47 protein-coding genes and 2 pseudogenes (1 of these 49 running past the window's edge) are annotated in these 48,621 nt (G+C 40.8%); 30 read left to right on the forward strand and 19 right to left on the reverse strand.

Going from position 1 to position 48,621, the window contains the following annotated elements; genetic code table 11:
- From Q0788_RS08295 to Q0788_RS08310, 4 genes are all read right to left on the reverse strand, one after another.
- Positions 1–1,038: the 5' portion of a HAMP domain-containing sensor histidine kinase gene (locus Q0788_RS08295; RefSeq protein WP_298809495.1), read on the reverse strand. Its footprint begins 303 nt before the window's first position; the window shows 1,038 of its 1,341 coding nt (coding positions 1–1,038); its start codon is at positions 1,036–1,038; its stop codon lies off the left edge, out of view.
- 127 nt (positions 1,039–1,165) lie between these two features.
- On the reverse strand, positions 1,166–1,861 hold the full coding sequence (locus Q0788_RS08300; RefSeq protein WP_298809497.1) for a response regulator transcription factor: 696 nt from the start codon (positions 1,859–1,861) through the stop codon (positions 1,166–1,168).
- 107 nt (positions 1,862–1,968) lie between these two features.
- Positions 1,969–3,687, reverse strand: a complete 1,719-nt coding sequence (locus Q0788_RS08305) for a phosphoethanolamine transferase (protein WP_298809499.1) — start codon at positions 3,685–3,687, stop codon at positions 1,969–1,971.
- A 141-nt stretch (positions 3,688–3,828) separates the two neighbouring features.
- Positions 3,829–4,518 carry a Crp/Fnr family transcriptional regulator gene (locus Q0788_RS08310; RefSeq protein ID WP_298809501.1) on the reverse strand — a complete coding sequence of 230 codons (690 nt, stop codon included), beginning with the start codon at positions 4,516–4,518 and terminating at the stop codon, positions 3,829–3,831.
- 85 nt (positions 4,519–4,603) lie between these two features.
- Between Q0788_RS08310 and Q0788_RS08315 the strand changes: the two genes are divergently transcribed.
- The 3 genes from Q0788_RS08315 to Q0788_RS08325 all read left to right on the forward strand — a co-directional run bounded on the left by Q0788_RS08315 (position 4,604) and on the right by Q0788_RS08325 (position 7,829).
- Positions 4,604–5,395 (forward strand): class II aldolase/adducin family protein, encoded by a 792-nt coding sequence (locus Q0788_RS08315; protein ID WP_298809503.1) that lies wholly within the window; start codon positions 4,604–4,606, stop codon positions 5,393–5,395.
- Positions 5,396–5,402: 7 nt separating this feature from the next.
- On the forward strand, positions 5,403–6,275 hold the full coding sequence (locus tag Q0788_RS08320) for an alpha/beta hydrolase (protein WP_298809507.1): 873 nt from the start codon (positions 5,403–5,405) through the stop codon (positions 6,273–6,275).
- Positions 6,276–6,920: 645 nt separating this feature from the next.
- Positions 6,921–7,829, forward strand: coding sequence for a tetratricopeptide repeat protein (locus Q0788_RS08325; RefSeq protein ID WP_298809510.1), 909 nt, complete (start codon positions 6,921–6,923; stop codon positions 7,827–7,829).
- 357 nt (positions 7,830–8,186) lie between these two features.
- Here Q0788_RS08325 and truC read toward each other — a convergent pair whose 3' ends face one another.
- Positions 8,187–8,945 carry a tRNA pseudouridine(65) synthase TruC gene (truC, locus tag Q0788_RS08330; protein WP_298809611.1) on the reverse strand — a complete coding sequence of 253 codons (759 nt, stop codon included), beginning with the start codon at positions 8,943–8,945 and terminating at the stop codon, positions 8,187–8,189.
- Between the two features lie 283 nt (positions 8,946–9,228).
- Between truC and Q0788_RS08335 the strand changes: the two genes are divergently transcribed.
- Positions 9,229–10,167 (forward strand): pirin family protein, encoded by a 939-nt coding sequence (locus Q0788_RS08335; RefSeq protein WP_298809512.1) that lies wholly within the window; start codon positions 9,229–9,231, stop codon positions 10,165–10,167.
- Positions 10,168–10,395: 228 nt separating this feature from the next.
- Here Q0788_RS08335 and Q0788_RS08340 read toward each other — a convergent pair whose 3' ends face one another.
- Both Q0788_RS08340 and Q0788_RS08345 read right to left on the reverse strand, forming a co-directional pair.
- The gene (locus Q0788_RS08340) at positions 10,396–10,674 is read right to left on the reverse strand and encodes a peptidylprolyl isomerase (RefSeq protein WP_102078430.1); all 279 of its coding nucleotides are present in this window, start codon (positions 10,672–10,674) and stop codon (positions 10,396–10,398) included.
- 273 nt (positions 10,675–10,947) lie between these two features.
- Entirely contained in the window at positions 10,948–11,583 is a 636-nt protein-coding gene (locus Q0788_RS08345) for a TetR family transcriptional regulator C-terminal domain-containing protein (protein WP_298809515.1), read from the reverse strand.
- A 486-nt stretch (positions 11,584–12,069) separates the two neighbouring features.
- On the opposite strand from Q0788_RS08345, the gene rutA reads away from it, so the two are divergent.
- From rutA to Q0788_RS08390, 9 genes and pseudogenes are all read left to right on the forward strand, one after another.
- Entirely contained in the window at positions 12,070–13,173 is a 1,104-nt protein-coding gene (gene rutA / locus Q0788_RS08350) for a pyrimidine utilization protein A (RefSeq protein ID WP_298809517.1), read from the forward strand.
- A 14-nt stretch (positions 13,174–13,187) separates the two neighbouring features.
- A complete protein-coding gene (gene rutB, locus Q0788_RS08355) occupies positions 13,188–13,907 on the forward strand; it encodes a pyrimidine utilization protein B (RefSeq protein WP_298809519.1) in 720 nt (239 codons plus the stop codon).
- 75 nt (positions 13,908–13,982) lie between these two features.
- Positions 13,983–14,366, forward strand: coding sequence for a pyrimidine utilization protein C (rutC, locus tag Q0788_RS08360; RefSeq protein WP_298809521.1), 384 nt, complete (start codon positions 13,983–13,985; stop codon positions 14,364–14,366).
- A gap of 132 nt (positions 14,367–14,498) precedes the next feature.
- The gene (locus Q0788_RS08365; RefSeq protein WP_298809523.1) at positions 14,499–15,080 is read left to right on the forward strand and encodes a flavin reductase; all 582 of its coding nucleotides are present in this window, start codon (positions 14,499–14,501) and stop codon (positions 15,078–15,080) included.
- 26 nt (positions 15,081–15,106) lie between these two features.
- Positions 15,107–16,474 carry a solute carrier family 23 protein gene (locus tag Q0788_RS08370; protein WP_298809614.1) on the forward strand — a complete coding sequence of 456 codons (1,368 nt, stop codon included), beginning with the start codon at positions 15,107–15,109 and terminating at the stop codon, positions 16,472–16,474.
- 39 nt (positions 16,475–16,513) lie between these two features.
- Positions 16,514–18,013, forward strand: a complete 1,500-nt coding sequence (locus Q0788_RS08375) for a CoA-acylating methylmalonate-semialdehyde dehydrogenase (RefSeq protein WP_298809525.1) — start codon at positions 16,514–16,516, stop codon at positions 18,011–18,013.
- A 108-nt stretch (positions 18,014–18,121) separates the two neighbouring features.
- Positions 18,122–18,739 (forward strand): annotated as a pseudogene (gene ribB, locus Q0788_RS08380) (3,4-dihydroxy-2-butanone-4-phosphate synthase); the annotation flags it as partial.
- Positions 18,740–18,910: 171 nt separating this feature from the next.
- Positions 18,911–19,687 carry a pyrimidine utilization protein D gene (gene rutD, locus Q0788_RS08385; RefSeq protein WP_298809527.1) on the forward strand — a complete coding sequence of 259 codons (777 nt, stop codon included), beginning with the start codon at positions 18,911–18,913 and terminating at the stop codon, positions 19,685–19,687.
- Between the two features lie 18 nt (positions 19,688–19,705).
- The gene (locus Q0788_RS08390) at positions 19,706–20,302 is read left to right on the forward strand and encodes a malonic semialdehyde reductase (protein WP_298809530.1); all 597 of its coding nucleotides are present in this window, start codon (positions 19,706–19,708) and stop codon (positions 20,300–20,302) included.
- Positions 20,303–20,633: 331 nt separating this feature from the next.
- Here the strand turns inward: Q0788_RS08390 and Q0788_RS08395 are convergent, their stop codons facing one another.
- A complete protein-coding gene (locus tag Q0788_RS08395; protein ID WP_057761040.1) occupies positions 20,634–21,065 on the reverse strand; it encodes an Lrp/AsnC family transcriptional regulator in 432 nt (143 codons plus the stop codon).
- Positions 21,066–21,233: 168 nt separating this feature from the next.
- On the opposite strand from Q0788_RS08395, the gene Q0788_RS08400 reads away from it, so the two are divergent.
- The 8 genes from Q0788_RS08400 to Q0788_RS08435 all read left to right on the forward strand — a co-directional run bounded on the left by Q0788_RS08400 (position 21,234) and on the right by Q0788_RS08435 (position 31,222).
- A complete protein-coding gene (locus tag Q0788_RS08400) occupies positions 21,234–22,328 on the forward strand; it encodes an ornithine cyclodeaminase (RefSeq protein ID WP_298809534.1) in 1,095 nt (364 codons plus the stop codon).
- A 29-nt stretch (positions 22,329–22,357) separates the two neighbouring features.
- The gene (locus tag Q0788_RS08405; protein WP_298809536.1) at positions 22,358–23,374 is read left to right on the forward strand and encodes an arginase; all 1,017 of its coding nucleotides are present in this window, start codon (positions 22,358–22,360) and stop codon (positions 23,372–23,374) included.
- A gap of 96 nt (positions 23,375–23,470) precedes the next feature.
- Positions 23,471–24,874 (forward strand): YjiH family protein, encoded by a 1,404-nt coding sequence (locus Q0788_RS08410; protein ID WP_298809539.1) that lies wholly within the window; start codon positions 23,471–23,473, stop codon positions 24,872–24,874.
- 216 nt (positions 24,875–25,090) lie between these two features.
- Positions 25,091–25,297 carry a ParD-like family protein gene (locus Q0788_RS08415; protein WP_057761037.1) on the forward strand — a complete coding sequence of 69 codons (207 nt, stop codon included), beginning with the start codon at positions 25,091–25,093 and terminating at the stop codon, positions 25,295–25,297.
- A complete protein-coding gene (gene map / locus Q0788_RS08420; protein ID WP_298809542.1) occupies positions 25,290–26,063 on the forward strand; it encodes a type I methionyl aminopeptidase in 774 nt (257 codons plus the stop codon). The genes Q0788_RS08415 and map overlap by 8 nt, the downstream gene beginning before the upstream one ends.
- A gap of 897 nt (positions 26,064–26,960) precedes the next feature.
- The gene (locus Q0788_RS08425; protein WP_298809545.1) at positions 26,961–28,466 is read left to right on the forward strand and encodes a hypothetical protein; all 1,506 of its coding nucleotides are present in this window, start codon (positions 26,961–26,963) and stop codon (positions 28,464–28,466) included.
- A gap of 29 nt (positions 28,467–28,495) precedes the next feature.
- Positions 28,496–30,517, forward strand: a complete 2,022-nt coding sequence (locus Q0788_RS08430; RefSeq protein ID WP_298809547.1) for a hypothetical protein — start codon at positions 28,496–28,498, stop codon at positions 30,515–30,517.
- A 12-nt stretch (positions 30,518–30,529) separates the two neighbouring features.
- Positions 30,530–31,222 carry a hypothetical protein gene (locus tag Q0788_RS08435; protein ID WP_298809550.1) on the forward strand — a complete coding sequence of 231 codons (693 nt, stop codon included), beginning with the start codon at positions 30,530–30,532 and terminating at the stop codon, positions 31,220–31,222.
- Positions 31,223–31,540: 318 nt separating this feature from the next.
- Here Q0788_RS08435 and Q0788_RS08440 read toward each other — a convergent pair whose 3' ends face one another.
- Positions 31,541–33,199 (reverse strand): isovaleryl-CoA dehydrogenase, encoded by a 1,659-nt coding sequence (locus Q0788_RS08440; protein ID WP_298809553.1) that lies wholly within the window; start codon positions 33,197–33,199, stop codon positions 31,541–31,543.
- A gap of 107 nt (positions 33,200–33,306) precedes the next feature.
- On the opposite strand from Q0788_RS08440, the gene Q0788_RS08445 reads away from it, so the two are divergent.
- Complete coding sequence (locus Q0788_RS08445) at positions 33,307–34,110, forward strand: PaaX family transcriptional regulator (protein WP_298809556.1); 804 nt, start codon at positions 33,307–33,309, stop codon at positions 34,108–34,110.
- Positions 34,111–34,234: 124 nt separating this feature from the next.
- Here the strand turns inward: Q0788_RS08445 and cadR are convergent, their stop codons facing one another.
- Positions 34,235–34,666, reverse strand: coding sequence for a Cd(II)/Pb(II)-responsive transcriptional regulator (gene cadR, locus Q0788_RS08450; RefSeq protein ID WP_298809558.1), 432 nt, complete (start codon positions 34,664–34,666; stop codon positions 34,235–34,237).
- Positions 34,667–34,854: 188 nt separating this feature from the next.
- Here cadR and Q0788_RS08455 point away from each other — a divergent pair, with 188 nt between their 5' ends.
- Positions 34,855–37,047, forward strand: coding sequence for a heavy metal translocating P-type ATPase (locus Q0788_RS08455; protein ID WP_298809560.1), 2,193 nt, complete (start codon positions 34,855–34,857; stop codon positions 37,045–37,047).
- 62 nt (positions 37,048–37,109) lie between these two features.
- Here Q0788_RS08455 and Q0788_RS08460 read toward each other — a convergent pair whose 3' ends face one another.
- Entirely contained in the window at positions 37,110–37,538 is a 429-nt protein-coding gene (locus Q0788_RS08460; RefSeq protein ID WP_298809563.1) for an MgtC/SapB family protein, read from the reverse strand.
- A gap of 100 nt (positions 37,539–37,638) precedes the next feature.
- Here Q0788_RS08460 and Q0788_RS13895 point away from each other — a divergent pair, with 100 nt between their 5' ends.
- The 4 genes and pseudogenes from Q0788_RS13895 (at position 37,639) to Q0788_RS08475 (ending at position 39,428) form a co-directional block, all read left to right on the forward strand.
- Positions 37,639–37,728 carry a helix-turn-helix domain-containing protein gene (locus Q0788_RS13895; RefSeq protein WP_367179718.1) on the forward strand — a complete coding sequence of 30 codons (90 nt, stop codon included), beginning with the start codon at positions 37,639–37,641 and terminating at the stop codon, positions 37,726–37,728.
- Positions 37,729–38,360: 632 nt separating this feature from the next.
- A pseudogene (locus Q0788_RS08465) lies at positions 38,361–38,864 on the forward strand (DUF4172 domain-containing protein); the annotation flags it as partial.
- Between the two features lie 30 nt (positions 38,865–38,894).
- On the forward strand, positions 38,895–39,062 hold the full coding sequence (locus Q0788_RS08470) for a Fic family protein (RefSeq protein ID WP_367179719.1): 168 nt from the start codon (positions 38,895–38,897) through the stop codon (positions 39,060–39,062).
- A 66-nt stretch (positions 39,063–39,128) separates the two neighbouring features.
- Positions 39,129–39,428 carry a hypothetical protein gene (locus Q0788_RS08475; protein ID WP_298809565.1) on the forward strand — a complete coding sequence of 100 codons (300 nt, stop codon included), beginning with the start codon at positions 39,129–39,131 and terminating at the stop codon, positions 39,426–39,428.
- 42 nt (positions 39,429–39,470) lie between these two features.
- On the opposite strand, the gene Q0788_RS08480 is transcribed toward Q0788_RS08475, so the two are convergent.
- Positions 39,471–39,878 carry an MgtC/SapB family protein gene (locus Q0788_RS08480; protein WP_298809567.1) on the reverse strand — a complete coding sequence of 136 codons (408 nt, stop codon included), beginning with the start codon at positions 39,876–39,878 and terminating at the stop codon, positions 39,471–39,473.
- 431 nt (positions 39,879–40,309) lie between these two features.
- On the opposite strand from Q0788_RS08480, the gene Q0788_RS08485 reads away from it, so the two are divergent.
- Positions 40,310–40,513, forward strand: a complete 204-nt coding sequence (locus tag Q0788_RS08485; protein ID WP_290177459.1) for a CsbD family protein — start codon at positions 40,310–40,312, stop codon at positions 40,511–40,513.
- A gap of 140 nt (positions 40,514–40,653) precedes the next feature.
- Positions 40,654–41,124 (forward strand): CinA family protein, encoded by a 471-nt coding sequence (locus Q0788_RS08490; RefSeq protein WP_298809569.1) that lies wholly within the window; start codon positions 40,654–40,656, stop codon positions 41,122–41,124.
- A 3-nt stretch (positions 41,125–41,127) separates the two neighbouring features.
- Here the strand turns inward: Q0788_RS08490 and Q0788_RS08495 are convergent, their stop codons facing one another.
- On the reverse strand, positions 41,128–41,811 hold the full coding sequence (locus Q0788_RS08495; RefSeq protein WP_298809572.1) for a DUF421 domain-containing protein: 684 nt from the start codon (positions 41,809–41,811) through the stop codon (positions 41,128–41,130).
- Positions 41,812–42,149: 338 nt separating this feature from the next.
- On the opposite strand from Q0788_RS08495, the gene Q0788_RS08500 reads away from it, so the two are divergent.
- Positions 42,150–42,584, forward strand: coding sequence for a hypothetical protein (locus tag Q0788_RS08500; protein ID WP_298809575.1), 435 nt, complete (start codon positions 42,150–42,152; stop codon positions 42,582–42,584).
- Between the two features lie 34 nt (positions 42,585–42,618).
- On the opposite strand, the gene Q0788_RS08505 is transcribed toward Q0788_RS08500, so the two are convergent.
- Genes Q0788_RS08505 through otsB form a run of 6 tightly spaced genes read right to left on the reverse strand, consistent with a single transcriptional unit; the run spans position 42,619 to position 48,480 of the window.
- Positions 42,619–43,296: a glycosyltransferase gene (locus Q0788_RS08505; protein ID WP_298809576.1), complete on the reverse strand. Its 678-nt coding sequence runs from the start codon at positions 43,294–43,296 to the stop codon at positions 42,619–42,621.
- Positions 43,297–43,340: 44 nt separating this feature from the next.
- Positions 43,341–44,066, reverse strand: coding sequence for a class I SAM-dependent methyltransferase (locus Q0788_RS08510; RefSeq protein WP_298809578.1), 726 nt, complete (start codon positions 44,064–44,066; stop codon positions 43,341–43,343).
- Positions 44,050–44,910 carry a PIG-L deacetylase family protein gene (locus tag Q0788_RS08515; protein WP_298809580.1) on the reverse strand — a complete coding sequence of 287 codons (861 nt, stop codon included), beginning with the start codon at positions 44,908–44,910 and terminating at the stop codon, positions 44,050–44,052. The genes Q0788_RS08510 and Q0788_RS08515 overlap by 17 nt, the downstream gene beginning before the upstream one ends.
- Complete coding sequence (locus Q0788_RS08520) at positions 44,898–45,983, reverse strand: acyl-CoA dehydrogenase (protein WP_298809582.1); 1,086 nt, start codon at positions 45,981–45,983, stop codon at positions 44,898–44,900. The genes Q0788_RS08515 and Q0788_RS08520 overlap by 13 nt, the downstream gene beginning before the upstream one ends.
- Before the next feature lie 13 nt (positions 45,984–45,996).
- Positions 45,997–47,565: a trehalose-6-phosphate synthase gene (locus Q0788_RS08525; RefSeq protein ID WP_298809584.1), complete on the reverse strand. Its 1,569-nt coding sequence runs from the start codon at positions 47,563–47,565 to the stop codon at positions 45,997–45,999.
- A gap of 21 nt (positions 47,566–47,586) precedes the next feature.
- Entirely contained in the window at positions 47,587–48,480 is an 894-nt protein-coding gene (otsB, locus tag Q0788_RS08530; protein WP_298809587.1) for a trehalose-phosphatase, read from the reverse strand.
- Positions 48,481–48,621: the final 141 nt, after the last annotated feature.

A 48,621-nucleotide genomic window follows, 5' to 3' on the forward strand; every position in this document is an offset into this window, starting at 1 on the left:
AAACGCATTTTTTATGAGGTTGCCCAATGCCATTTTTAGGAGTTCGGGCCGTACGTAAGCGCTGTATTCCTGCTCAGCAATTACCTGACAAGTGACAGACTTATACCGCAGTAAGTATTTTAGGCGCTGCATTTCTGCTAAAGCGATATTGTTGATAGAGGTTTGCGGTGCGTCTAACTTTTCAGGCGCGCGCGATAGTAGAAGCAGGGCGGTTATAATCTCGGAAGTTTCTTTGGCCGTGGTACTGATACGGTTGGTAAATTCATTTAAGTGGCTGTCAGCGTCTAATTGCGAGGCCAATACCTCGGAAGCCCCCATAATAATAGTCAACGGTGTGCGCAGCTCGTGGCTGACATCACCAGTAAATAGTTGCTCGCGCTTGAGGTACTGCTCTAACTTGTGGTTTTTCTCATCGATAGCCCTTGCCAAGACACCGACCTCAGATGGCAAGTGTGTCAAATCGCTTAAGTTATGATGATCGGTCTCAACGGCTCGCTTTAAATCCAATAGAGGCTTGATGATTTGTTTAGAGGACAATTGGGAAAAAATAGCAGCGATAAGTAAGCTTAAAATCACGGCTACTTTTAGCGTATCTGCAAATATGTCTTCTAGGTGCTCAAATATCGCCAAGACTGGATAATTTTCCATCACCATTTCGGTGTTTTCTAGGTAAGTCAAAATATAGGTTCGACCGTCTTGGGTGTAGGCGAAAAGATGCAGGTTGGAATGACCTGCTCCAGATTTTTTATTAACAGTGACAGAGGTCTCTTGCACCGTGTCATTGGCTATCGCTTGCAAACTAGCAGGTGCTTTGTCATAGCGATAAATCTTGATACCTGGTTCAGCGACATAAATAGGCTGATCACCATGCTTTTCTTGGCTAAGCTCTAGCTGCTGCAACAGGCGAGCCTTGACCAAATCTTGCTCTATTCGGCTCTCTGCGTACAAGAAAATACTGACAAAAGCTGCGCACAGTAATAACGCGAATATGAAGTAAGACAGTCTGAATTTATTGGCTATCGAGTCTATATTGGGCATGGCGTAGGACAACCTAATAGAAGAAGGCGATATATAACAGAGCTATATATAATAGAGCAATAAATACGATACGGTCAGTCAGTTAGTAAATTGGATAAGGTTTATTCAATCCATACTGCAATGATGACTACGCGCTTGCTGATTTGTTAGGGTCAACAACTTGGTAACCTACGCCAGGTACTGTGACTATCATAGGTGTGTCAAATGGCTTATCAACCTGTGCGCGCACACTATGCATATGGGTGCGCAGTGCATCACTACTCGGTACATCTAGTCCCCATACTTTTTCTTCAATCTCAGTTTTACTGACGACTCTAGGCGCTGCACTCATGAGGATATGCAATATTTTAAAGCCAGTGGGGGTAAGCTTCAGTGATTGTCCCTCACGCATAATAGTATGCTCACTATTGTTTAAGGACAACGCTCCGACCGCAATACTGTGGGCAAAATGATCGTCCTCATGGCGACGTATGAGCGCTTTGATACGGCACTCCAACTCGACCAACGAAAACGGCTTGACCAAATAATCATCAGCACCGCTATCAAAACCAGCGACTTTATCCAAGATTGTATCGCGAGCCGTGAGCATTAGCACAGGCGTTTTGTCATGCAACTCTTCTCTGAGTTTTTTGCACAGCTGCGTGCCATCCATACCTGGCAGCATCACATCGAGTAGTATCACATCATAACGATTGTTTGAGGCAAGTGTTAGCCCGCTATAGCCATTATGTGCGTTGTCCAATTCAAAACCTTTTGGCTCAAAAAAAGCATAAATATTGGCCACGATATCGGGGTTGTCTTCAATGACGAGTATCTTGTACATGATGCTGACCTAAAAAATAGTGGTTACCTAAAAGAACTGAGCGATATAAAAACAAATTTGATGAGCTACTTTTCAAACACTATTTAAAGTAAATTATTTTTAGCCACTCAACTAGAATGACCCAATTTAAAAAAAGTTGCTTCACCTTTGACTTCATCGGTGGTAATACCAAAAAAGCTAAGCAATGTCGGCGTAATAAAATCGTGTGACACTGGCTGATTGACCATACTAGAAAGACTTTCAGTATCGATACTATTACTATTGGGCGACCAAACTATCGTAGGCACGTGTTTTTGGGCATCTGGTGCGAACTTATAGGGCAAGCCGTGCAGGTAGATATTATTTTCACCCAAACTCTCCCCATGATCACTAATATATACCATTACCACATCATAATCTTGCTCATAAGGTTTTAACGTATCAATCACATTGTTCAAAAAGTAATCGGTATAACGAATCGCATTATCGTAGCCGTTGATCACAGACTGAGCATCACATTTAGACAGCTCATTGGTCATGCAGACAGGGTTATACGCTTCAAATTCTTTTGGATAGCGCTGGTAATAGGCGGGGCCATGATTGCCCATTTGATGCAGCAAAATAAGTGTATCTTTAGGCGTATCTTTCGGTGAGCTGCCTGACTTTACAAGTGCATCAAACCCATCAAGCATACCGATATCTCGGCATTCAGCATCACAGTTGGGGTTTGTGTCAGCTGTTTTGTAGTCTTCAAAAATAACGCGATCAGCCACTCCTTTTGAGCTAGAGTTATTGTCGCGCCAAATGACATTGACCCCTTGCTTGTTTAGTGTATCTAATACGTTTTCATTATACTTAGCGGTATCGATATCGTAGTCTGTTCGATTTGCATAGCTGAACATGCAAGGTACGGAGTAGGCCGTAGAGGTTCCGCAGGAGACGGCATCTTTAAAGCTATAGAGATCTGACTGCTTTGAGAGCAGGGGTGTGGTGTTGCGTGTATAGCCATTTAAACCGAAGTGATCAGCGCGAGCTGTTTCGCCAACCACAAACACCATCAATTTAGGTTTTCTGCTGCCACTCACACTATTAGCAGGTGACACACGCTTTGCATCTGTCGCATGTAGCGTGAAAGTATCAGGACGGCGTAGCTCATCGATATAGTTTTCGCCAAGTTTGATCGTAGAGTAAATAGGCGTGATCGGGTTGGCATAAGAGCGAACTTGTTTATGTTGACGAAAGAAGCTGGCGTATTGGTCACCAAATGGCAAAATGCAAACGGCGATTAGCGCGACAGACAGTATCAAGGTGGCTGTTTTTTGTAGTATGCCTCGCTGCCACGTAGAGCGTTTTAAACGAATTTTGCTAATGATAAATGCTGGCAACACGCTCAGTAGTAGCATCCGAATGACCATGCTGGGGGCAAACAACCCCATCGCCTCTGCTTGATCAGTTTCCAGACTATTGATCAGCATGTTTGTGTCAAATACTGTTCCATAAGCATCGGTAAAATAACCACAGACGGCGGCAGTGATTAGCAGCGCAATCAATACTGGTTTGGCAATTGGGCGATAGCAAAGCAGTTGCAATACCAGCCACATCAGTCCAAATAACAAGCCAATAATAGACAGGATAAATCCGACATTTTTGCTAAATGGATAGATAGCCAGCACCTTCTCAAAAAACCCAATATTTGCAGTCGCTACCAAATATAAAGCCACGATGATAATAAGATAACTGAGACTTATCTCACGATCATAGAGCTTACTAAGGTAGCTGGTTTTTGCGTTGGCGTTGGGTGCGTTGATTTTTAGCACATTGGTCTTGATGACTTGAGGTATGGACATACAGATACTTCTCAACAGATGGTAGGAAACGTCATTCCTTACCATAGCAAGTGGTCTGTTAAGAAGATGTTAAGGCAGTTGATGCTAACTATCATAAGTTAGATGTTGTGTGAATTGTTGAGATAGCTTTATATATTCAAGTCAGGCAGGATTCATTATTGCCATCAACTGAGATTTGTCCTTTATGGTGATAAAACCATAGTGCATATCGATAAGATGCTGCTTTTGCCACGATTGAATAATTTTATTGATGGTTTGTCTGGTGGTGCCAAGCATAAAGCCCAGCTCTTCTTGCGATAAGCGCAGATCTATTTTGATATCGTCTCCTATTTGCTTACCATAAGTGTCGATCAGTCCAATCAGCATGCTAGCCAATCGCGCTGAAGTGTTGAGTGAGGTAGCATCATCAATCCAGTCAAATGCTCGTCGGATTCGCTCGCAGGTTATAAGCGCGAGGTGCTTGTATAAAATCGGATGCAACTGCGCTGTTTGAATCACTAGATTTCTAGGGATAGAGATTAGCGTCACTTTGTTAATCGTCCACGCATCATGGGTGCGAGGATTGTTATCTATGATAGATATTTCACCAAACCACTCGCCACTAGATAGATGCGCCAGTGTCATGGCATGTCCACTAGCGCTCACATTACAGACTCTGATCGTACCCGACACGACAAAGTGTAAAGCGGCATCATCGTTGTCACCGATGGCATGAATCATTTGACCTTTTTGGTATACCTTTAGCACCGCATCGCCTGCCAGTAGCGGCTGCACAATGGCTGGTAGTTGACTAAACCATGGATCGTTATTTAAATAATGATTAATATTCATAAGTGTAATATTTTTGACAGATTTGGTTTTATGAAATGGTGTAAAGTAATCATTCGGGATATCTAAAACAGTAAAGGAATACACCATGCAAACAGCTATGCAAACCGCGACATCAATGGATTCAACATCGAGTGTACACCATAATATGAGCGAACAAGAGTGGCAGATGCGAGTAAATCTTGCAGCCTGTTATCGAATGATTGCCTCTTATGGCTGGGACGATTTGGTATTCACTCATATCTCTGCGCGCGTACCAGGTACCGAGGATGAGTTTTTAATCAATCCGTACGGGATGCTATTTGAAGAGATTACCGCATCCAGTCTGGTTAAGGTCAATAAAGCAGGCGAGAAAGTAGCACCATCAGAGTTTGACGTAAATCCAGCTGGATTTATCATTCATAGTGCTGTGCACGAGGCTCGTGATGATGCGCATTGCGTCATCCATCTACATACAAATGATGGCGTTGCCGTCTCAGCGCAAGAAAAAGGCCTGCTACCTATCTCGCAACAATCATTATTTCCGCTATCCAACTTGGCATACCACGACTACGAAGGTGTCGCATTAAACCCTGAAGAAAAGGTTCGTTTGGTTGCTGATTTAGGTGATGCTCACTTTATGATTTTGCGTAACCATGGTCTGCTCACTTGTGCCGATACGGTTGCCAATGCGTTCTTATACATGTATATCATGCAAAGAGCTTGCGAGATTCAGATCAAAGCGCAGAGCGGAGGAGGTGCCTTGACGCCGATACCAGCACAAATATTGGCAGGTATCCAAGCTGCATCAGAGCAAGTCACCCGTGGCGCGAATGGCGATATCGCCTGGCCTGCATTGTTAAGAAAGCTACGCCGCACTGACCCATCATTTGAGGAGTAAGTCTCTAATGATAACTCTTGATGAGTGGCAACGGCAGGGGCAATATGAATCCATTAACGGGCATCAAATCTTTACTCGGTATGCAGGGGATAAGAGTGCGCCTGTATTGCTATTGATTCATGGTTATCCTAGTGCTAGCTGGGACTGGGAGGGTATGTGGGATGCGCTAACCGAGCATTATTATGTTATTACCCTCGATATGCTGGGGTTTGGATTATCAGATAAACCCAAAAACGCGCGCTATCTAATCAGTGAGCAGGCCGATATTTATCAAGCTGTTTTGCAAAAACTGGGCGTCAGTGATTATCATATATTAGCGCATGACTATGGTGATACGGTGGCTCAGGAGTTGCTAGCAAGACAAGTAGAAGGGAGCGCTGAGCGACACATCGCTAGCGTATGCTTCTTAAACGGTGGTCTGTTTCCAGAGACGCACAAACCTATCTTGGTGCAGAAACTACTACTATCGCCACTGGGTCCTCTGGTATCAAAGCTGATTAATAAGCAGAAATTTGCGGGCAGTCTACAACGGATATTTGGCCCCGACACGCAGCCCACAGCAGAGGTGATAGATACGCTATGGCAGCTATTAAATCACAATGATGGGTTGGGTGTGATGCATAAGCTGATTAACTATATGCCCCAACGTCAGCAGTACCGCGAGCGATGGGTAGGTGCGATTATCGACAGTACTGTACCGGTTAAATTGATCGCAGGTGCTAAAGATCCTATCTCAGGTCAGCATATGATTGATCGTTATCGTCAGCTGATACCCAATGCTGATATAACCAATATGCCTATGTTAGGTCATTATCCGCAAGTAGAAGATGCCGCGGCAATCACAGCGGCCTATTTACAATTTAGACGCAGTATTCTATAAATATAGTTCAATCCAACAAACGCAGAGCATCACATGGTGCTCTGCGTTTGTTATTCTCTTATCATCCTTTAACTCTCAAAAAAATGCATCATTCTAAATGAGACTAATATCCGTGAGCGTAGTCACAAAGCTGTGCAAAAGGTTTTTGATAAAATGATCACCAAAAAACGGTGAGTTATCATTAAGTGACCTATATGCGCAGTGCTACAAGATATTGATGACTTGATAAAAAGATATTTTGAAAAACTTGAGGTTTTGGAGCGTAGTATAAGAGATTATCTTTTAAATGTATTATGAGAATATAAAGTAATCGAGTAAAGCCTAACAGATATAACTATTCTTAAAGTTTGTTATAAGTAACGCCATTGTATTAGTCTATTTTACGTGGTCTATGAATAGATTCTAGGGATTAATCCACTGGCTCTATTGGGATATACCTAACTTTATACTTAAAAATATAAAAATGGCTGGTTCAAAAATAATTAGCCCACATATAGATGACAACCTGTACTGTGTTAAAAAATATTTTATTCAAAAGTATAATACTAAGAATGATACAATGCCATAATTAAGTATATGGAAACAACCAAGTCGTTTAGTACTGCTTCTCTTTAACATAAATAATATATTTTCTAAGAATACATAATGGTTTTTAAGTTAGCAAGGAAGATTTTTGTCCGTAAAAGAAAAAGATCTTATTTAGGAGAGGATTTTTCTATAGTTGCTGAATCATATCGAAAAGCAGCTGAGCAAGGTCATGCCGCATCTCAATATCAACTGGGATCACTTTACCAAGAAGGTAGAGGCGTTCGTCAAGACTTTTTTGCAGCAGTGAGCTGGTATCAAAAGGCAGCTTGGCAAGGTCATGCTGCATCTCAATATCAACTGGGATCACTTTACCAAGAAGGTAGAGGCGTTCGTCAAGACTTTTTTGCAGCAGTGAGCTGGTATCAAAAGGCAGCTTGGCAAGGTCATGCTGCATCTCAATATCAACTGGGTACAATTTACCAAAAAGGTAGAGGTATTCGTCAAGACTTTTTTGCAGCAGTGAACTGGTATCAAAAGGCAGCTTGGCAAGGTCATGCTGCATCTCAATATCAACTGGGATCACTTTATCAAGAAGGTAGAGGCGTTCGTCAAGACTTTTTTGTAGCAGTGAGCTGGTATCAAAAGGCAGCTTGGCAAGGTCATGCCGCATCTCAATATCAACTAGGTTCACTTTATCAAGAAGGTAGAGGCGTTCGTCAAGACTTTTTTGCAGCAGTGAGCTGGTATCAAAAGGCAGCTTGGCAAGGTCATGCCGCATCTCAATATCAACTAGGTACAATTTACCAAGAAGGTAGAGGCGTTCGTCAAGACTTTTTTGCAGCAGTGAGTTGGTATCAAAAGGCAGCTTGGCAAGGTCATGCCGCATCTCAATATCAACTAGGTACAATTTACCAAAAAGGTAGAGGCGTTCGTCAAGATAAATTCCAAGCAAAAGAGTGGTTCGGTAAGGCTTGTGATAATGGTAATCAAAATGGATGTGATGCGTATCGAACATTAAATGAATAATAGTAACAACTTTTTCTGATCTTTTATTAATGATTTAAATGCTTCCTTATAATTAATACCTAATGTTTAAGACATTAGTCAAGTTATTATATGTCTTTATAGACAATTTGAATTATATAGCACAAAGATTTTTTTAAAGAGACTCTAATCTACAAAGCTAATAACTTATAAACGGAAGCTAAATTGTAAGAAACCTTGATGCTATATGATGTATTAAAAAAATATGGGAAACCAATAAGTGTATAGTGCATCGATCATGAATAAAATATGTAGAGTAGGTACACTGTGATCGTTTTAGCAGTTTAAACCTGAGATACCATTAGCCTACAACCTAAGCTTCAAGTCCCCACTAGGAACTTAAACCTCAGCACTATCTGTCCAAGAGAACTCTTCTAAGATACGCATCCATTGATCGTCTAATCCCGCCTTTAGTACTAGTGGCTCACCAGTGACGGGGTGGCTGAGTGCCAAAGTCTGAGCATGCAGCAACATACGCGTGCAATCATAGTGAGTACGAAAAAATCGTGTATGACGTATATCGCCGTGACTGGTATCACCCACGATGTGATGGAATACATGTCTCATATGCCGACGCAGCTGATGTTTGCGTCCAGTTTCAGGCGTTAAGCGCACCAGACTATAGCGGCTAGTGGCATGCTTCTTTGATACTGCAAATGGTAGCTCAATTTGTGCCAAACTTTGCCAGTGGGTGACCGCTTCTTGAGCAGGTTTATCTAAGTTGGCAAATTTATCGGCAATGGCATCAAGCTTAAAGCTCAACGCATAGTCAACAGTACCTTGCTCAGACATAAAGCCGCGCACCACGGCCAAATACTGCTTAGTCACTTTGCGTTCAGCAAACGCTTCGGTAAGGCTACGTGCCACGGCTGAACTCTTGGCAAACAACAACACACCTGATGTGGGTTTGTCTAACCTATGCACTGGGAACACATGGCAGCCTACCGCATCACGTGTGAGCTGCATGGCAAAGCGTGTCTCACCTTTGTCCAGCCAACTGCGATGCACCAACAGACCAGCTTCTTTATTAATCGCTACTATATACTCATCTTCATAGATAATTTCTATTTGATCAGCAGTATTGCCTTCGATATCCATGTTTTCAGTACTCATATTTTAGATGCGTCAATTATATATCCTTTTTATTGTACCTGTAGTGGCATAATAAATTTAGATAGTGCTGCAGAGAAAGTAAGCAGTAAAACTACCGCACCGTTGTTTATATCTTTGCCATTAGCAGCAGTGTTAATATAAATAGTAAAACGCTAAATGATAAGATGTCAGCTGCCGATGTATTGAGCATGGAAGTACCAACAACCATTCAACACTTTTCCACGCTCATTATTTGTAATATATAGAGTATCAAGAAAGGAGTAATTTCATGAGTATTCAAACATTAGAGCCAAAACTGGCTAATGTTGGCGGTATTCCTATCGCACGTTTACTACCTAACAAAGGCAAAAAACCTATCGGTGCGTGGTGCTTTTTAGATCATGCAGGTCCTGCTGATTTTGGTCAAGATGACGCAGGGATGCAAGTGGGTCGCCATCCGCATACTAACTTGCAGACTTTCAGCTGGATGCTAAATGGTGAGGTGCTACATAAAGACAGTTTGGGTAATGAGCAAGTCATTACCAAAAACCAAGTTAATGTCATGACCGCAGGTACGGGTCTGCACCAAGGTATCAGTCATACAGAGCAAAGTGTCTTTCCAGATACAGGCGGTTCAGAAAATGCTGCACGTGGTATCAGTATGGTGCAGCTATGGATTGCGCTTCCCACCGATCAGAAAATCGAACGCAGTTTTCATCATTATCCTGAGCTACCAACGTGGAGCGAGGGCAACGTAGAGATGATACTGACGACAGGCAGTTATACCAATACATCAGGTGAGACATTTGCAGCGTCTACCATTCAGTATTCAAAACTGGTCGGTATAGATGTGTACTTCAAACAAGATGGCGAAGCAACATTGAATTTAGAGCCAGACTTTGAATACGGTATCTTGGTTTCAGAAGGGGAAGTAAAGTCTGAAGGCAATATTTGCAAGCAAGATCAATTATTCCGTTTTCATGATAGCGATGCCGCCAATAATAAAAGTATTAAGTTGGCTGCCAAAAAGGGCACACGTATCATGTTTATCGGCGGCGAACCGCTTAATAACCAAGTGCTAATGTGGTGGAACTTCGTTGCTGATAACAAAGCTGAGATTGAGCAATCTATTATTGATTGGAATAATGGCCATGAGCGTTTCGGCAATGTTGACTCTGATATGAAGCGCTTGCCTGCACCGGAACTACCGAAAGGTTTTAAAGGTTAATTACAATTTGTCTCGCCACCTCACTATTTGACCTTAACTCGTAGAAAACTGCTTAAGTAAAATACTGCTTAAATAAAATAAGGGTAGTTTGACGTAAGGATTAGAAGGGGTAGGTCGACCAAAAACCAAGTCCTGATTCGCACATAATTATCACGATGATAAATCATATATGAATCAGGAAAATATTTGAGATATAGCTCAGTTGGCTTACAATCAAAGCGCCAATGCTTAAGTTCTATAAAGGACTTTTACGACATGCCAGCCAAATTTGGTCTTTACTAAATGCGGGGTAAATAGTTCGCCGGTAAAGCAAACCTTATCGAATGGCCCTACCATATCACCTTTACCAAACTCACCTAGACTGCCACCCTTTTTACCTGATGGGCAGGTTGAGTATCGCTTGGCCAGTACATCAAACTTAGCACCTTTTTTAAGCTTGGCAATAATGTCCTCAGCTTGTTCTTTATGTTTTACTAAAATGTGCAATGCGCTAGCGGTACGAGCCATAATGTAACCCTTTTATAAAATATAAATTATCAGGACATTATATCACTACTTACTTTGGTTGCTAACCTCACTTGTAGGTGCTGAGTTCTCCCAAGTCATCCTTATGCAATCGTGACTATAGGGGTTGGAGAAAAGAAGTCTTAGCCATGTAGTGTTTTATTTAAACTATAGTCTTTATTTAAATTACAGCCCTTAAATGATGGACATAAAAAAAGCCTCAATCTTTAGATTGGGGCTTTCCTAATTGGGTAGCCGTACTTTACTCATATCAAATCACGGAATCAAACTATCTACCAGAAGTTGAATGCTAGTGTTTAATGCCTCATTAGCGAACTTTTTATTTCTCAAGCTATGATTACACACCGCTTCAGTTTGCGTAGAAAAATCAGAATAGTGCTGAGTGACTGCCCAAATATGAAAAATCAAATGGATGGCAGACACGGACTTAATCTTGTTATCTGCAATCCAGCCATCAATCACTGCTACCTTTTCACGAACCAAAGACCTCAAAGGGCCTTTTAATACGGCCATCAAATGAGGTGCTCCTTGTATAATCTCTAACGCATATAGTCTCGATGCTGCAGGCGATTTTTTTGAGATTTTATACTTTTCTTCAATATAGGTCTTAAGGGCAACCCTTGGATCTTGGTTGGCGTTAATCTCACTCAAAGGCGATAGCCACTTACTCAGCACCTTTTCTAAAACAGCAACATACAGAACTTCTTTACTTTGAAAGTAATAAAATATATTCGATTTAGATATGTCAGCTTCTTCGGCAATTTGCTCCATGCGCGCGCCATTTAACCCCTCTTGGGAAAATACGATCAATGCAGCATTGATGATATGTTCTTTCTTTTTTAATATCTTTGCACTCGTCTCTGTCTCTTCTTTTAGTGCGTATTCTTTCACTATATTTTCCCTCATCGTAAAGCCAAAAAACCTAGTTTTAAATGATAGTTGATTCAATTTAAAAAAGGGTAGAAGTAACCAAATGCAGATGCTACTGGTTGATCAAAATAGATATGCCAACTACTCCAACAGCGAGCAATACGATATCGGTTTGCAGGTTCACTAACTATAGTAACCTGCTGTTGACCAGTCTTTTCTGCTGCTTATTCCACCTTATTTTCATTCAAACCACCATCAAAATATTCTCATAAACAATTTATACATTTGTGCACTATTTTATAACACTTTGCACCAATTTATAACAGCACGCACTATTTCTCTGCATATTTTTAGACCATATGGTTTAATAATTTTTGTGTGAAAATGATATAAGTTGTTGATAAATAAAAACTAATTAATTTGGCATAAATTATGCTACATAAAAAACATGAAATAATCTTTATTTCTTTTATCGCTCTTTTCTTCCTCAAACGTATAGGTGAAATCATGGAAATAGGTATTTTTTGTCCGATTGGCAACAACGGCTGGTTAATTTCAAAAAACGCGCCGCAATACAAACCAACATTTGAGCTAAATAAACAGATTGTGCAACGGGCTGAGCACTATGGGTTCGATTTTGCGCTTTCGATGATCAAACTGCGCGGTTTTGGCGGAGAAACTGAGTTTTGGGATTACAACCTCGAGAGCTTTACTTTGATGGCAGGGTTGGCTGCGGTCACATCCAAGATAAAAATCTATGCCACATCGGCGACGTTGGTCATGCCGCCAGCAATCGTAGCGAGAATGGCATCAACGCTTGATAGCATCTCAAACGGGCGTTTTGGATTGAATGTCGTGACTGGCTGGCAAGAAGCAGAATATGGACAAATGGGCATGTGGCCTGGCGACGATTATTTTGGTAAGCGCTATGACTACCTATCTGAATATGTACAAATTTTGAGAGATCTGTGGGCAACAGGCCAATCTGATTTGAAGGGTGAGTTCTTCCAAATGGATGACTGTCAAGTGAAGCCCATTCCAAAAGCGGATATGAAGATTATCTGTGCGGGTCAATCAGACACAGGCTTGGCGTTCTCTGCAAAATACGCTGATTACAACTTTGTCTTCGGTAAAGGTCTGAACACGCCAACTGCCTATGCCGGTATCAATGATCGCTTAAAGGTACACACGGATAAGACGGGTCGTAACGTTCCGACCTATGTCCTCTTTATGGTCATTGCAGATGAGACCGATGAAAAAGCCCAAGCAAAGTGGCAATCATACAATGATGGTGCGGATTTCGAAGCCATTGATTGGTTGCAGTCGCAAGGCGGTAAGGACAAAACCTCAGGCAAAGATACCAACGTTCGTCATATGGCCTCAAGTGTTTCACCAGTCAATATCAACATGGGTACGCTGGTTGGCTCTTTTGAAAACGTCGCCAGCATGTTAGACGAAGTCGCTGAAGTACAAGGTACGGATGGCGTTCTACTGACCTTTGATGATTTCGTGCAAGGCGTGGAAGATTTCGGTAGCAGAATTCAACCGCTGATGCAGAGCCGCATCAATGTTGATACCCCAGTGGCCAGCCAAGCTGTCAGCGAAGCCTAATAAAAGGAGCAGATATGAATTCGGTTAATACAATTTGTGCGGACTTTACCAAGGAATCCTCTCCTGTTTTAGAGTCGTTGCCTGAACCTATCAAGTTAGATCCATCCCAGACGGCATTGATCGTCGTGGACATGCAAAACGCGTATGCCAGCCAAGGTGGTTATCTAGATTTGGCTGGGTTTGATGTCACAGCGACCAAGCCCGTCATCGATAAAATCAAGCAAGCCGTGGATATTGCGCATCAATCTGGCATACAAGTCATCTATTTCAGAAATGGCTGGGACAACAAGTATGTCGAAGCGGGTGGTAGTGGATCGCCCAATTATCACAAATCAAATGCCCTAAAAACCATGCGTAAGAATCCTGAAATTGAGGGAACGCTATTAGCAAAAGGCGGCTGGGATTATGAGTTAGTTGACGAGCTTAGCCCTGCACCTCAAGACATCGTTATAGATAAACCTCGATATAGCGGCTTTGCAAACACCAATTTCGATAGTGTATTGCGATCACGGGGCATACGTAATCTCTTGCTCACAGGTATTGCGACCAACGTCTGTGTTGAATCGACGCTTCGAGATGGATTTTTTCTTGAGTATTTTGGTGTGTTGTTAGATGACGCTTGTTATCAAGCAGGGCCAGTAGAGGCTCATGAGGCCACACTATATAACGTAAAAACCTTTTTTGGTTGGGTGTCCGATGTTGCCAGCATGCAGCAGTGCTTTTCAGATAGTTAACGTTTTACTTAGCCAGTTTTTAGCAACCTAAACCACGATTTTCATACTTAATCTAACCGTAATAGGAATGTAGATATGTCTAAACAAGTGATTATCCCTGAAGGTACTAGCAAACCATTGGCCCCTTATGTACCAGCGACTAAGGCCGACAACATCGTCTATGTCTCGGGCACCTTGCCCTTTGATGAAAACAACGATGTCGTACATGTGGGTGATGCCGCTGCTCAAACTCGCCACGTGTTAACAACGATTCAAAACGTTATTCGAACCGCTGGCGGTAATATGGATGATGTGACGTTTAATTCGATCTTTGTAAAAGATTGGGCAGATTATGACGCGGTCAATCAAGTCTATGCAGAATTTTTTCCCAATGAAAAGCCAGCAAGATTTTGTATCCAATGTGGATTGGTGAAACCAGACGCCCTCGTCGAAATCGCGTCCATAGCGCACATTGGATAAAAACCTGTTTAAAAATAACTGCAGTTAGTGAATTTAAAGTTACCTGACATTGAACCCTCTAGCATTGGACTGTAGTAGGGCGCTTTAGTTGACTACACATGTGGCGGAATATTGTTTAAAAGGAAATGACAGATGAATACAGTAATTAAAGAAAGCCAAGTAACGCAATCCTCATTAATGAAACATAAGTCTAAAGAATCATTCACCTCTACGGCAGGAAGCTTAACCGACATGCAGCAGTCTTTTAGAGATGCGATGAGTAAGTTGGCTGCTGCCGTGAACATTATTACCACTGAAGGTCCAGCAGGGCGAGCAGGATTTACAGCATCAGCGGTGTGCAGTGTCACTGACGAACCGCCAACCCTATTAGTGTGTCTAAACCGAAGCGCTTCTGTGTACAAGTTTTTTAAAGAAAATATGGTGCTATGCGTCAACACACTTGGTCTTGAACATAAAGATTTAAGCGGTGTGTTCGGTGGCAAAAAGGCGCTGGAAGAAAGATTTGAGCAAGGCAACTGGTCCACGCTGTCAACCGGATCGCCTGTATTAGAGGACGCCAGCAACTCCTTTGATTGCAAAATCAAACTCATCAGCTCGGTGGGGACCCACGATATTCTTATTTGTGAAGTATTGGATATCAAACACAAGCCTGATTGCGAAAGTCTCATCTATTTCAATCGAGACTACCATCAATTGAGTAAGTGCAAAAACTAAGTATCACACCTCTACTTTTTTTAAGGATATTCAAAATGGATAAATGGTTTGTGAAATGGCGTCCCTACACCGGGAACCTAGAAACGACACCGGTAGGTATCAATGAATACTTACCAATGGGTAAAAGTGTGGTGTTAGGCGCACAGCACTCATTTGCAATGTTCGGTGCGACAATCTTAGCTCCCTTACTGATGGGCTTTGATCCTAGCTTGACCATGCTGATTACTGGTATAGGTACGATACTTTTCTTTCTTATTACTGGTGGTCACGTACCAAGTTATTTAGGCTCTAGTTTTGCATTTATCGGAGCGGTTGCAGCAGTAACAGGGTATAGCGGCACTGGTATCAATCCAAATATTGGTATTGCGCTGGGAGGTACCGTTGTCTGCGGGATTTTATATGCACTGATGGGTCTGCTGGTGATGAAAACAGGGACAGAGTGGATTGAAAATTTGATGCCACCTGTGGTCACTGGGTCCATTGTGATGATTATCGGGTTAAACTTAGCGCCGGTCACCATACAAAGCGTCATCGGCAGTAGCTTTGACTCTTGGATGGCGTTAGTCACCGTATTATGTATTTGTTCAGTCGCTGTATTCACCAAAGGTATGGTCAGGCGCCTGTTACTGTTAATCGGATTGGTCGCTGCGTATTTTATTTATTTCCTATTAACGAATGTATTGGGCATGGGCACGCCTATTGATTTTAGTCCAATTGCAAATGCCGCTTGGTTCGGTATTCCAACCCTTTATTCTCCTGTCTTTGAGACCAATGCCATATTAGTCATTGCACCTGTCTTTATCATCTTGATCGCTGAAAACCTTGGACATTTCAAAGCAGTAGAAGCCATGACTGGCAAAAGCATCTCGCCTTATATGGGTAGAGCATTCTTCGCTGACGGCCTTTGTACCACGCTTTCAGCCTCGGTAGGCGGTACTGGTATGACGACTTATGCAGAAAACATCGGCGTGATGGCCGCGACCAAAATTTACTCTACAGTTGTCTTTGTCATAGCAGGTGTCTTTGCAATCTTATTGGGCTTATCCCCTAAGTTTGGAACGTTGGTAAGTACCATTCCTGTGCCTATTTTGACCGGTGCTTCAATCGTTGTCTTTGGTTTAATCACGATCGCTGGTGCGCGCATTTGGATGAATGCAAAAATTGATTTCAGTAAGAATGGCAATATGTTGGTAGCCGCCGTCCCAGTAATCTTAGGTACTGGCAACTATTCACTAAACATTGCAGGCTTTGATTTAGGCGGTATCGGTACCGCTACTTTCTTGGCCATTCTTATGAATCTCGTTTTCAATTTTAAAAACAAACAAAAAGAGGTGAGCGTGACCACTGAGAGAGAAATCGCTACATCAGAGCCGCTCTTAAAACTCAATCCATAAAATTAAACCCTACTTGATATTACCTTAAGGAATCGTGTCATGAATACAGAACCACGCAGCGTACAACAATTGATTAATGGCGAATTTACCGAGTCAACTACCACAGAATGGATTGATATCACCAATCCAGCCACGCAAGAAGTTATCGCCAAGGTACCACAATCAACACCTGAGGAAATCGAGCAAGCTATCAAAACGGCATCTGAAGCCTTTCAGAGCTGGCGTGTCACACCAATCAGCAAAAGAGCGCGTGTGTTTCTAAAGTATCAACAACTGATACGTGAAAATATGGATGAGTTGGCGGCGCTACTGACTGAAGAACAAGGTAAGACACTGGCAGATGCTAGAGGTGATGTATTTAGAGGTCTTGAGGTCGTAGAGCACGCCTCAGGTATCGGTAACTTGCAACAAGGGGGCTACATCGAAAACGTCGCCAGTAGTGTTGATATGTATACCGTTCAACAGCCAATAGGTGTCTGTGCAGGTATTACTCCCTTTAATTTTCCTGCCATGATTCCTCTATGGATGTTTCCAATGGCCATCGCCACAGGCAACACATTCATCTTAAAACCCTCTGAACAAAACCCAATCGTTACCATGAGATTGGTCGAGTTGGCCCTTGAAGCAGGTATACCAAAAGGGGTGTTAAGTGTCGTTCATGGTGGTAAAAATACGGTGGATGCGCTGTGCGATCACCCTGACATAAAAGCAATATCTTTCGTTGGTTCAACAGCAGTGGGTAAGCATGTCTATGATCGAGCCGGTCAGGCTGGCAAACGTGTGCAATGTATGATGGGTGCGAAAAACCATGCCGTTATCATGCCTGACGCCAATAAAGAACAAAGTCTGAATCAGCTAGCAGGGGCAGCATTTGGTGCAGCAGGTCAGCGATGCATGGCACTGTCTGTCGTGGTATTGGTTGGAGAGTCTAAACAGTGGGTTGATGAGATTGTAGAAAAATCAGCACAGCTAGTAGTGTCTGCTGGCAAGGATGATAAAGATTTAGGTCCGCTAATATCTAAGCAAGCCAAAGCCCGTGTCGAGCGCTTAATCCAAGCGGGAATTGATGAAGGGGCAACTCTCAGACTCGATGGCCGTGGTTGTCAGGTAGCAGGTTATGAAAACGGCAACTTTGTTGGCCCAACCATCTTAGATCACGTAACCACTGATATGAGCTGCTATACCGAAGAAATTTTTGGCCCTGTCCTATGCATTATGTATGCCGACACGCTTGAGGAAGCTATTAAGATTATCAATACCAATCCAAATGGTAATGGCACCGCAATTTTCACCCAGTCTGGCGCCCATGCCCATAAGTTCCAACAAGATATCGATGTTGGACAAGTTGGTATCAATTTACCAATTCCAGTACCGCTACCGATGTTTTCGTTTACAGGGTCTAGAGCCAGTAAGCTCGGTGACTTAGGTCCTTATGGTAAGCAAGCGGTGCAGTTTTATACACAGACGAAAACCGTGATATCACGCTGGTTTGATGAAGATGCTAGTGAAGGCGTAAATACCACTATCTCTATGAAGTAGCTATACGGCCTAGCAAACGTAGGACGTTATGTAGAGCGTGTGATTAATTGACAACAGGCTCTACATAACAACATACAAAAGCAAATTTAAATGCAAATGGTGGATTCTATGAATATCAATACAATACCAGAAATCATTGAAGATATTAAAGCAGGCAAGATGGTTATAATCATGGATGATGAGGATAGAGAAAATGAAGGTGACCTCATTATGGCAGCAAGTCTCGCCAAACCTGATGATATTAACTTCATGATTACCCATGCCAGAGGTTTGGTTTGTTTGACCTTGACCTCCGAGCGTTGCAAAAAATTAAAATTACCTCTGATGTGCAAAGACAACCAAGCACCTTACAGTACAAATTTCACCGTTTCCATTGATGCAGCAAAAGGGGTGAGTACCGGAATATCAACGGCAGATAGAGCTCAGACTATCAGAACTGCCGTGTCTCAAGACGTTACCTTTGATGACGTCGTAACCCCAGGTCATATTTTTCCATTAGTGGCTAAAGAAGGCGGTGTCTTAGAGCGGGCTGGGCATACGGAGGCAGGTTGTGACCTAACGAGACTGGCTGGTTTAGAGCCTGCTGCGGTTATTGTAGAGATTATCAACCAAGATGGTGAAATGGCTCGTAGAAATGATCTGATGAAATTCGCCGATACTCATAATCTAAAGGTCGGCACCATAGACGCGCTAATTAAATATATTAAATCTCAAGAGACCATCGAAAGTAAAGGTGAAAGCGAAGTCGGAAATTTCGAAGAAACTGTAACGTATGAATATGATGAAAGTGATGAGCGTACCGTTGAATTGATTTAGTCAGTTTAATTTAGCTTGATTTTATAAGCTATTAGATACTTTTACCGCAATTTGAAACTTACTAAAATTGGATGAAACCCTATGTTAGTTAAAAAATATCCTTGTAAGAACGACACGACAGAAACGATCGTATTTAGTTCAGGTTTAGGCGGGCATGCTGATTTTTGGTTACCTCAAATTGAAAGTTTTACCGAGCATTATAATGTGATTTGCTATGAACAAGAGGGGGTATCACCTGATAGCGATCTCTTACCCGATGACTATTCCATGCAAGATTTAGCGGATCAATTAATCGAAATTTTAAAACAAGAAGGGCTGTCTAATTGTCATTTCGTTGGTCATGCACTTGGCGGATTTATTGGTATGGAAGTCGCTTATAAAGCGCCAGAATTGTTGGATAAACTGGTCATCTTAAATGGATGGGAAAGCCTAGATCCTCACACTATTAAATGTTTTAGCATGCGAACCAGTTTGCTACAAGATACAGGGGTAGAAGCATTTGTACGTGCCCAAGCGATATTTTTGTACCCACCGATCTGGATCTCAGACAACATAGATACACTCACGCAAAAAGAAAATAAAGCCATCGCTCACTTTGCGCCAGTCGAGAACGTCTCAACGAGACTAAAAGCCTTGCAGGCTTATCAGCCCCTGATAAATGCCAAGCATATCAAAAATAAAACACTAGTTTTAAGCAACCTCGATGATGTTTTGGTGCCATGGCAACGCGGTCTGGCTTTAGCTGAAAATATGCAGAATGCTCAATTTGAGTTGATGGTGACAGGTGGCCATGCCAGCACAATCACAGAGACCTGCTCAACCAATAACAAAATCCTCCAATTCTTATCCAAAAATTAATATCAATTAGGACGTACTATGACTGATTCTCTATCGTTATCTTCAGAAAGTCTTGACCAGCTGTTTGGCAAGGCCAGATCCTTTAATGCTTGGCAAAAAAAAGACGTACCAGATGCACTACTTGAAGAGATCTATCATTTAGTTAAAATGGCACCTACCTCGGCCAACTGTTCACCGGCGCGTTTTATATTTCTTAAATCTGATGACGCTAAAGCGCGCTTAGAGCCAGCACTGTCATCAGGTAATATCGAAAAAACAATGACAGCACCTATCACAGTGATTGTCGCTCATGATAATGAATTTTATGAGCAACTTCCTAAATTGTTTCCACATACGGATGCCAGATCATGGTTTAACTCTAGCCCTGAACTCATACAAGAAACGGCGTTTAGAAACAGTTCTATGCAAGCGGCTTATCTGATCTTGGCTTGTAGAGCCTTGGGTTTAGATACCGGTCCCATGTCTGGATTTAATAATGAACTGGTGGATAAAACCTTTCTTGAAGGTAGCAAATGGACCTCAAATCTACTGATTAATATAGGTTATGGCGAACCCGATCAATTATACAGCCGTTTGCCAAGATTGGACTTTAATGAGGCTTGCCAGATCTTATAAGAAACAAGTCATTCCACCATGTGGAAAGGGTATCTGCTTTCGACTGGGTTATTAAGTGAACCATGATGACGCTTAATAACCATTTTTGATTAAAGATCTCTAAAAATAAAGGTTTTCTGCTACAGCTCTTTTATTGCAGGCATAAAAACAGCCCCAATCCTTACGATTGGGGTTTTCTACATCTGGGAATGTATAAGCATACTCAGAGCTGATAGTAGATTTGATTATTTCAATAAATCAAAATATTGATACTACTAGATGACAGTCTAAGGAGGGCTAGGGCGTTGCATTCTTAGACTGTGCTGAACATATTTTTCTAGATATGCCTATATTACAAACTCGAAAGCAGAACACTTGTTTCACTATTCAAAATGCCATCAATCTCTCTGACTTGACGCAGCACTTCGTCAAACTCTCTCAAGCTCGTCGTGTGTATCTCTCCTACCAAGTCCCACGCCCCGTTGGTTGTATGCAGCTTAATCAATTGGGGGATACCCCGCAGTTTCCTAATCACTTGTGAAGTAGATTTCCCTGTTACCTCAATCATCATCATCGCTTTGACCGTTTCTTTGTCTAGTGCCTCATGCACTCGAATCGTAAATCCTAAAATAGCACCGTTGTGAATCAGTCTATCCAATCTGTTTTGGACAGTGGCACGAGAGACTTTGAGTTTTTTAGCCAGGTTGGAGATGGTTGCTCGACCATCTTGTCGAAGTTCAGATATCAGTTCGCTATCTAAAGAGTCATAAGTGTAATACGCCATAAAAATGCTTCCTTCATTAGATTTTGACATTATGCTAAGTAGCACCTAACAATGTGTCAAAAAAATGTCCATATTTAGTAAATTATTGACATTTTAACTGACAATTATAATTGGTAGCATATTAATTGTCGGTTAAATAAATAATATTCAAGGAATGGAGCAAAATTAATGTCTAAATTTATCGTATCACAGAAGCAGGGTGTGCCATTTGTTAGCGTACAGGCGATGGCTGAAATCATTAGTAACTATGGTATAGAACAGACCATAAAAGAATTGGTAGATGCTTTAGAACAAGATTTTTCTCGTTGGGATAGTTTTGAAAAATCCAGTCGTTTTGCTTCTCATTCCAAAGACGGTGTCATAGAGTTGATGCCTGTCAGCGATGGTGAAATGTTTGCGTGCAAATATGTCAATGGCCATCCAATCAATACCAAGCGCGATTTGCAGACGGTAGCCGCTTTTGGCTTATTGTCTGATGTCGATACCGGCTATCCCATTCTGCTGACAGAGATGTGTATCTTGACTGCCTTACGTACGGCAGCGACTTCTGCACTGGTTGCCAAACATTGTGCGCCTAAAAACGCCCAGACTTTAGCGCTTATCGGTAATGGTGCTCAGGGTGAGTTCCAAGCAATGGGTATGAAGGCAGTCGTGGGTATCTCAAAAGTGCGTTTGTATGATGTCGACCCAGCCGCATCTGAAAAAGTAGCGCATAACCTTGCCGACTCAGGCCTAGAAATTATTATTTGCAAAACGGTAGAAGAAGCAGTTGAAGGCGCAGATATCATCACCACTTGTACCGCAGATAAGAAAAACGCCACCATCCTCCGTGATGATATGGTCAAAAAAGGCGTCTATATTAACGCCATCGGTGGTGACTGTCCTGGAAAAACGGAGCTGGATGCCAACATCTTGTTAAGAGCCGATCATGTGATTGTGGAATTTGAACCGCAAACCCGTATTGAAGGCGACATTCAACAGCTCTCTCAAGATTTCCCTGTGACAGAGTTTCACCGCATCGTAAACGGTGAAAAAGAAGTACGCACCAACGAAAATAACTTGGTTGTATTTGATGGTGTTGGTTTTGCCTCAGAAGACTTTACGGCTTTGGTATTTTTGCGTGATTTGATCAAAAAGCAGGACGCATATGAGCTGCTTGACTTGATTCCTCAGCAACAAGACCCTAAAAACCTCTATTCGGTAGTCAAAGCTCATAGCAAAGATCTTAGCCTAGAGACGGATGAAGCGATGGCCGCATCATAAGTCATTTGAATATAGAAAATAGGAGTTCAATGCCAGTTTTGGACTCAAATGATGAAAAAATTGTTTTATTTAATAGAGACAAAATAATGAATGATTTAATGAAAAACGTGCGAATAGTAGAAGTTTATTCAGACGTCGCAGGGCATAAAAAAGGCGCGTCATTAGGAATCGATGCATTGCGCGCATCATCAAAAGAGATGAACGCAGACTACTATGAAAAATTGCAACTTGATAGTATAAAAAATGAATATATACATGAAGAAGAGTCGCCATTTAAGCATGCAAAATACGCCGATGTAATTGAGCCTGTTATTTCTAAATTGGCGCATAAAATCAAAGATATAAGAAATGAGAATCAATTTCCGATTGTTATTGCAGGTGATCATTCTAGCTGTGCAGGCACGATGCATGGCCTAAAAATGGCACATCCTGATGCTGAAATCGGCGTGGTTTATATAGACGCACACGCTGACTTTCATTCACCATATACCAGTGGATCAGGAAATATGCATGGCATGCCCTTGGCGATGGCATGTGCCATTGATAATTTAGAATGTCAGCGTAACGAGCTTTCTGAAAAAGAAAAAGAGTATTGGGAAAAGTTGAAATTTATGGCATCAAGCGAGCCATCAATTAAGCCAGAAAATGTGGTGTTTTGTGCGGTTAGAGATTATCAAGAAGAAGAGATGGATCTAATTAGAAGACATAAAATCCCTTTATATAGCGTGGCTGAGATAACCCAAAAAGGCATCAGTTCTACTGTAGAGGAAATCTTCAAAAAACTAGAATATTGCGATCATATCTATGTGTCATTTGATGTTGATAGTGTCGACCCTTTATATGTGCCAGGAACCGGTACACCTGCAATGAATGGCCTGTCATACGAGCAAGCGATGCAACTTAATATAGAGTTAATTAAGAATAAGAAAGTGTGCTGCTGGGAAATGGCAGAGATAAATCCTTTGTATAACAACTCAAAAGATGACTCGACCAGAATATTTAAAATTTTAGAAAAAGTGACCCACACACTTTTGAGCAATTACTAGTACTGAATATTTAAAATGAGTAAAAGAATCTAGCCTAAAGGGGTTTGTTAAAACCTTCTTTAGGTTGGTTAAAAAGGGACTGCGAGTAAAAATAATATGGACATTATTAAAGCCAGCGCTGCAAGTCGAGATGCTAGCGGTATCAATATCAAACAGTTTTTGAAGTTCTTTATCCCATCTATCATAGGTTTGATGCTTTTCGTATTTCCAATTCCTTATGTTGACGGTAAGTTTGTCACCTATGCAGAAGGATTTACCATTCCTATATCTGTATTGAAAGATTATATACAGGGTTATATCGGTGATCTTTTGCCGTTATTGGTTGTCACCTCAATCATGATTACCTTGTGTTGCACCTTATATACTAAAATCATGAAACCTGCATTTATTCTGAAGAATGCGTTTTTGAATAATTTATTAAACGTTACAACGCCTTGGCTTATTATTAGGATGCTTGGTGCGTTCTTTGTTGTCGTGACCTATTTCAAATTTGGGTTTGAGTCAATATATTCAGAAAATATTGGCGGCTTAATATTATATGAGTTAATGCCAATACTTTTTATTGTATTTTTCTTGGCTGGATTGCTGCTACCGTTATTGCTTGATTTTGGCTTATTAGAATTCTTCGGGGTTCTACTAAGTAAAGTGATGAGACCTTTATTTGGCTTACCAGGTAGGTCATCTGTAGATTGTTTAACGTCATGGTTGGGCGATGGCACTATCGGTGTGTTATTAACCGATAAACAATTGGAAGGTGGGTTCTATACCAAAAAAGAAGCGGCAATTATTGCTACAAGCTTTTCAGCAGTGTCGATTACATTCTGTTTGGTTGTCATCTCTCAGGTTAAGCTCGAGAGCTACTTTATCAATATGATTGGCGTCGTTGCTCTATGCGGCATTGTTTGTGCGCTAATAGTCCCAAGGTTATTGCCTTTATCTAGGATTGAAGATACTTATACTATCGAAAACAGTGATAGAGATCATGAAACCATGCCCGAAGGGAAAACATTATTTACCCACAGTTTACATAAAGCCGTCCAAAAAGCAGATAAAAGTCCAAGTTTTCTTACTTTCTTAAGAGATGGTCTAAAAAATATTTTGGATATGTGGATTGGGATACTGCCTGTCGTTATGGCAATTGGCACTATGGGTCTAATCGTTGCAGAAGAAACACCTGTATTTGATTATCTAGGTATGCCGTTTATTCCATTCTTAGAGTTATTGAACATACCTTTTGCCGCAGAAATGTCAAAAACGATCATGGTAGGTTTCGCCGATATGTTCTTACCGGCTATTATTGGTTCTTCAATAGAGTCAGAGTTAACGCGATTTGTTATCGCTTGCTTGTCAGTGTCTCAATTGATCTATATGTCAGAAGTAGGCGGATTGATTTTAGGGACAAAAATTCCAGTGAGCTTCTTTCAGTTATTAGTCATTTTTCTATTAAGAACTATTATCTCATTACCAATTATTGCGGTATGTGCTCACATGATTTTTTAAATAGAAATTTTTGAAAGCTTGCTACACCACGTTTGAGTAGAGAATCAGCAGTAAAAAACCACTTTAATAGGTGGTTTTTTGCTATCAGTCTCAAGCTATAGTTGAATTCACATGATTTCAATACAAGGAAATCGAGGTTGAGCGATACGTTATTTCTTGCAACCATACAAAAATAGATATACGATTCATATACGTTTCGTATATCAAGGTGTTTTTATGGGTATTGTTAAAATTGATGATGAGCTGCATGAAGATATTCGTAAAGCAAGTGCAGTCATGGTGCGCTCCATCAACGCGCAAGCTGAATACTGGATGAAGATAGGCATGCTTGCTGAAGCTAACCCGAATATGTCTTACAACCAAATTATCAATGAGCAAATGAGACAAGCTGATGTCAATGTAAGGAACCTTATAGATGGATAAGGTCATACTTAAAAATGCAGCAGAATTGGAAATAATGCGCGAGTCTGGGCGACTTCTAGCCTCTGTCTTTGATTATCTCGATGAGCAAATTACAGTCGGTACTTCTACGATGGACATCAATAACCTTGCTGAGCACTATATTGTCAATCAGTTAGGTGCACGTCCAGCCAGTAAAGGTCAGTATGGTTATCAGTATGCATTAAATACCTCGGTGAATAACGTGGTATGTCATGGTATTCCTTCAGATCATCAAATACTCAAATCGGGTGATATTGTGAATGTGGATATTACCCTAGAACAAGAAGGTTTTATCGCTGATTCTAGCAAAATGTATTTGATAGGTGAGGTGGCACCACTTGCAAAACGCTTGGTTGATCAGACCTATGAAGCTATGTGGGAAGGAATACGAGTGGTGAAACCTGGAGCAACGCTAGGTGATGTTGGTCATGCCATCCAAAGTTACGCTGAGCAGCAAGGCTATTCAGTAGTGCGAGAGTATTGCGGTCATGGTATTGGACGTGAAATGCATGAGGGACCGCAAGTGCTACATTACGGACATCAAGGAAAAGGTCTAGTCCTACAAGAAGGTATGACATTCACCATTGAACCAATGGTCAATCAAGGTAAAGCCAAAGTTAAAGTCAAAAGAGATGGCTGGACTGTAATCACCAATGATAAAAAGCTATCTGCTCAGTGGGAGCATACCATTGCGGTTACTTCTGACGGCTATGAGGTTCTTACTCTGCGAAACGATGAAATATTTTAAGCGATTTAATATTCGAACGACTATTCGGTAAGGAGTTTCTATAATTCAGAAGCGCCTTTTTTAGTATTAAAAATATTTATGTAGCTACCTCCGAAGTACTGAATACATGTCAAGAAGAGGGTATTAGTTTTTGAGGGCCGAGCACGTCTTGGCGATAATCACCTTTTAATTGACTTGTAACTGATTGAATAACCATCATTGTATCGTTGATACAACCATAGATTTTTCAATAATGCCCTCAAATAACACGCACAAGAAAAGCCCCAATCTTAAGATTGGGGCTTTTTGAATCTGACAGGCTTAATCGGATTCGAACCAAAAAAATCAGGACTATTCCGTCGAAGCTAGTATTAAAGGCGTAGAGTTTGAGGATCAAAAAACAGGCTATCTTTCAGCCAGTTTTTACAGTGGTGAAAAGGTAAGTTACTACCATATCCAATAGTCTTATCTACAAGGGCATGATACGAGAATCTGAGGCTTCATAATGTAGTACAAGCTATGAGGTAACTTTAGATAGGTTTTATAACGGGTTCAAATCTATGGCGTCAAAATAAGATGCATGAACAAACTCTTGTCAATATATTTAGTTTACCAAATTTAGGTTCATTGTTACTTCACTATGGCTTAAACCTCATATCATTAATAAGTTGTTCTATCTTTTTACAGCAATATTTTCCTGAAAAGCAATAATAGTAAAGTTATTTTTTAGGCTCTATACTAACATTTGTTTGCTGAATGTTTGTTTTTTGTATATAATGCTCTGATTTTATGACTTACGTAAACTTAAAAGAGGGTAATTTTCATTGTTGATAAAGATATTTGTCAAGTAAGCCCTGAGTTTAAAATTTAGTAAAAAATTATAAAGATAACTAAAAATTCTAATTAAGAGGGTAAGTTATGAAGAAGGCTATATTGACACTTTTGTGCTTGTTAGCTGTTCAAGTTAGTAATGCTGAAATTATTAAAGTGAATGGTGAGGGTGCTACACCTATTGTAAAAAAAGATCTGAATGGTACACGTAACCAAGCATACAACAATGCAAAAACTGATGCCGTCATTGCTCTTATTAAACGTATCAATGGTCCACAAGCGATGAATGAAGCGGATCAATATTTAAATGACATTGTAAAACAAGTTGATAATAATTATGTGTTGAACCGAGGCAGTAATACTAACAGCAATGATGAGTTGGTCACTCAAGTTAGTCTAGAGATGGATGACCAAGAATTTCGTACCATTCTTAATGATTTAGGATTGGCGCAGAAAAATAGTCGAACCAGTCCAATTATGATTGTGATGGATGAATACTTCGGCGTACCAAAAGATAACTCTAAGCCAGTTAAAGAATTTACCTCTTATTTTTCAGACCGTAGCTATAGCTATGATGAAGATGCAAGTTACAAAGCTAGTGAAAATGCTAAAGCCAGTGCATCAGACTCTTATTCTTCAAAAGGGCGTTCATCAGCTGCCGCAGGTTATGCCTATGGTAATTATTACGGGGCCGGTGTAGGTGTTGCTGCCCGCTCATCAAGCCACAATAATTCAGGTAAATCAGCATCTTCAAGTAGCTACAATGCTAATGAGTCTGCAAAATATAGCCAGTCTGAACGTCAAAATGATATTCAAAGTTTTGTGAAATATGTGGAATATCAAACACCAAGTGTTAAAGCTGAGCGTAATAATCAAACCTTAAATTCAATTGCAAGTGCAGCCTCTCGTTATGATTTGCGGTTGCTGGATTCTGATCGTTTCAGAAGTCAGTATCTAAATGGCCGTAGTATGACGATTCAACAACTCATGAGTGATGCAGAGCTTGACAAACTAGTAATTGCCGCGCGTAAAGAAAAAGCGGACTGGTTTATGGCTGGTAGCTCTTATATTTATGATCGTGGTCGTTCAAATGCCACGGGTCAATTTGTCTGCGATGGTGCGGTAAGCTTTAAGATTTATTCAGTAGATGATTCAACTTTGATGGGCGGGGAAACTCGTACAGAGTCCTCAACAGGTGCAACCACAGATTCATGCCGTACCAATGTAGCAAAGAAACTGGGTGAATTAGCAGTTAGCCAAGTTGGACCACAGATTTTAGGTTACGCAAAGAACCGCACTATGTACGGTAAAGAGATTACCATTTTCTTGAAAAGTGCTTCTGGCATTGTAACTTCACGTCTTGGGGATGATTTGTATATTGCCCTAGATGAGATGGATGGCGCTGAAAATATCGATATTCGCACTCAAAATGGCAAGTTTGTTGAGATGACTATGACCTATAAGAGTGCCAAGCCAATTAGTGGAGAATTGGCAAAAGCACTACGTAAAGTAAGCCCAATGCTATCGAGCGCCGAGCGTCTACAAGCAGGAAATACAATCACACTTTGCATGGGTGGTATTCAGTGCAAATAAAACTTAAAGCGTTATGCTTGGTGATACCGATGTTTGTGTCAGCATGGGCAAATGCGAACATTCAAATCTACCCATCGAAAGGTGTTTTTGGGTTAGAACAAGGTTGTCGTACCGATCCTAGCAAATATGAAGAGAATGGTTCTTCTATTGTATGTGATTTCAGCCAAGCAATTGATAATGAAATCATTCGTAAACAAGCCGAGCAGTTGTTTTTACAAGGTTTAAAACAAGGTTTCGGTGATCAAGTTGTCGACACTATTTCGCAAAAAACTAAAAATCGTACTTATATAGCCTCTTTAGACGTTTTACGTGCGAGTGAATATGTTGTAAAAAAAGACTCAACAACAGAAATTTTTTTGCCAGTCACCCTAAGCTTAAAACTCACTAACATATTATCAGGTGAAGTCATTTATAGTGACAGTGCAACACTGTCGCAACCGATTCAAGTACTAACGCCTGACATTGATTCCCCTGCAACAAAAGCTGCCATTAAACAAAAGTTTCAAAGCACGTTGTTTACACTGACTAATCAGTTGACTAATCAATTAAAATCGAAACTTAAAGTTTCTGAAATTGAGACTCAGGTGATTGATCGATGGAAATCTTATTTAGTCTTAGATAAAGGCTTTAAACAAGGCATCACTGTACAAGATGAGCTGAGTTCAATAGATGGCGATTTGTTACGTGTGGTGCATGCGGACAGTGATTACGCTGTAGCTGTCCCAATATTGATGCAGGGTCGTACTAAGCGCTTTAGTAAACTATCAACCAATACTCGTCAGGCTATGAATAAACCTAAAGCATTGGTGGTTGATGTACTGACTTATCAAGGCGAGTCAGAAGATTTAATTGAGCAAATTTTTTCTGATGCAGTAGGGGAGCAAGCTTCATTTACTTTGACTCCAGTCAATCAACGCTATAGTACTATGGCACAAAGTGTTAGTGAACAGACTGCATTAGCGCAAAGTGAAGACATTCACCAACGTGAGTTACCTGAATTTTTTATTCGAATTAATGTTATTCCTGTCATTGCCTATCAACAGCAGATTGGAAAAATAACTCAGCAACAGGTTCTCCATAGTGAGGTTTTTGCTGAAATGATTGATCGTTCTGGTCGCGTTATTTACTCAGCACATGCAACAGATGATATTAAAGAGGTGATTTCGGAAGGAATGGGTTTTTCTCTAGAGGCACGTAAAGAGGTTGTATTGAAAAACGCACTTTTGAAATTAGGCCAACAATTTCAAAAAGGGATTCAATTTACTCGTTCTGATTTAAAAGTCTTAAGTTCAAGTGGTCATAACATTACCATTGATGATGCGGGGGAACGCTTAAGTACCGGAATGAAAGTCCATGTTTATCATTCAGATAAGGCAGCAGGACGTAATATTCTGATTCCAATATGGGAAGCGACTGTTTTGGAACGTCAAGGTGCGAGGGTTACTGCGCAATTAGATTTCCCTGTCAACAGCAGTGATCGTTTACCCGTGCGCTCTGGAGACAGGATTTTGCTTGATAGTTCTGCTCCAGTAGGTGACTCAAAGCAATCTCGCGTTTTATGCCCAAGCTTACATACCGAACAAGTCGGTGAAATTCCATTTGATGGTTTTGGTCCTTTAATATACCACGCTTTTGCCAGTCAGTCGAAACGACCGTTTTATGCGACGGGTTCAGGCTTTAAAGGACAGACTCTCCTGAAGGACTCAGTCATTGCTATGACTGAAAATGCTGGGTTCAAAAAAAATATGAAAGTTAATTTTTTTGTTCCAAAAGATGAATGTTTACAGCCAGTACTTAAGGTTGAAGTGAAACAAGACAGTGTCACATGTAATGTAGACAAAAGTAATTGTGATGCCACATTAGTTATGGCCAGTGGTGCACGCATATTCAACCAAAAGTCTGAAAAAATAGGGGCTTATGGTTTGCAACAAGAAATCGAATTAGAGGGTATAGATCATCAACATCGTAATGAGATGTATAACATTCAGATGTTTGAGGCTTTACCAAAAATTTTAAATCAAATCGTGCAAATAGCCGATTCTTCACAATAGGGATAACAAGGTATGAAAAAAATTGCAATTGTTTTAGCAATAGCCGCGTCAATGGGAGCATCAAGCGCCTATGCAGGTTTCGGGTCATTGAGTAGTATTGCATCGTCATTATCTGAATCTGTCACTGGCGTATCTTCTTCAAATATGGATATCAACGGTTTCTTTACGCAAGCTAAAGCAACCAATGAAATGTTTACTCAGAGTCGTACTGCTTTAGCGTCATTACTAGCAAGTAAACAAGATTCAGATGAATTAAAAGCAAAACAGAAAATTCTGAAAACGACTTCTGATCCGAAAGAAAAAGAAGCAATTCAAAAACAAATTGTAGTGTTGTCTAATACTGTTTTAGAAGCCTCTCAAAAGGATGAAGAAGGAACAGTGGCTAAACTGTCAGCATTGAATGTGGAGCAGAAGCAGCATTTGTTGGACTCTGCAAGAAATTTTGTAATCGCAAGTTTAACCGCTCGTGAATTGGCGATAGGAGCTAAACAAGTAGGAACCAGTGTGATCGCAAATCCAAGAAGCTTGGCCAATACAGGGATGTCTTTAGTTGAAGCTAAAAGTGTGGTCGGAGATATCACTGGTATTGCCAAAAACTCAACTATGGCGTTGGTAGAATATCCAAAACTGTTTAAAAAGGCTGGTATTGAATTCAAAATGCCGACGAGTTCAGCAGATAAACCAAAAGTACTAAGTGATATTTAAGAAGATTGATTTAGGTCACATCTTAAATATAATCAAAATTATAAATGATGATTAAATCATTTAAAGAAACAAGAGAGTCCTATAGAAGGCTCTCTTATTTCTTAATGTTTTATAAAATTTAAAGTGTCAAAACATTATCAACGTCTCGGGATTCTCTCTTAAGCTGACTAATCAAGATATGGAATGATGCCAATATCATTGCTGATAAATTTTATGCAAATAATGGTGTGATGTCACACATTGTCAACCACACACATGATCAAGTAATGCTGTATGTTACAAAAATTGGTAGCAGGAGACTATTTAATACAAACATACCTACAGAACTGCTTTGGTTGCGCCAGCCGCCCGTTCGATTAGTAAATCCACGGGAGCATCAGGACTTAATGTACCAAAGGCCAGTCCATGCTCATTCCCAATCCTAGAACGACAGAATGCCTGAGCGAGCTCCGTATGTTCAGTCTGTAGTAGTATCGAAGCTTGTAGCATCAATGCCAGGCGCTCAATCACATAACGACTACGGAACTCCAAGGTTTGCGTATCCTCAAATCGCTCTATCAGCAGGTGTAATTCAGCATCATAATCAGCATTTTTTCCTGCTGCTTGCTGCAATTCCTTAAATAAAGCTCGCTGAGTTTCTGGTTCTTTTTTTAAGGCACGCAGCACATCTAGACACTGCACATTGCCACTGCCTTCCCAGATTGAGTTTAGCGGCGCTTGCCTGTACAGACGCGGCATAATAGTCTCTTCGACATAGCCATTACCACCCAAACACTCTTGTGCCTCATTGATAAGAACGGGAGCGCGTTTGCAGATCCAGTATTTTCCAATCGCAGTAGCAATACGAGCGAGCGCGGCTTCATGAGGGTCTGTTTCTATCTTATCAACTGCGCGTGCAATTCGCATTGTTAGGGCTAGAGCTGCTTCTGACTCTAAGGCTAAATCTGCCAACACATTACGCATAATAGGTTGGTTGACTAATAATTTCCCAAAGGCTTCGCGCTGACTGGTGTGATGAATCGCTTGCACGATCGCTTGGCGCATTTGAGCTGAGGAGCCAATCATACAGTCAAGTCGGGTTAGGGCGACCATCTCGATAATGGTAGGAATACCGCGACCTTCAGTGCCTACTAGCTCACCGAATGCGCCTTGAAACTCCACCTCGGAGGAAGCGTTTGCCCAATCTCCTAATTTATCCTTTAAGCGTTGAACTTGTACGGCATTGCGTGTCCCATCAGGCCGAAAGCGTGGTACTAAAAAGCAACTAGGACCACTGTCAGATTGGGCCAAAACGAGATGAGCATCACACATTGGCGCTGAGAAAAACCATTTATGCCCAATGATTTCATAAGAGCCATCTTCTTGTCGTATAGCCCTAGTCGTATTGCGACGTAAATCTGATCCACCTTGTTTTTCTGTCATGCCCATACCCATCGTACAGCCTAGCTTTTCTTCCATGGGCAAGCTGCGCGGATCATAGTGTTCGGATAATAGTTTGGGCAGCCATTTTTCAGCCAGTGCTGGCGAGTGACGTAGGGCAGGGATAGCGGCATAGCTCATAGACATGGGACAACCAAACCCAGCCTCAGGCTGTGAGCCGAGATACATGACTGCCGCCCGAGCCACGTGAGCACTATCACGCTCTTCGTTGCGCCAAGCAAAATTGCTCATACCGTACTTCATTCCTACATGCATCAGATCATGGTAAGCCGGATGAAACTCTACTTCATCTATACGCCGACCATAGCTGTCAAAGCTGCGTAACTTAGGCTTGTTTTCATTGGCTAAGAATCCGCTGCTGATCAGCTCTCCACCAGTCAGTGCGCCAAACTCTTTTAAGTGACTTTCTGCCCAAGCAGCACCCTCTCGTGTGACAGCTTCTTTGAGCGCTGTATCTGTTTCCCATGCATTATAATTGGCTAAGGCAAAAGGTTGATTCTGCACCTCATGGGTCTTAAATTGATTTACAATTGACATGATGGTTATCTTCCCTGATTTTAAATGTCATTTACTAAGTTTCAGTAGTTCAGTAATTTCCATGATTAGTATTACATATAAAAAATAATTCCGTCAATAGGTGTAATATGAACAAACCAACGCCTCGTTTATTGCTTTTACGCTTACTTATGGTGGCAGAGGCAAACACACTTAGTGCGTCTGAAGCGGTGCTGGCAGGCTCTATCTTTGGTATGACAGAAAATAGTATACGTGTGACGTTGGCTCGTCTGATCCAAGCGGATCTTGCTGAGTTGATTGGTCCTGCCACCTACAAACTTGGACCGAAAGCTCAAAAATTGGGCGCCGATGTGGCCTTATGGCAGACAGCGGATAAAAGAACGATAAAATCCGATGGCTCATGGATAGTGGTAGCTACAGGTGGGTTACCTCGCAGTGACCGTAAAGCGCTGCGTGCCCGTGCTCGCGCTTTATCATTATTGGGGTTTCGTGAACTAGATAAGGGGCTTTATCTGCGCCCTAATAATTTATTAGGCGGTGTCGATGTCGTCCGTAAGCGTCTATTGGACTTGGGCTTAGAAGCGGAAGCCGCAGTTTTTAAAGCTAATGAATTTGATGAGGTTAGGCAGAAAAAAGCACGAGCACTCTGGTCGGACATGCATCTTGAAAAGCATTATAAAGAAAAGTCGCAGCAGCTCACCGACTGGCTAAGTGGTTTGGACGAATTGCCCTCCCATGTAGCGCTTCGAGAAATATTCATGCTTGGAGATGCAGGTATCCGCAGTGTTGTTTTTGACCCTCTACTTCCTGCTCCCTTAGTAGATGAGGAAGCAAGGCAAAGGTATTTTGAGACGGTGCGGCGTATTAATGAGGAGGGTAGGCGTTTATGGTTTGCCTTTTTCGAAGAGGCTAAATCGTTAGAATCCGTTTAACCAAGTCATTAGAATGCGCTTAAACAGAATAAAGTGAAATTGCGGTACAGTAATTATCAGATAGCAGAGGTGCTATCTATAGCGATGAATAAGTATTAATTATTTGCATCTATTCGGATAGTATTTAATGTGAGCCATATGGCGAATTTTCATGACAAGAATGATCAGCAAGCGCATTTAATATGCCACATGACTTCGCTGGTGCGCTACTGACGCATTTCTGTCGCAAAATACTTAAGTGTTTTTTTAACTGCTTTAGCTCTTCTATACGTGTTTCTACAGCGCGGATATGTTCATCCAACAAGGTATCGACATCAGCGCAATCTCTGCTAGGCTCTTCCCAGTACTTAAGTAAAGTCCGTACTTCATCCAACGTCATATCTAGTGTACGACAGTGCAGAACGAACTGTAGACGCTCGATATGACTTTCGCGATATAAGCGATAATTCCCCTCACTACGGGAAGGTTCTGGTAATAGCTTTTCTTTTTCATAATAGCGAATGGTTTCTACTGTAGCGCCTGTGCGCTTAGCAAGCTCTCCGATCTTCATTAGCATAGTTACCTCACAGTTCTCTTGAAGTTATTTCAAAGTCATTTCAAAACTGAAAACATTAAAGTAACTATAAGGTTTAGCCATAAGGAAATCAAGTTTATACAATTGCATATAAACGGCCTTGACTCTGAAGCCACTAGAGGGTTCACAATAGCGTTATCAAATGAATTCTTATAATGAGGTAGTTTATTATGCAATATCGTATTGAAGGTATGGACTGTGCCAGTTGCGTCAGAAAAATCGAAACTGCATTAGCACGTATGCCTGGCGTCTCTGACATACAGCTTAATTTTGCGACTGAAAAGTTAGAGCTATCGCTTGCCCCTGATTCAGATACTCAGTGCAGCGATATTGAAAAGACCATCAAGCGTCTGGGTTTTGGTATATCTGCCACTACTGATCAAGCAAACGCAGCAGACAGCATTAGTGATAATCTATTAAATACGCAGCAACAGCGTTGGTGGCAAACCAGAAAAGGTAAGCAAGTGGTTGGTCTCGGCGTCTTGATGAGTGTCGCCTACGCGTTGGCATTACTTTTCCCTGATTATGGCATGTGGGCATTTGCTATTGCCGTCATTGTGGGTGTTTTCCCTTTTGCCCGAAAGTCTATGACCTTGGCAATGACAGGCACCCCGTTTTCGATTGAAATGTTGATGTCTATCGCGGCAATTGGCGCGCTTATCATTGGTGAGGCTGAAGAGGCGGCAGCGGTTGTCTTTTTGTTCTCCGTCGGTGAATTGTTAGAGGGTGTGGCAGCAGATCGTGCCCGTGCTGGTATCAGGGCATTGGCATCATTAGTGCCAAAAACTGCGATTTTACTGGATGCACAAGGCGGACAACGTGACGTTCCTGCAGCTTCGTTGCAGATCGATGATCTGGTAATGGTACGTCCTGGCGATAAAGTATCCGCTGATGGTGTCATTGTTCAAGGTAGCTCTAGTCTTGACGACTCACCTGTTACTGGCGAATCAATTCCCGTTGCTAAAGACATGGGCGATGCAGTATTTGCAGGATCAATCAATATGGAAGGAGCGCTGCAAATCCGTGTAGAAAAGACAGCTGCTGACAACACCATTGCACGCATTATCAATTTGGTAGAGCAAGCGCAAACATCTAAAGCCCCTACGGCTCGTTTCATTGAAAAATTTAGTCGTTATTACACCCCAGCGGTGATGGCTATCGCTGCACTGGTTATTATTGTTCCGCCGCTAACGATGGGAGGTGAATGGTCGACTTGGTTATATCGTGGTTTTGCACTATTGCTAATCGCCTGTCCTTGCGCACTCGTCCTATCTACTCCGGCCGCCATTGCATCAGGATTGGCTGTCGGTACACGCCGCGGTTTACTTATCAAAGGGGGCAGCGCTTTAGAAACCATGGGTTACGTAAATGTCGTGGCTTTTGATAAGACAGGTACGTTGACTGAAGGTAAGCCACAGGTGACCAACGTGATTGCCTTTACACAGAAGCGACCAGTACAAGAAAGCATAGGGTCTGCAGATCAGAATGAGATACTAGCGCTGTTTGCCAGTGTTGAGTCTGCTTCTAGTCATCCATTGGCAAAAGCCATTATTGATCATACCAAAGCCGCTAATATCTCTATACCGATAGCTTCAAATGCCTATGCTACTGCGGGAAAAGCAGTACATGCAACGGTAGCTGGTCGCCCTTTAGCCATTGGATCACCTATCTACGCTGCCAATGAAACATCAATATCACTAGAACAAAATGCACAAATTGAAGCACTACAAAACGAGGGAAAGACGGTCTCCGTTCTGTTCGATGAGCAAAGTAGTGAAGTGCTTGGATTGATAGCATTACGAGATGAGTTGCGAGATGATGCTCAGGAAGGAGTAGCTCAGCTCAAAGCGATGGGTGTGCGTTCGGTGATGCTGACAGGTGATAATCATCTGACGGCACAGGCTCTTGCTAGTCACTTAAATATAGACTGGAAAGCTGAGCTATTGCCCGAAGACAAACTACGTTTGCTAAATGAGATGAAGGATAATAGCAAGATAGCAATGATTGGTGATGGTATTAACGATGCGCCAGCATTAGCAACCGCAGATGTGGGCATCGCCATGGGTGGCGGCACGGATGTCGCTATCGAAACGGCCGATATCGCATTATTAAAAAGTCGTGTTACAGACGTTGCTCATCTCATTGCCTTATCGCGCGCAACCATGTCCAATATTCATCAAAATGTGATTTTTGCGCTTGGTCTAAAATTCATATTTCTAATCACTACTTTACTAGGTATTACCGGACTATGGATTGCTGTGATAGCGGACACTGGTGCAACGGTACTAGTGACTCTCAATGCTTTACGCTTGCTAAGGTTCAAAGGAGCTCAACCACTAATAACTTTGTCCAAAGCAAAGTAAGTATGAAGTTCTTATTAAAATGGCGGTTTGATTCTCTATTCTAATGACTAAGAATGGCATCGTTAAGATTTTGGTTTAAAAGGTTTTGAGAATTGTAGAATTAAAAAACCAACTATTGATAATATAATGGCAATCTCATAGCGACCATAAGCCACCGATATCCCAATGGCGGCTGTATTCCACAATCCAGCCGCAGTAGCAGTGCCCTTTGCGCCACTTTCATTTTTAAAGATAGCGCCACCGCCAATAAAACCCATTCCAGTGATTATGCCATACATAATTCTAGCCTCAGCATCAGCGTCTTGATAAATGTCCATGCCCACTAGCATAAAAGCACACGAAGCAATCGTTACTAAAGGAAAAGTCCTCAAACCTGCACCATTATCTTCAAGTTCACGGTTAAGCGCGATTGGTAGTGACAATATGAAAGCAATACCTAATTGAAAGGCATGATACACCAGAACATTTAGACTAATATCGAAGTTAAACATAGTAATAACTCAGAATATATTTATGGCATGGTTTACTTTAAAAAATATAAGTATAAATAAAGAATAACAGAAATTAGTAAGTCGTAGTGTCTAAGATCTAATTGATAAAGTTTGTGAGGCACTAGATCTTAGGGTAGGGGATATTTTTGAATATGTAAAAGAGGATAAAGAGAAAAATACTCAGAAATAGGTTTTAGCTTACAGTTTAAAGTAGAGGTCAAAAAGAGGCTTTTAATCTCAATAGTTTTTAAGGGTCGGTCACGTTTTTGGTCACCGTCACTTTTTTAAATGATTTAAATCTGCTTGCATCATCATGACTATGATTCGATGTAAGCAAGTATTTTCCCCTACAGCCCATATTTCACGGACAAAAAAAAGCCCCAATCTTAAGATTGGGGCTTTTCGAATCTGGTAGGCGTAATCGGATTCGAACCAACGACCTCTACCATGTCAAGGTAGGTCAACTAACAAGTAAAAAATGATATTATCTTGCATACACTGATATTCATAGCCTGTATATATCATACGATTTAATAATCACAATGTAAATTGTAATAGAATAAAATTTAACTCGTATTTGGGCACTGTATTTCTATAGTGTTTTTACCTCTACTCAAACTCTTCTTAGAATAGGAAACTATGTGAGAATCTATTCTTATTACGTCTACTATTGTCGTTTTTGAACTTATACATATTGTTTCTATTGCTTATTCTCTGCATGATATAAGGAGATTAATGTTCTAATCTCTGCATATCTCTGGGGAACATACGAAGCGTATTACTTATATTGATTAGCATTCAAATTGAACTGAATGGCAATGGTCGGACAAAAAGCTATCGTTGCCATTTATCAGTCGTGTGCGGATATTACAAAGAAGTTTACTAGGAAAGCTGCTAACACTAGGATTCGATCTGAAAGTTGAGGCGCAGTTAGATGCGGTTACCTTAGAGATTATTAAAAATTCTGAGATAGAAGGTAAGACGCTAAATGGTGAACAAATGCGCTCCTTAGTTGCGCGGCATTTAGGGTTAGATAGTGCCAGCATGCCGACCACTACTCGTGAAATTGATGCGGTGGTAGAGATGATGCTAAGTGCCACCTATCACTATCAACAGCCGCTATTATTAGATGATTTATTCGGATGGCATCGAGCGTTATTTCCAGATGGATATAGTGGGCTATATCACATTCAAGCAGGTAGTATCCGTGATGATAGCAAAGGGCCAATGCAAGTAGTGTTTGGTGGGTATGGTCGCGAGCGGGTTCATTTTGTTGCTCCCAGTGCAGATAGGCTGCCAGATGAGTTAGACAAATTTTTATTGTAGTTTAATACTTCGTCAAATGAGCAAGACGATATAGATTTGGTTATAAAAGCAGGTATTGCTCATTTATGGTTTGTGACTCTGCATCCATTTGATGATGGAAATGGACGACTAACACGAGCACTCACAGAACGAATGCTGGCAAAAAGCGATAACAGTGCCCAGCGCTTTTATAGTATGTCAGCGCAAATTCTTAAGTAGTGTAACGACTATTATAAAATATTAGAACGTACGCAAAAAGGTGATAAAGATATCACGGATTGGTTAGTGTGGTTTTTGCAAACGCTAGAGCAATCTCTCATTGCAGCTCAAGAAACCACAGATAAAATTATCAGTAAATCAGGCCTTTGGCAGACGCATCGACAGTACGCTCTGAATGATAGGCAAGTAAAAATGCTAAATATTTTGCTGACTGATTTTTATGGCAAGCTTACCACTAAGAAATGGGAGACTATGACCAAGTGTCCTATAGACACTGCACTACGAGATATTAATGATTTAATAGAGAAAGGTATAATTAAAAAATCTGTAGCATCAGGACGCAGTACGAGTTATGAGCTGGTTTGATAAAGGTAGCCCTTAATTACTTACTTTAATCGAGTTGCAATATTAAGATTTTGGTTTAAAAGGTTTTGAGAACTGTAGGATTAAAAAACCAACTATTGATAATATAATAGCAATTTCGTAACGGCTATACGCCACTGATATCCCAATTGCGGCTGTAGCCGTTCCTTTCGCGCCATTCTCATCTTTAAAGATTGCACCGCCGCCGATAAAACCCATACCCGTAATTATGCCGTACATAATTCTGGCTTCTGCATCAGACCCTTGATAAATATCCATCCCTACTAGCATAAAAGCACATGAAGCAATAGTAACTAAGGGAAAGGTTCTGAGACCAGCTCCATTATCTTCAAGCTCTCGATTGAGAGCAATAGGTAGCGACAGTATGAAGGCAATACCGAGTTGAAGAGAGTGATATATAAAAATATTTAGACTGATATCAAAGTTGAACATAATGGATACTCAAAATATACTTAAGGCTAGAGCTATTCTCAGGATAAAATATAGTGTACCTAAAAAATTGCATTTAATATAATAAAATGTATATTTTTTTAAGAGAGTTAATTAAATATAAATTAAAAATGATAGCTATATTTGTAGTAAAAATAAAATTGTTCACATTAATTAAGTATAAGAATAAATTTGGTTAGAATATTAATAATATTATATAAACAAAAACACTCTTCATACAGAAAGTATTGGATAAAATGTATTATATTATTCTTATCGGTCAGGATAGCTATGGCTGATGCAAAGTCTCTAATAAAAGGATAATTGTAATGGATAATCCAAATACTAACGAGCAAAGTATGGATGCACAGTATAAAAACAACCAAAAAATGGAAGGTGAAGATATGAACAATCAAGACATTAATAATAGAGATATGAATAACCAAACTCTAAAAGGTGAGTGGAATCAGCTTAAAGGTACAGTAAAACAAAAATGGGCTGAGTTAACAGATGATGACCTAACTCACATCGAAGGTGATCGTGACAAACTAGTCGGCCGCGTCCAAGAACGTTATGGTCATTCAAGAGAAGATGCAGAGCGTGATGTAGATAATTGGCGTCGCGAAAACCAATATTAAATATTGCGTTAGTCTACTAATATGGTAGTTGATACTAAAACTACAAAGAGGTCATATAATGTTTATGTGGCCTCTTTTTTTATAAGAAAAATCATAAAAATACGGAGTTACTCTTATTCTAATCATGAAAGGAGGGCGTTATGTCAGATAGTTGTGTCAAATTATTGGCGGATAAGAATTTAACGATCGTTTTTATTGAAAGTGCAACCGCTGGCTACCTTGCCCATCGTTTTTCTTTCAGTCCTTATTCAGGCGATGTACTGATGGGAGGATTGGTATGTTATGACGCGGTGATTAAGAAGAATGTGTTAAACATATCGAGTCAGCTGATTGACAAATATACGCCCGAATCCTTGGAAGTGACCCAAGAGCTCGTCAAACAGTCTCCAGAAAAGTTCGAGGCAGATTTACACGTGGCATGTACTGGGCTATTAAAGCCTGGAGGCTCTGAAACTGAAGAGAAGCCAGTTGGGACGTTTTTTTATTGTATTGGCTATAAGGATGAGGTGTATAGTTTTCGCAGCTTATGTAATGGGCCATCCCAGCAAAAATTACGGAGTATCTATAGTCTGGTTTGTAAAGGTATTATCGATGTAGTGAGCAAGCATTGACAATTAGTTCGCAATCTTATTATTGAGGGCTTTTGCCCAGCCCACAGTATTATGATGACAACGTTCGCAGATTTTGTTTAGATCTGAGATATATTCGACTTGACCGCAATGCATACAAGCATAGGGATGCCCCTGTTTTATAAATTGGGCTGGCTGAAACTCTTTAGGGAAAATGGGTAAGCCGTATTGAGTCTCATCATCTGGAAACAATAATACGCTAAATTCCCCGTCGGTTTCTAATAGTCCCATATGTACTTGACCTAAATGACGGACGCCTTGTTTACGCATTTCAGTAAAAAACTCATCATGAGACATCCTGCCTTTTTCGATATCTTCTAACACAAGCAATCCGTTTTCGACAATGTAAGTAGGCTTGCCCTCTAGTAATAGCTCAAATGCTTTATGTTTGGAGGCAAACCAAGTACATAGTCTATAAAGTAAAAGCACGATACTCATGATAAGTGCGGCTTGGATCAGCGGTAAGTCTTCAGTGAACATAGGGTCACCAGCGATAGAGCCGAGTGATAAGATAATAGTTAGCTCAAAAATAGTCAGTTGCCGAACACCGCGCTTACCCGTCAACCGCAGTAATAAAATCACCAGACCGAACATGATAACAGTACGTATGACTATTTCTGCGGCAAAGGACCATGTCGTATCGTAAATAAAGATACTGAACCAGTTCATCTTATTCTCCTATTATTATTTTTTAACCGCTTATATTTATAGTAGTCGTAATTTTATAGCACTGCAGATTAGGTTGGATAAAAGAAATTTCATAAATACTCATAGTTTTGATAAGTTGCAAAAATATAAGTTATTAAATATATATTACTAATAATAAATATATAGAATAATTATGATGTAGTTATATAAATCATCATTGGTTACTAATATTTGTTTTTATAATTAAAAATAATATGTAATTATTATAGATAAGAAGGAAAATTAATAGTAATATTTTAATAGAGTATTTAAATTAATGTCGTATATAATGATATTGGGGCTGGTCTAAGGTTATAGTGATGAACACACTCGATTCAAACATAGAAAACTTGTGTATTTTTTTACTTTTAAGTGTTTGCATCTTAATGTTGTTAGCGCCATTATTTTCATGGAAATACCAACCTTCTAAGTCACTGACTAAAAGATTATTAATAGCACTCTTTCTTATTCCATTTTTTTTATATTTTTTATTTGATATGTTTCATACAAATGATATTCAAAAAAATAATATTTTGCTCTTAAACTTTGACAAGTCTACGGAGAGTATCTTGCTTAGCGATAGTGACAATACAGAAATATCGAATGAGTATGCATTTGCCTCTGATCTCATACATGACGAGAATAGTAGCAAGAGAAAGATAATAGAAGAGAGAAGCAACAGTAATACCTATAGTGCAATACCTGTTACAGAAAGTGTAGATAAGCCTGATGAAAGTGAAAGAGATGTTTTTTAATTTCAGCTTTTAATAGCTTTGAACTATGATGGGTTTAATATGACCAGCTGACTTTTTCAAGGTTTGCTAAAAATGCACCAAAACCTTCTTTTGCTCGAGCTTGCAATCGACTACTGGTCAGTACACGGACGCGATTGCTCCAAGTAATCGCATAGCAATGTGCTTCGAACTTATTAACTAGATCTACATCTTCATGACAAGTCAAAGGTGCAAAGCCGCCAGTGGCTAAATAAGCGTCACTACTAAAACTCAAATTTGCCCCATGAATATGTCGATGCCCCATCTTGTCTTGATAATGCGCAGTATAAGCTTGTTGTGTTTGTGATGACAAATGCCCCCAGTTATTGATAGACACTACGCCGCAAATCATATCGGCCCTCTGCTGGTCAAGATGTTCCATTTGCTGCACTAACCAATCCATAGGCACTGTTGAGTCAGCATCGGTACAGGCAAGCCATGTTGCCCCATGAGCAATTGCATAGCGGATGCCCATATCCCTGACTTGTCCCACGCACTGATAATAACAGCATAAGTAGTCGACCCCTGCCGCTTGGACAATTCTCAATGTGTCATCAGTACAGCTATCTAGTACCACCAGTACAGAAGCAGTGAAAGTTGAAGGTAACTGATCGATTGCAATCTGTACAGACGCCAGGCACTGGGCGATAGTCTCTGCTTCATTATGAGCAGGAATTACAATACTAATTTTCATAATATCTACTAATCCCGATATAATTTACGATTCTTTTTGGTTTTCTATATTAAGTTTTCTTGCATAGCAACTGACGTGGAAGAACGTTGCCAGATATCTAGTAAAAAATCGCTATCTATCATTTGGCTCTGGTGGTTAAATGAGTGCTGGTTTTCGTTGTCGTTAATAAAGGCCTGATGTAAACGCCGATGTACGCTTTCACCTGTCATTGCAAAACCATCTATAGCATAGCGCCAGTGGCAGCAAAGCAGAGTACCATTTAGGGCAAGATTGTGTAGTGCCCAGTTGATGACTACATCAATATCACTGGATGACAAATAGTATAAAATCTCACTAATAACGATTAAATCAAAGGGCGGTTGATTGATCAAAGTATTTTCTGGTAGAGGTTTTCTCTGTTCCAATAACTCTTTTAAAGAAAATAGTTTATCGGGAATAATACCTTGTATGACTCTAGCATGAGGTAGTACTGCTAAACGCTCTTTAGCAAGTTTCACTGCTTGATGGTTGCCATCGATACTGATTAAATCCTGACAACGATGAGCCAATAACTCGCTTAGTACGCCATTACCGCAGCCTAATTCAATCGCACGTTCATAATGTGGTTGGGGTAGTAGAGCCAAGCAAGTATTACGTTTTCGCTCTTCATACCAACGAGTTTGATATTGCCATGGGTCGGTATTGTCATTATATAATTCGTCAAAATATGAATCCGAATAGGCGCTGTACTGACTAGAATTAGCCAAGCTGTCTTTAGAGGTATGGTTCATATATGTAAACCTCCCAAGGTTGGCTAATTCGAGTAATCGTTTGCTTAGTTAGAGTAGGCGAGTTGCCTGTACTTACATCTTCAGTGATTTGGCTTTTAAAGCAGTGGATAGCTTTGATTTTTTTCTCTAATTGCTCAGGCGTTAAGTCCACTCTCACAGTATGTTGCCAAGGGATTCGACTGTCATCAGGTTTTGCCCAATGCCACGCCCAGATCAGTACTTGATAACAGAGCAGGTGGTGGTGCTTGGCAAATGAGGTGACCACTTGCCCTGTAGCTTCATGGTCAGGATGCCCATCATGTGTGAAAGTCGTGACTAAAATGTCATCAGGTTGGAGGATGGTCGCTAATTTCTGATAAAAGAGAGTTTGTTGCGCGAATACATCGCCATCTGTTAAGTCTAAAGCAAGTGTCGTAACCTGGTGGTTCACGCTCAATGCTTTTAGAGCTTCAACACTTTCTTTTGGACGGAGGGTGTTAAGCTGTTCTGGAGAGTAAATCTTCGAGTCTGGATGACTTTGGGTACCATTAGTTACGTGGATGAGGACTATGGGATTGCCGTTATCTGCTAGTTGCTGCAATAATCCGCCACAGCCTAATATCTCATCATCAGGATGCGGTGCAAAGATACAGACGCGTTGATGGGAGTTGAAGCTTGTCTGAATATTTAATTGAGGCAGTTTTTGTAATCCTGCCCAGTTTTGCCATGTGTCTGAGCTAGTACCAGCACCTTCAATAATACGGTCTCCTACGATTGGATGGGGATATCGAAGCAGGGTAGTAGACTTAGCGTTATTATCTTTGAAGATAAGCTGTATGTTCTTATTTAATTCTATAGTTGCCATACGTTTGCCTGTCTATGAGTCGAATTACTGTGTAAAAGATTGTTCAATTCACCAATTTTCTGTAAGTCAAAAGCACCATGACTTTGGCGAATAAACACAGGAAGATCTGCTGATAATTGTGCAAAATGAGCATTATGGCAAAATGGTGCGGCTCCTAATGCTTGACCCACTACCTCTACTGTGTAGCGCGCGACTGTTTCAATCTGAGCTCTCAATTGACGTATAGTAAGCTCATGGCAAAGCGATGGCTCTGTGTCTATTAGATTGGCGACGTAATAAAGATATTGTTGAGTAACTGCTAATGTAGTGCCAACTTTACCTAAATACATGGCCTTGTAGTCATTCGGTTTTTGCTGATAAGCAGTGGTCAAATAGCTTGCTAGGTAAGCTGCTGCGCCATACCAACACGCAGCAACCCCTGCAGCCCCGTGCCAAAACCCCGCACGATCTAGATAGGCATTCTCTTTTCCAACCAAACTCGCTGATACGCCACAAAACTTCACAGTAGCTGTATCTGTGGCTTGCATTCCTACTGCCTGCCATTCACTATTGTTAATTTCAATACCTGCCTGATGCATGTCTATAATCATTAGTTGTGATTGATTATTGCTATTGCGATAAGTAACAAGGGCGTAATCTACCATGCCAGCTCCTGAACACCATGCTTTGTGACCAATGGCCTTTCCTTGCTCATAACGTAGGGGGTCGGGATGGCCTTCTGCTGCCCAAACGGCCCATAAACCTTTGGCTACCTTACCATACCCAATTTCATTCAAAATACTTAAAGCGTCTAAATGCGACTCAAACCATTTAGCAATCGTTAAATCAATACTTGCAACATACGCCAAAACTTGCCAACGTATTAAAGTGTTTGAAAGTCTACTATGCTCAGTCATACCGCTTGCTGGATGAGGGATATCTTCGCTATAAGACACTAATATATTTAAAATTTTACGGCGTAATGCAGCGGTCAGATTAAGCGTACTCATTGCTTGATTGTCAGTAACTATTATTTTATTGACAGCGACTTTAATATCTTTTAATAAATCGTTTTTTGTATTTATCGATCGCATGAGAGTCTCCTAGTTATCCTTGTGAGTCAGACATTTGAATATTGGCGGGCTCCATGCTACTTATTTGACTGCTGCTTTCGTTGTATAAATCATCCAAAAAACTCTGCTGCCAAATATGCAAATTGTCTTTCTGTAGTCCTTGCAATAATGACCGATAACGAGACTGACGCTCTTCCAACGGCATCGTTAAGGCCGTTTTTAAGCCCTCTATCATGCTTCGCGGCTGATGGGGATTTATGATGACCGCAGCCTTCATTTGTTCAGCGGCTCCAGCATAACGGGAGAGCAATAACACACCAGGGTTATCAGGGTTTTGGGCAGCAATATACTCTTTGGCTACTAGATTCATACCGTCTTTGAGCGAGTTCACCCAACCGACGTCACTTTGCCAAAACATCGTCATCAATTTCCCATGGCTCAATGCGGTTTCGCTATAGTTAATGGCTTGCCAAGCGCTATCATCAGACAGATAGTGCTGATTGATGTCATAAACCTCCTTTTTGACCTCATCGTAGAGACTTTGATACGTCGGCAAATCTAAACGACTAGGGCAGGCAACTTGTAATAGCTGCAGGTGGCTTTGATACGATGGGTTTTGCGCCAAAAAATCACGATATGCTGCAAAGCGTCTTAACAGTCCTTTTGAATAATCAATCCTATCGACTGCGATAATCTGTTGGAATGTATGCTCTCTATTTTGATTAGAGTTTGTAGAACCCAACGAGAACTCTAAAGGTAAGTGGCTAACTTGCTCCTGAATTTGTGTCACATTAACGCCTATTGGATAAGCATCAACCACTAAAGTATGCTGAGGTTTTAGCGCTAAATCGAGCGTCATTTTTGCTCTAGCAGAGGTATAGGGCTGAGCAAAGTTTCGCTTCATGTCTAACACATTTATCGGTGCGCTTGCTACAAGCTGGTCGTGTATAAAATGGTCTTTTAAGTAATACTGCAAGACATTCAAGCAATGAGTCCTGTCTTGCTGAGTCTGCGTACCCAACAAATCATAATGGGCCAAATGATGAATAACCTCAGAACTTTGTGAAAGCGATTGCCAAAAACGTAATGAGGCAAATGGAATATGTAAGAAAAATCCGATACGATTGGTGATACCTAGCTGTCTACAATGATATGCCACGCTTAAAAAGTGATAATCATGCACCCAAATCACATCGTCAGGCTCAATGATTTTCTTTAATTGTTTGGCAAAAAGCCGATTTACGTCTTGATAGCCTGCGTAATCTCGGGGTGATTGACTAATCAGATCGGTTCGTTCATGCAGTAACGGCCACAAAACATTGTTAGCGAAACCACAGTAAAATTGATTATATTGCTTAGTGCTAAGAGCTGTGGTCATATAAGTAATACAAGTGCCTTCACCTGTCAAACTGGCTGACTGGCTAGTAAATGAGGCAGTAGGACCGTTAGTATTATCACGGCTCTCTACGACTTTGCCGTTCCAACCCATCCACACCACTGAGTTTCCTATCAAAACGTTTTGTAGCGCTACTGCCAGTCCGCCAGCCATCGGTTTGTTGTCGGGTACTTTAACCCGATTTGATAAAACAATTAAACGACTCATAGTATTGACCTTAACTTTTCCTTAATAGTGAGAATTGACTTTTATTACTCCAGATGGTGACCTATCACGTGTTTGGCAAAAAATTAGCAGATTTTTAAGTAAATCTGTTACTTCCTTAATATCGTTGACATAATAATGGGCACAGGTTGGCTCCCTTCCTACTTTAATGCCTAGACCTTCTGGTGGTTGATCTAAGCCTTCGACTATCTTTTTTGAATCTTGTATGGCTCTGAAACCGGCTTCATCAGTAATATCATCACCAATAAAAATTGCACAAGTATCATTGCTAGCTTTGTTCATTATTTTGCCTAGTAGGTATAGAATGGCAGTCCCTTTATTTACACCTTTTGGTACCGCTTCCCAAACATATTTGCCGGGTTTTAACACCCAATCAGGATAGGGATTTAATACTTCCTTCATCAGGCGATAAGCCTCATCAGCCAAAACGGGATTCTTTCTGAAGTGTAAAGCGACGGAATAAGGTTTACTTTCTACGAAGAAGTCGTCATAGACGGCACAAGAGTGGAGGATATCTTGTTTTATTTTATCTAGTTCTAAGGTATCAATAGAAAGCGTATTTACCTCCTTCAGGTCTTCGTCTTCGTCTTCGAATTTACCAAGACTATTATTTACTGCTATTTCTAGACCGTGAGTTGCTGCAATTGGTAACTCTATAGGTGCCAATAATTGTCTAGCTTCAACAAGACTGCGACCCGTTACAATAGCGACTACAAAGCCATATTTTTGTAGTTCCCGTAATATACTTAAAGTTGAATATGGTACGAAACTATCTTTAGGATTCAGGGTAAAATCTGAAAGCGTACCGTCTATATCCAAAAATAAATAGCAATTTTTCTGATGTTTCAAATAATCTGCTAGTAAATTCGGCTGCATATATATAGGGTGTTTTTTCATAGTAAAAATAGTTCCTGAAGCAATAATTTCTTATATAGCTTTTAGCTTATATATTCCAGATACTTATATAGTCAGTCCAAAATAGAAAAGGTACAATGCTTTTAAACCAAGCAAAGAGAAATATAAAAGATGACCTACTCA

Source organism: uncultured Psychrobacter sp. (genome assembly GCF_947500265.1).
GTDB lineage: Bacteria > Pseudomonadota > Gammaproteobacteria > Pseudomonadales > Moraxellaceae > Psychrobacter.

What these genes read in the sequence shown, in the direction of transcription:
- Q0788_RS08435 (WP_298809550.1), top strand. Translation starts at nt 30,530, where the DNA reads ATGAAAAAAATTGCAATTGTTTTAGCAATAGCCGCGTCAATGGGAGCA.
- Q0788_RS08415 (WP_057761037.1), top strand. Translation starts at nt 25,091, where the DNA reads ATGGGTATTGTTAAAATTGATGATGAGCTGCATGAAGATATTCGTAAA.
- Q0788_RS08460 (WP_298809563.1), bottom strand. Translation starts at nt 37,538, where the DNA reads ATGTTTAACTTCGATATTAGTCTAAATGTTCTGGTGTATCATGCCTTT.
- Q0788_RS08375 (WP_298809525.1), top strand. Translation starts at nt 16,514, where the DNA reads ATGAATACAGAACCACGCAGCGTACAACAATTGATTAATGGCGAATTT.
- Q0788_RS08315 (WP_298809503.1), top strand. Translation starts at nt 4,604, where the DNA reads ATGCAAACAGCTATGCAAACCGCGACATCAATGGATTCAACATCGAGT.
- Q0788_RS08430 (WP_298809547.1), top strand. Translation starts at nt 28,496, where the DNA reads ATGTTTGTGTCAGCATGGGCAAATGCGAACATTCAAATCTACCCATCG.
- Q0788_RS08310 (WP_298809501.1), bottom strand. Translation starts at nt 4,518, where the DNA reads ATGAATATTAATCATTATTTAAATAACGATCCATGGTTTAGTCAACTA.
- Q0788_RS08505 (WP_298809576.1), bottom strand. Translation starts at nt 43,296, where the DNA reads ATGAAAATTAGTATTGTAATTCCTGCTCATAATGAAGCAGAGACTATC.
- Q0788_RS08490 (WP_298809569.1), top strand. Translation starts at nt 40,654, where the DNA reads ATGTCAGATAGTTGTGTCAAATTATTGGCGGATAAGAATTTAACGATC.
- Q0788_RS08300 (WP_298809497.1), bottom strand. Translation starts at nt 1,861, where the DNA reads ATGTACAAGATACTCGTCATTGAAGACAACCCCGATATCGTGGCCAAT.
- Q0788_RS08390 (WP_298809530.1), top strand. Translation starts at nt 19,706, where the DNA reads ATGACTGATTCTCTATCGTTATCTTCAGAAAGTCTTGACCAGCTGTTT.
- Q0788_RS08405 (WP_298809536.1), top strand. Translation starts at nt 22,358, where the DNA reads ATGCCAGTTTTGGACTCAAATGATGAAAAAATTGTTTTATTTAATAGA.
- rutD (WP_298809527.1), top strand. Translation starts at nt 18,911, where the DNA reads ATGTTAGTTAAAAAATATCCTTGTAAGAACGACACGACAGAAACGATC.
- Q0788_RS08440 (WP_298809553.1), bottom strand. Translation starts at nt 33,199, where the DNA reads ATGTCAATTGTAAATCAATTTAAGACCCATGAGGTGCAGAATCAACCT.
- rutA (WP_298809517.1), top strand. Translation starts at nt 12,070, where the DNA reads ATGGAAATAGGTATTTTTTGTCCGATTGGCAACAACGGCTGGTTAATT.
- rutC (WP_298809521.1), top strand. Translation starts at nt 13,983, where the DNA reads ATGTCTAAACAAGTGATTATCCCTGAAGGTACTAGCAAACCATTGGCC.
- Q0788_RS08480 (WP_298809567.1), bottom strand. Translation starts at nt 39,878, where the DNA reads ATGTTCAACTTTGATATCAGTCTAAATATTTTTATATATCACTCTCTT.
- Q0788_RS08320 (WP_298809507.1), top strand. Translation starts at nt 5,403, where the DNA reads ATGATAACTCTTGATGAGTGGCAACGGCAGGGGCAATATGAATCCATT.
- Q0788_RS08335 (WP_298809512.1), top strand. Translation starts at nt 9,229, where the DNA reads ATGAGTATTCAAACATTAGAGCCAAAACTGGCTAATGTTGGCGGTATT.
- Q0788_RS08305 (WP_298809499.1), bottom strand. Translation starts at nt 3,687, where the DNA reads ATGTCCATACCTCAAGTCATCAAGACCAATGTGCTAAAAATCAACGCA.
- Q0788_RS08365 (WP_298809523.1), top strand. Translation starts at nt 14,499, where the DNA reads ATGAATACAGTAATTAAAGAAAGCCAAGTAACGCAATCCTCATTAATG.
- Q0788_RS08500 (WP_298809575.1), top strand. Translation starts at nt 42,150, where the DNA reads ATGAACACACTCGATTCAAACATAGAAAACTTGTGTATTTTTTTACTT.
- Q0788_RS08495 (WP_298809572.1), bottom strand. Translation starts at nt 41,811, where the DNA reads ATGAACTGGTTCAGTATCTTTATTTACGATACGACATGGTCCTTTGCC.
- Q0788_RS08425 (WP_298809545.1), top strand. Translation starts at nt 26,961, where the DNA reads ATGAAGAAGGCTATATTGACACTTTTGTGCTTGTTAGCTGTTCAAGTT.
- map (WP_298809542.1), top strand. Translation starts at nt 25,290, where the DNA reads ATGGATAAGGTCATACTTAAAAATGCAGCAGAATTGGAAATAATGCGC.
- Q0788_RS08525 (WP_298809584.1), bottom strand. Translation starts at nt 47,565, where the DNA reads ATGAGTCGTTTAATTGTTTTATCAAATCGGGTTAAAGTACCCGACAAC.
- otsB (WP_298809587.1), bottom strand. Translation starts at nt 48,480, where the DNA reads ATGAAAAAACACCCTATATATATGCAGCCGAATTTACTAGCAGATTAT.
- Q0788_RS08340 (WP_102078430.1), bottom strand. Translation starts at nt 10,674, where the DNA reads ATGGCTCGTACCGCTAGCGCATTGCACATTTTAGTAAAACATAAAGAA.
- Q0788_RS08455 (WP_298809560.1), top strand. Translation starts at nt 34,855, where the DNA reads ATGCAATATCGTATTGAAGGTATGGACTGTGCCAGTTGCGTCAGAAAA.
- Q0788_RS08510 (WP_298809578.1), bottom strand. Translation starts at nt 44,066, where the DNA reads ATGAACCATACCTCTAAAGACAGCTTGGCTAATTCTAGTCAGTACAGC.
- Q0788_RS08325 (WP_298809510.1), top strand. Translation starts at nt 6,921, where the DNA reads ATGGTTTTTAAGTTAGCAAGGAAGATTTTTGTCCGTAAAAGAAAAAGA.
- Q0788_RS08485 (WP_290177459.1), top strand. Translation starts at nt 40,310, where the DNA reads ATGAATAACCAAACTCTAAAAGGTGAGTGGAATCAGCTTAAAGGTACA.
- Q0788_RS08515 (WP_298809580.1), bottom strand. Translation starts at nt 44,910, where the DNA reads ATGGCAACTATAGAATTAAATAAGAACATACAGCTTATCTTCAAAGAT.
- rutB (WP_298809519.1), top strand. Translation starts at nt 13,188, where the DNA reads ATGAATTCGGTTAATACAATTTGTGCGGACTTTACCAAGGAATCCTCT.
- truC (WP_298809611.1), bottom strand. Translation starts at nt 8,945, where the DNA reads ATGGATATCGAAGGCAATACTGCTGATCAAATAGAAATTATCTATGAA.
- Q0788_RS08410 (WP_298809539.1), top strand. Translation starts at nt 23,471, where the DNA reads ATGGACATTATTAAAGCCAGCGCTGCAAGTCGAGATGCTAGCGGTATC.
- Q0788_RS08400 (WP_298809534.1), top strand. Translation starts at nt 21,234, where the DNA reads ATGTCTAAATTTATCGTATCACAGAAGCAGGGTGTGCCATTTGTTAGC.
- Q0788_RS08520 (WP_298809582.1), bottom strand. Translation starts at nt 45,983, where the DNA reads ATGCGATCGATAAATACAAAAAACGATTTATTAAAAGATATTAAAGTC.
- Q0788_RS08445 (WP_298809556.1), top strand. Translation starts at nt 33,307, where the DNA reads ATGAACAAACCAACGCCTCGTTTATTGCTTTTACGCTTACTTATGGTG.
- cadR (WP_298809558.1), bottom strand. Translation starts at nt 34,666, where the DNA reads ATGCTAATGAAGATCGGAGAGCTTGCTAAGCGCACAGGCGCTACAGTA.
- Q0788_RS08395 (WP_057761040.1), bottom strand. Translation starts at nt 21,065, where the DNA reads ATGGCGTATTACACTTATGACTCTTTAGATAGCGAACTGATATCTGAA.